The sequence below is a fragment of the Priestia aryabhattai B8W22 genome (assembly GCF_000956595.1).
Lineage (GTDB): Bacteria > Bacillota > Bacilli > Bacillales > Bacillaceae_H > Priestia > Priestia aryabhattai.
The window spans coordinates 1-54,287 of sequence record NZ_JYOO01000028.1 but is presented as its reverse complement, the minus strand read 5'-3'; the positions used below and the strand labels follow the sequence as shown (position 1 = coordinate 54,287).

Here is a 54,287-nt window from a genome sequence, read left to right as displayed (position 1 = left end):
AGCCTCAATAAAAACCAAGACGAAGAAACAGAAGATACAGATTCCGACGAAGAAGAGAATGATGAGAACGAAGAAAACGAGCAGGACGATGAAAACGAAGAAGAAACATCTAAGCCTCGTAAAAAGAATAAAAAAGAAGCTGAGCAAGAAGAGGAAGAAGAAAGTGAAAGTGACGAAGACAGCGAGGAAGAAGAGGAAGATTCTCGTTCAAACAAAAAAAATAAAAAACTAAAGACAGAAGACGAAGACGAAGAAGAGGAAAGCGAAGAAGAAAAAAAGGAAGCGAAACCAAAAAAGTCAACAGCTAAAAAATCAAAAAATACAAAAGCAAAGAAAAACACGGATGAAGAAGATGATGACGCAACATCTCTTTCTAGTGAAGACGACACAACAGCCTAAGGCGTAAAGGAGGAAAGAAAGATATGAGTACAGGCCCTTCTTTTTCAACTAAAGACAATACGCTTGAATACTTTGTGAAAGCTTCTAATAAACACGGCTTTTCACTTGATATTTCATTAAATGTAAACGGCGCTGTGATTTCCGGTACCATGATTTCAGCAAAAGAATACTTTGATTACTTAAGCGAAACGTTTGAAGAAGGCAGTGAAGTGGCTCAGGCGCTAAGCGAACAATTCTCTTTAGCAAGCGAAGCGAGCGAATCAAACGGAGAAGCAGAAGCCCATTTTATTCATTTGAAAAATACAAAGATCTACTGTGGAGACAGTAAGTCTACTCCTTCAAAAGGAAAGATCTTTTGGAGAGGGAAAATAGCAGAAGTAGACGGGTTTTTCTTAGGAAAGATTTCTGATGCAAAATCAACGAGTAAAAAGAGTTCATAAAAAACGGCGGGGTGATTGCCCCGCCGTTTTTAGTGATGTGATGACATGTGCAGCTTCTTTCTTCGATACATGAGCGGAGTCATCTTCATTTCTTTTCGAAACTGGTTAATAAAATAGCTTGTACTATTAAATCCTACTTGATAGGCAACGTCCGTCACATTTGCTTCTGCTTGCTGCAACATAACTAAGCTTTGCTGAATTCGATAGTTTAATACATAGGTCAAAGGCGATTTTTTTAACGTTTTCTTAAAATATCGACAGCATTCAGAACGGCTCAATTGACCGGCTTTGGCAATATCATCGAGCGTGATCTTTTCAGCAAAGTGCAAATGAATCCAATTCAGCATTTGCTTCATCCGCTGATTTTTGATCATTTCTTTTTCATTATATTTCAGCTGCAAACCGTTAAGAATTACATTTTTCCACAGTATGCTGAGTTCAGAGGCAATCTCTATTTCATAGTGATGCGGCTGCTTATGAATCCATGTGTATATCTTATGTATAGACTCTAACACATTATTCCCCCACGCTTGCTTTGGACTGATGAATAAATGTGGTAGATTCGTTGCATGAATGTAGGGATAAACGTAATTTGTAAAAAGCTCTTGCGGCACAAGAAAATGAGGAGAAACATTTAAACAAATGTACACGCAGCCGGATTTGTTTATGTCCTCAGTCATATGAAGACATCCGCTGTTAATAAACAGTCCGTAGCCTTGTTTGACAGTCACTGTTTTTTCATTTATTTGAAAAGACGCATCACCTTTTATAACCAGCACAAACTGAAGCTCATCATGCCAGTGAAGAGGGATGTAGCCGTTTATGTGATCGCCGACCCTCGTTTGATAACATGCTACTGGCAGCTCAACGGTGCGATGGGTCGTTAGCTCTTTTAAGTTTTTATCAATTTTAAAATGGGCTGCCGGCATACACAGTCACCTCAATATATTTATATTTTTAAATGCAATATGCGTATTTTCCGCCCCGTTTTTCACTTATTATAACACTATTCTTATAATAAAAGTGAGGGATAAAAGATGAACAATCTCAGTAGAAAAAAAGGGTTCTTCTTTGTAACAACTGGAGCTATATGTTGGGGGATGGGAGGAACGGTTGCTCAAAAACTTTTTCAAGAATTTGAAATCAGCGTGGACTGGCTTGTTTCAGTAAGGCTGCTCATTGCGGGTGTTTTGCTGCTAATGATTTCATGTATAAAAAGGAATCGTTCTCACGTATTTGGAGTATGGAAGAACCGAAAGTCAGCTTTTCAGCTCGTCGTTTTTGGGGTATTTGGTATGCTTGCCGTTCAGTATACGTATATGGCTTCTATTAAGTATGGAAATGCAGCAGTAGCTACGCTGCTGCAGTATTTATCACCGGTGATGATTATCATTTATTTGCTTTTGCGCAAGCAGTCCATATTTACGCGACAAGACGTCATCGCTGTTCTGCTGGCACTGGGAGGCTGCTTTTTTTTATTAACAAACGGCTCTATTTCGCAGCTGTCTGTTCCTGTATCTGCCGTTGTTTGGGGAGTGCTGTCCGGTGTAGCGGCAGCTTTTTATACGCTGTATGCGGTGCCGTTGATCAAAAAGTACAGTTCGCTTGTCATCGTTGGCTGGTCAATGGTAATTGGGGGAAGCGTAATGAGCTTTATTCATCCTCCTTGGGAAGCGTCAAGCTTATCACCAATAACCTGCGTATATATTTTATTTGTCATTATTTTTGGCACGATGCTTGCTTTTTGGTTTTATGTAGAAAGCCTGCAAAGTCTTTTACCTAAAGAAACGAGTTTGCTTGGGAGTTTAGAGCCTTTAGCCGCTGTTATTACAACCGTTGTTTGGCTGAAAGAGCCTTTTGGTTTTTATCAATGGATTGGCACAGCTTGTATTATTGGATTAGTTCTATTACTCACACGAACGAAACAAGCATCTTCTGAAACGACGCTTTCAGCATAAATAGGGGCTTGCTAAAAGAAGAAGCAAACCAATGTCACTTTGCCGCCGAATCTGTAGAAACTCGTTTGACTTTTAAAATCTTTACATATTGAATAAACACTCTTTCTTTTGTAGAGACATTTAATTTAGCAAGTCTTGATGCGTCATCTCGGTTTTTAGCAGATTCTATCACAAAAGTTCCTTTGATTTTGGCTTCATCTTTTAGAACGGAATACTGTATTTCAAATCGTTTTGCTTTCGTTTTCTGCATAGTGATTGATAAGCTCCTTTGCCTGATAGATTAATGTATTGCTATGAAATAAGCTTCGATAAAAAGGAAAAAAAGAACGTAACATATACTACTAAATGAAATGCAGAGCGGCAGTGACTTTTATCACACCACAACCTAGTATTTCATCTTTTTACCAAAAAAGATAGGGTGTTTTCCCGTCGCTGCTTATAAAATCTTTGATTCTTTCTGCTTGACCTAGAGTTAACTCTATGGTTTATCTTGTAGTAGTATCATTTCAAGGAGGGGCTTTATATGAAGTATCATACAATTGCTAATACTGACTTACACGTATCAAATTTAATTATGGGAAATATGCGTTTAACAGAACTTTCTTTACAAGAAGCAGAGAAGCTAATCCGCACAGCGATGGAAGAAGAAATTAACTTTTTTGACCATGCTGATATTTACGGTCCTGATTATGTAGGACAATGCGAAGAATATTTTGCAAACGCTATACAAATGAATTCAAGTCTTCGTGAGAAAATGGTGATTCAAAGTAAATGCGGCATTAACTCAGCGAAAAATTACTATGACTTTTCAAAGAAGCATATCATAGACTCTGTTAACGGCAGCTTGGAGCGTTTAAAAACAGATTACTTAGATCTTTTATTACTTCATCGTCCAGATCCGCTAATGGACCCTGAAGAAGTAGCAGAAGCGTTTAATGAACTTCAAAGCAGCGGAAAGGTACGTCACTTTGGTGTGTCGAACCACAACCCAGCGCAAATTGAGCTGCTTGAAAAATACATCAACCAAAAGCTTGTCGTAAACCAAGTGCAGTTCAGCATCGCACATACGCCAATCATAGACTCTGGTATTTCTTTAAATATGGGCATTGACCAAGCTGTGAACCGCGACAGCAGCGTGCTTGAATATTGCCGTTTAAATGATATAACGCTTCAAGCATGGTCGCCATTCCAAAACGGATTTTTTGAAGGACCTTTCCTCGGCGATAAAGAGAAATTTGGAAAGCTAAACGAAGTGATTGATCGCATCGCAAATAAATATAGCGTGACGAATACAGCGATTGCCGTTGCGTGGATCACAACTCATCCTGCAAACATCCAAGTAGTGCTTGGTACTACAAATATTCAACGTATGAAAGATGCAAGTAAAGGTTCAGAAATCAAGTTAACGCGCGAAGAGTGGTACGATATTTATAAAGCCGCTGGCAACATGGTGCCTTAAGCGCTTTAGTTCTTAAAATAAAACAGGTAACTCCGTTCGGATATGGAACGGAGTTACCTGCGTTTTACGATAAGTAACTACTGGTTAAGCTAGAAAAAGATTTAGCAGCAGCTCAATTATTTTGGTGACGCCGAGACCTAATAAAAAGGCAATAAAACCGCCAATTACAATGGTAAGCATCATGTGAGCAGTATTCATCGTATCATCCTTTCTGATTTGAATGTATGTTGCTGCTTGTACAAGAAGTTTGCAGCATAAAGAGCGCAGTGAAGAAGACTATAAAAGAATAAATCCTCGAGATAACTGGAGGTCAAGGCAAAGTCATCATGTTTTTCTGAGAAGGTTAAAATGTAGGAGGAAGCAATATGACGTATACCATTTCACAAGTTGCAAAGAAATTGAACGTGACAATTTATACCATTCGCTATTATGATAAAGAAGGGCTTTTTCCATTTTTAGATCGTACAGCGTCAGGGAATCGTATTTTTAAAGAACAAGATATTGAATGGATTGATTTAATTTGCTGCTTAAAAAGCACGGGTATGCAAATCAAGGATATTCGGACGCTTATTGAAAACTGTACGCTTGAAAATGCCGTGCTTGATAAAAGTCTGCAAATGCTGATGGATCATAAAAAAGCAGTGCAAAAAGAAATCGAAGAAATCCATCACAAGCTTGAGACGATTGATTACAAGATTAAGCACCTGCCGGAAATGTACGAGCGAATTGTTAATAAGCCTTCAAACTAAACAAAAAAGGAAGCGTAAAAATGATCGAAAAAGTAGTACCTTTTACTGCAGAGAATATGCAGCAGTGCATTGACTTGTATCTAGATGTATTTACAAGAAAGCCATGGAATGAACAATGGACGGAAGAATCAGCTAAAGAAAGGCTGACTGATTTACTGAACACACCTAAATTTATCGGCTATTTATTTTATGACCAAGGCGATTTGATTGGCATGATTGCAGGTCACGCGAAAAAATCATACAGCGGTATGACCTTTTACGTGGCCGAGCTTTGCGTCAGCGCAAGCGTGCAGGGAAAAGGATATGGTTCAGCTATCTTAAGCCGGTTTGAGAACGAACTTCAAAGACACGATATCAACAGCTTGTATCTCTTGACGGCGACTGGAGGAGCTGCACAGGCTTTTTATGAAAGAAACGGCTATACTGTAAACAATCAGCGGGTCGTCTTGAAAAAATCGTTTGGTTAATGTGTAGCATCTACATAGAGCAGGAAGAGAGTTGCACAGTGACTCTCTTTTTAATTACTCTTTTTATCTATTAATATGTAGAAGAAAAGGAAGTATGAACAAGAAAAATAAGGTAATGAGAAGGCGTAAAACAAGGAATGATAGATTAAAAAGCCAGCGGTTTTTTCTCAGTAGTGAGTCTCATAATGAGTACACTTAAAAACAGTGCCCATTATGTGGACACTGCTTTTTCATAATAAAGTGGAAAGCTAGCTTTTGGTAAAAAAATTAGTGAAAATGAAGCGGTTCATCATTATTTCTAATGATTAGCAACCGCCAAATCCTCCCCAGCAAGCACAGCCGATGATGATTAATAAAATGAATAATACGATGATTAAAGCAAAGCCACTGCCAAACCCGCAGCCGCCGCCGTAACCGTAACCGCCATAACCACAGCCACCATAGAAGCCCATATATTTCACCTCCAAGTTCTGAGTACATTTTTAACATATGCCCGAAATACAAAAGTGCTCCAAAAATATCCAATGATTTCAATGAAAATAAAAAAGATAAGAAAATAAGATGGACACGGTACTTTTTTTCACTTTCTACATAGGATGAATCATCCCAAGATCTCATATATGAGCCCCCATGTTATAACGAAGCAGGCTAATAGCACTTCCTCCTTAGCCTGCGTACATAATGAAGTAGAAGCCGAAGAATTTTTTCTTCGGCTTCTTATTTTTTACTATGAAATCAACACGTTAGTACTTTCCATATACATTCTAAGTCAGGATCCGCTTCTTTTTGTATGTATTAGGTACTAAAGAGAAATCGAGCTCATTTTCATATAAACCTAGTAATTTGCTTTTTTTCGTAATTCTTTTCCCTTATTTTCAGCATAACCAAGATATTTGCCCAAGACAGCGAATAGGTAAATGCATATTCTTGGGTGAAAGCAAAAAACAAAAAAACGGAGGTTTCTCTTATGAATTCAGAAATGCATTTTTTACCTACTATGTATTCTCAAGATCATCATCAACTTCAACACGCGGATGAAAGGTTTATTGGCAGACCGTTTGGCTTTGGCAGACCGTTTGGTTTTGGACGCCCGTTTGGCTTTGGCAGACCATTCGGCTTTGGCTTTGGCGGTCCATTTTTAGGAGGATTAGCAGGAGGGCTAGTAGCAGGCTCACTGTTATCACCATATGGCTATGGCGGTTACGGCTACGGTTACGGTGGTTATCCGTATGGCGGCTACGGCGGTTATGGCTTTGGCTGCGGCTGTTAAACGCAAGTAAAAGAAAAAATCCCAGAAGAAGTATTTTTCACCTTATTCTTTTCTATAAAGAAGTCTGTTTTGGAGCGTAAGGCTTTATATCCATCCATAGTTAATCAGAGCGTGCACCCCACTTAATATAAAAAACCATCTGGTGATTTTCCAGGTGGTTTTTGCGTGGAATTTTTTATGTAGTGAAGAAGTTATATATTTACGCACTTACTGGGGGTCTGTGTCTAAAGCAGAAGATCACGACATGATGTTTATCAATACTTTAGTCGTGCACTTTAGATGCTCATGGTATTAAGAGTCATGATTAATTCTATTGTATAGAAGATTCGTTTAATGACTGGCTTCTTTAATTACCTGCTTACTATCCTCGAAAAGCTTAACCCACATACTTTCACACTGCTGCATGCAAAAATTAGCTTATATTGGGCATAATAGAGAGAAGAAAGGAGGCGTTTGCATGGATTTATTATCTGGAAACCCTTATTGGCAAACAACTGTAGCGAAGCCGCCTGTATACCCATCTCTAGAGGAAGATATTGAGTGTGATGTTCTTATTATTGGAGGAGGAAGTTCAGGTGCACAGTGTGCTTACTATTTATGTGAGCAGGGGCTTGATGTTGTGGTTGTTGATAAACGTAAAGCAGGGCATGGAAGTACAATTGTAAATACCTCTCTTATTCAATATTTAGGAGATAAATTGTTTTACGAATTAGTCAACACGTTTGGAGAAGAAAAAACAGTCCGTCATTATAAGCTGTGCGAACAGGCTATTACAGATATTGAGGAAGCAGCTAAAAAGCTTCCGATTAATGCAGAATTTATAAGAAGAGACAGCTTGTATTACGCAAGTTATGAAGAAGATGTCACGAAGATAAATAAAGACTACTTTTATATGCAAAAGCATGGATTTGAAGCTGAAATTTTATCAGAAGAACAAATTGAAAAAGACTATGGATTTAAAAAACGAATGGCAATGCTTATTAAAAATGATGCAGAGCTGAACCCTTACAGCTTTACACTCGGTCTATTAGAGTACGGAAAACAGCATGGGGTTCGGATGTTTCAAGAAACAGAGATTGTCGGTCAAAAGTTAGAAAAAGATGAAGCTGTATTTTTCACTAAAAATAAATCACAAATCAAAGCTAAACATGTCATTATGGCAGGAGGCTATGAAAATCAAGAATTTAAGAGAGAGAAAAAAGCTGTACTCACAAGTTCCTATGCTATCGTTACGACTCCTGTAAAGGAGTTTACAGGATGGAAAAATCGAAATTTAATTTGGGAAACCGCTCGACCGTATATTTACATGAGAACAACTTCCGATAATCGAGTCATTATAGGCGGTCTTGATGAAAGCACGATTGTGCCGCAAGAACGTGATGCTAAACTCGTTCATAAAAGAGACAAACTTTTAAAAGAGTTCAATAAGCTTTTTCCTCATCTTCAAGTCGAAGCTGATTATTACATAAGTGCTTATTACGGAGGCACTCATGACGGCCTTCCCCTCATCGGAATATATGACGAAATGCCTAACTGTTACTTTCTAAGCGGATATGGAGATAACGGAACGGTGTATAATATGGTGCTAGCTAAAATCATAGCAGAACATATCATAACGAAGAAAAGCAGTGATTTAGAACTTTACATTCAAACAAGAAAAGTTTAATATGTGAGAAAATGGAAGGTTTTTAAAAAAGCCTTCTTTTTTTTACATACATTTCTTGAAGTAGAGGAGAGACATAGTATGATAGAGGGTCAGACTATTTATTTACGCCCGTTAACTGTCAGCGATGCGTACGACAGCCTTCGGTTGCAAAATGACAATCGCGGCTTTTTTGAACAGTTTTCTATGATTCGAGAGGATTCCTTTTATACGTTGGAAGGCCAAGTAGAAAAAATTAAGCGCCATGAACAGAACAGAAAAAACGATCAAGAATACTATTTTGGTCTTTTTCAAAAAGAGAATAATAAGTTAATTGGCACCATTAGTCTTTTTCAAGTGATGCGAGGATCTTTACAAAGCGCGCTTATCGGCTATTTTCTAGATCAGCATCATGGTGGAAAAGGATATGCAACAGAAGCGGTAATAGCGCTTGTTGACTATGCGTTTGAAGAACTGCATCTTCACCGCATTGAAGCCGGCGTCATGCCTCGTAATATGCCTTCTCAGCGAGTACTTGAAAAAGCAGGGTTTCATAGGGAAGGAATAGCTAGAAAAAATGTACATATTAACGGCATATGGGAAGACCATCAAGTCTTGGCTATCCTTAACCCTAACGATGAAATAGAAGAAATAAACGAGTTCTTAAAATTTTGATATACGTTTTCAGATTTAAAATTTATAATGAGAATAAGAGAATAGAACAGTCTATATTTAAATAGTAGGTGACTAAGGTAATGAAAGAGAGGAACATCAATGAAAAAGCCGTTTGGGATGTACTGCAGATGGCTAGCGAAGTAGTCGGAAGCAGGACGCTGTTTGTAGGGATTTTCGACGAACAATTTTCAGTTATGAAAGCCTTTAATAAAGAAGGGGGAAGCCTTGTAGAGGATGGACTGACGCTGCCGTTAGAGCTTGCGGTATGCAATTTAGTCACGTGTGATGAACCCCTTGTTATTCCCAATACAAAAAGCGATGTTAGAACGTCTAATTTAGCCATCATTGATGGTGCCCGGGTAGGTTCTTATTTAGGAACACCTATTGTGCTAGAAGACGGGAGAATGTTTGGTACCTTATGTGCGGTCGATCCGGATCCTTATCAGTTTAGTGAAAGTGAAATTCAAAAGCTAAACCGACTGGCTGGTATTTTGTCTCATATTATTTATAAAAATCAAGCGGCTGTTTTGCCGAAAATTGAAGAGAAAATTCTGCAGCTTGATAAACTGGCACTTGTAGGGCAGCTAGCAGCAGGGTTAGCGCATGAGATTCGAAACCCGATGCAGTCGGTGCGCGGCTTTATTCAATTTTTATTTAATGAAAATGAGCAGGCAGAGCCTTTTCAAAAAATTGTTCTTGATGAGCTGGATCGTATGAATGAACTTATTAACAACTTCTTGCTTGTCACACAGCCAACAGCGCCTAAAAAAGAAATCGTATCGATTGTAGAAGTTATTCATGATACCGTTGCTTTCTTGAAAAGTGAAGCTGCGCTGTACAATGTTGAAATGAACGTAAGAATAGAAGGAGCCATTCCACTTGTATCAATCGATCCTGCTCAAATGAGACAAGTATTTATGAACCTTTTGAAAAACGCCATTGAAGCAATGGAGAAAAAGAAACGGGGCGAAGTAAATCTTATTATCAAAGAATGGGAAGGTTGGGCTCTTATTGATATTCAAGATACCGGTTCTGGCATTCCGCTGTCTATTATTAACAAAGTAGGAAATCCGTTTTTCTCAACAAAAGATGGAACAGGCATGGGATTAGGGCTTTCTATTTGTAAAACCATCATCAACGAGCATAACGGTACGCTTGCGATTGAAAGTGATGAGAACGGGACAGTAGTGAAGGTTAAGCTGCCTTTGACGCTTTAAGATAAAACAAAAAAGAAAGGAGAGCAAGCACTCATCCTTTCTTTTTTGCTGACTTTTTTAATATGCTGAACTGTCTTCAATCCAGTATTCATAGTCTTCCGCATCTTTTTTATTTAACTTTTTGCCGTCGATGTAAATTTTGTCCCACTCGTAAATTTGTTTATCCAAATAAACGTTAAACACAATGCGCACATGCTCTTTTTCTGTATAATCGTAGCCGGTAAATTGTACAACGTGATGACGGCCTTCTTTTTTTATATAGGTCCATTTTGGATGATCGTTGTACGTTTCAAGCGTAATTGCTTCGTCGCCGTAGCGAACTACATCTTTAATATTCGTTTTTGTTGGTAAAAATGATAATCCCGCTCCGACTCCAAAAGTAATCACAAGCGCTAAGATGCTTAAACCGATAGCAATTCCGATGTGAGTGCCGCCTTTTATTTGCAAATAAGCTTCTTTCCGCTGCTCCGGCTGAGCTTCGGCTCGAGCTAACACGTTTTTAACGTGCTTATAATACCAGCGGTTGGCACATAGCCCTGTAATAAGTGAAGCACCGCCGAATACAATTGCATCGGACCAATCTGGTATGTCTACAAAGCACAAAAGGGAAAACCAAATTACCTCAATAAGCGTTAAAATAAAAAAGTGCTTATACATTTTTCGGTATGCAAACCAAGCGCTTGTCAGAAAAAAGGCTGCCCAGTTCCACGTGTTGCTTTTAGCTGGATTGGCTGTCTTTCCCCATTTTAAATCATAATAAGACGTATTCGTTCGAACTACTTTATGCTCTTCTTCAAAAGAAACGAGTTCATTTACTGCTTGTTCTTCCATTTAAAACACCTTTCATTGGTTATAATATATCATCTAAAATGACTCTATTATTATACATTATTTCTAGTATTTTTCTATTCTTCCTTAAATTATTTTTAAAGTAAGAATATTTGCGCTGTTGATTTTTTAATGGGAACTTTCATAAAAAAGAAGAATATGGTAGATTTGAAGAAAAAGGAGCTGCCCAACGTGAATCGTTTAAAGAGAGCCCTGCATCAATCGTGGTCAATTCATTCAAGCACGAAGTGGACGGCTGACAATCCTGCCAAAGGACAGTGCGGAGTGACAGCTCTTGTCGTTCAAGATATCAAAGGAGGAGCTATTTTAAAAACTCCTTGTAAAGAAGGCTGGCATTTTTATAATCAGCTTGATGAACAGCGCTATGATTTTACACAAGAACAATTTCGTGAGCCTCTCCATTACGCAGACATTTTATCCAGTCGGGAAGAAGCGTTTATGGATACGAATGAGGAGCAATATGAGGCTTTAAAGAAAAATGTAATGACCTATTTTATACATGAAAATTTGCTTTAGAAAGGAACACATAAATGAAAAGTATTCAGTATTCCATTGTTGATGTATTTGCACAGAGAAAATATACGGGAAATCAGCTCGCTGTTTTTAAAGACGCAGGAAGACTTTCAGATAAAGAGATGCAGCAAATGGCTAAAGAAATTAATTTCTCTGAAACGACGTTTATTACGTCGGCTTCTCCGCAAAAAGGAGAATATGACGTGCGGATTTTTACACCTAATGAAGAAGTGCCATTTGCAGGCCATCCGACGCTCGGTACCGCTTATGTTATCCGAGAAGAACTAGAAGAAAGAGATACAGAGGAGCTTACTCTTCATTATAAAGCAGGTCCTACGCCTGTTACATACGATGAACAAAAAGATGTACTGTGGATGACACAAGGTCAGCCGACGTTTGGGAAAGTGTTAGATAAAAAGCAGGTGGCGGACGTGTTAAACCTTGATGAAACTTATATTGATATGCGTTTTCCCGTTCAAGAAGTATCCACCGGTCTGCCGGTCATTCTTGTCCCTTTAACATCATTAGAAGCTGCTAAAGAGATACATGTAGACAAAGAAAAATATTTCAAACTGATAGAAAACATGGAAGCAAAAGCAATTATGGTCTTTTCGCCGGAAACCTATCACCAAGACCATCACGTAAATGTGCGAGATTTTGCCGATTACTACGGCGTTCCAGAAGATGCGGCAACCGGCAGCGCCAACGGCTGTTTGGCAGCATATTTAGTTAAATACGGTTATTTTAATCAGCAAGCTATTGACATATGTGTAGAACAAGGATACGAAATAGGAAGACCTTCACTACTGTATGTAAAAGCTAGTTATGATGGAGAGGCTTTTCACATTAAAGTAGGCGGAAAAGTCGAGATGATTGCGCGCGGTGAATGGATTTTGTAACAAGATGTTCATCTACTGTTCACAATAAGCCCTTATCCTAATAAAAACGCAATATGACCACGGCGTTTGGTTACACTAGTAAACAGATAGATACTGAAAGAATAAATGATGGCGGCCAAAAGGCCGCCATTTTAAATGCTTGATAAAAGGAGTGGCAGAAAAAATGATTCACATTTTACTGGCGGATGATGATGCCCATATGCGGCAGCTGGTTCGTCACTATTTGCAGCTTGAAGGCTATATGGTGCATGAAGCAAAAGACGGGGAAGAAGCTTCGGGTCTGCTTGCTAAGCAGCACATTCATTTAGCGGTTGTCGATATTATGATGCCTCATAAAGATGGATATCAAGTGTGCGAAGAAATACGCAGCTATTATGATTTTCCCATTATTTTATTAACGGCAAAAGATCAGCTCGAAGACAAAGAAAAAGGCTTTTTAGCAGGAACGGATGACTATGTGACAAAGCCGTTTGAACCAAAAGAATTGATTTTCCGAATTAAAGCACTGCTTCGCCGGTACGAAGTGGTAAATGAAAAAATGATTGTGCTGAACAGCACCTCTATCGACCGAAAAAGCTATGAAGTGCACTGCAACGGACGACTGTTCATTCTTCCAATGAAAGAATTTGAATTATTAGCTCAGCTTGCGAGCTATCCAGGAAGAATTTTCACAAGAGAAGAATTAATCCATCTCATATGGGGAGCGGATTTTAATGGAGATAACCGCACAATCGATGTACACGTAAAAAGGCTGCGCGAGCGGTTTGAACATACCGATGATTTTGTCATTACGACGGTTCGAGGAGTCGGCTATAAGCTTGAGGTGAGGACAAAATGAAGACGCTCTATTTGCGGATTGTGCTGACGACCATTGCTGTAATGGTATTTAGCAGTCTCCTCGCGTTTATTCTAGCAAACGTTTATTATCAGTACAGCTTAAAACCGTATAACGACCAAAAGCTTACCCGTATGGCAAAAGACATTGCGAGCTTTTACGAAAGCAATAGAGGCGTGGATCAACAAGCTTATTTACAGCATATTAGTAAATTGGGCTATCAAATATATGTAGTGGATAGCACCGGACATAAGACGTTTTACGGACGGGAGTTTAGAAACCAGCGCTTAGAAAAGAGTGCTGTCAAACAAGTGTTAGATGGCAAAATGTATCACGGAATTGCAAACTTTCCTTCACAGGTGTTTGTGACGGGGTTTTTTGATAATGTGTTAGCCAATACCATCGGCGTGCCGTTAAAAGGAGAAAGTAATAAGCAGCAAGCGCTGTTTATTCGCCCAGATATTCAGCTGCAGTTCGGGGAAATGCGCATTTTTTTCTCAGTTATTCTACTGCTGATGATTGTATTAAGTATTTTATTTGTACTTATTAGCACGCGTTATTTAGTAAAACCAATCGTCAAGCTAACGGAAGCGACAAAGCAAGTGGCAAAAGGAAAATACAACGTCGAGCTGTACGTAAAGCGCCGAGACGAAATCGGCGCGCTTGCTTCACATTTTTCTGAAATGGCTAAAAGTTTAGAGCAGCTTGAAGAGATGCGCCAAGAATTTGTATCGAACGTGTCACATGAAATTCAGTCTCCGCTGGCGTCCATTCAAGGGTTTTCGAAAACGCTCCGTTCTGCTGATCTTTCTGATGAACAAAGAAATGAGTATCTGTCTATTATTGAAGAAGAAAGCCGGCGCATGTCGTCGCTCAGCAAACAGCTGCTTACGCTTGCTTCACTTGATAAAGAAAGTGAGCATATTGACAAAAGCACGTTTGACGTTGCAGCTCAAATCAAGCAAGTGCTGTTTATGACGGAGTGGAGCTGGCGTGAAAAAGAGCTGGCCATTGAAATGGACCTGCCTTCAACGATGATTTCAGGCGATCAAAAACTGCTTCATCAAGTGTGGACAAACTTAATTACAAACAGCGTAAAGTTCACGGGAGAAGGAGGAACGCTGTCTCTTCGCGTTGGCATGGAAGACACGCATTGCCACGTTGAATTTCAAGATACGGGAATCGGCATGTCAAAAGAAAGCCTCCCGCATATTTTTAATCGTTTTTATAAAGAAGATCAAGCAAGAAGCCGGACGGAAGGAAGCAGCGGTCTTGGTTTAGCGATTGTAAAGCAAATTGTCGAGATGCACGGAGGTTCCATTCACGTTGAAAGCGAAAAAGGAAAAGGCAGCATTTTTCACGTCTATCTTCCGAAAATGTAATGAGCCGTTCATCTTCCATTCATTTTCTATTTTTATACTTTAAATAGAATTAAAAAAGGAGATGAAAGAAACATGTTTTTGGCTTTACGTGAATTAAAACATGCGAAGCTGCGCTACTTACTCATTGGCGTGATTATGGTGTTAATTGTATGGCTTGTACTTTTTGTATCGGGCTTAGCAAAGGGGCTCTCTTCTGACAATGCTTCAGCTGTTCAAGAAATGAAAGGAAAGTACGTTGTGCTTCAAAAAGAAGCGGATCAGCGCCTGACGCGCTCTGTTTTATCAGCAAACAAAACAGAAGATATTCAACAACTAAGCGGAAAGAAAAAAGCTGAGCCGCTTGGTGTAATGATGACAGCCGTTATAAATGAAGGAAAAGAGAAAAAAATAGACGCCTCATTTTTTGCTGTAAGCACGAGCGGCTTTTTAGCTCCGAATGTAACAGAAGGGAAGATGATTACGGAGGACGGGAAGCATGAAGCCGTAGCGGACTCTTCGCTAAAAGAAGAAGGAGTAAAGCTCGGTGATACGATAAAAGACACGGCTTCAGGAAAAAGCTTTAGGATTGTTGGTTTTACAAAAAATCAGTCGTTTAGTCACGCGCCTGTTATTCATATTAATCTTACAGAGTGGAAGACAATTGAAAGCACAGGTGCCTTTAACGCAGTGGTATTAAACATGAACGATAAAAAAGCACATGCTCTTCAAAAAAAGGAGTCTAACATTAACGTGATTAGTAAAGACGAAGCGTTAAAAGGAATTCCTGGCTATCAAGAAGAACAAGGCTCACTTTTAATGATGGTCGCGTTTCTGTTTATCATTGGAGCTTTTGTCTTAGCCGTTTTCTTCTACGTAATGACGCTTCAAAAAATGAATCAGTTTGGCGTGTTAAAAGCGATAGGAGCAAAAACAAGCTATTTAGCGCGAACGATTTTATCTCAAGTGGTTGTGTTAACATTATGCAGTCTTGCTATTAGTATTGGACTGACGTACGGAGTAGCTGCTATTTTACCGGATTCGATGCCGTTTCACTTGGACGTGTCCCTGATCGCAGGATGTTCGGCGCTGTTTGTAGCTGTTTCTGTACTGAGTTCATTATTATCGCTGTATCGCGTAGCAAAAGTAGATGCGGTTGAAGCGATTGGGAGGGCTGTTTAATGAGTGAAGAAAAATTAGTTTTAGAGAGTGTTAGCAAGTCGTTTGGAGAAGGAGAAAACGCTGTAGTCGTGTTAGATGACCTATCGCTGCGTGTAAAAGCAGGAGAGCTTGTGGCGATTGTCGGTCCTTCTGGTTCTGGGAAAAGTACCTTTTTATCCATTGCAGGCGCACTGCTTTCACCGTCTAGCGGACGCGTGATGATTGATGGAGACGAGATTAATAACATGTCTTCAGCGCAAATGAACAGCATCCGTCTGAAAAAAATCGGCTTTATCTTTCAATCAGCTAATTTAATTCCGTATTTAACGGTTCGCGATCAGCTGCTTCTTGTCACGGAACTAGAAGGAAATCGAGACAAAGAAGCCAAAAAGAGAGCGGATGATTTGCTTGAAAAGCTAGGGCTTGCTCATCGCAAGCATCACTATCCTGAAAATCTATCGGGCGGAGAACGCCAGCGGGTAGCGATTGCAAGAGCGTGGATGAATAACCCTGAAATTATCTTCGCAGACGAGCCGACGGCAAGCCTGGATTCAGAGCGAGGAAGAGCAGTCGTGCAAATGCTCGCAGATGAAGTAAAGCTGAGAGGCAAATCAGCTGTAATGGTTACGCATGACCAAAGAATGCTGGATTTATGCGACCGCGTTGTGTGGATGGAAGATGGGAAATTAGTGGAATCAACTAGCATGCAAGTTTAAAAAAGAGGCTGGGACAAAAGTATGTTAGACGAAGTGAAAAACGAACCATTCATCAACATGTTTGATGAGCGGTTCGTTTTTTTTTGTGATAGTGCCTATCGTTTTATCTGTTTTGTTCCTTCTAGCAGTTGATTGGAGGGAAAGACGAAGACTCCTGCGGGAAAAAGACCCCACAGGAGTGTAAGCGACGAGGAGGCTCAGCGGCCGCCCGCGGAAAGCGAAGTCTTGCACGGAAATCAACGGCGGTGTCTAAAGCAGTTCAGCTCATAAGACAATGCTATTTAGGAAAGAAGAAAATAAGACACAGGAAATGAAAAAGCCATGAAGAAATAATAAAAAGGTGATGAAATGATGAGAAAAAGGAGTGAAAGCAATGATTAAAAAAGTCGGTCAAATTATGGTATATGTAAACGATCAAGATCAAGCGGTAAAGTTTTGGACAGAAAAAATGGGATTTCAGGTTATGTCCGAACAAAAGAATGAACAAGGCATGAAGTGGATCGAGCTAGCACCTGTAGCTGGTGCCGAAACAACCATTATCCTTCATAACAAACAGCTAATAGCAAAAATGCAGCCAGAATTAAATGTCGGGACTCCTTCACTGCTGTTTTTTACAGAAAATGTGGATGAATTATATAGTGATTTAACAGCTAAAGGCGTAACGGTGGGAGAAATCGTATCTATGCCTTCAGGGCGAGTCTTTAACTTTTCAGACAGTGAATGTAACTATTTTGCAGTTATGGAAAACGCGACTATGAAATAAAAGAAAAACAAAAAACACCGGGAGCATATATATTCTTCTCGGTGTTTTACACGTAGTACAGGATGAATTACTCTTCATTATCATTAGTAAAATTAAATTCAATTAGCTTATTTCGCCCGCACTTTCCTGCGATTTGTCCTTCTTGATTCGCATTTTGCCCGCCATTTTTGGCAATTTGTCCACCTTGAGATGCATTTTGCCCGCCGTTTATAGCAATTTGTCCGCCTTCATATGCAATATTTGTATAATAATTAATAGTTACACAGCATGTTTTTTTCTTGTGGGGACGCTTTTTAAAGGAATAATCGCTTTCTACATAATATTTGTCATCTGCTGAATTGTAGTAGCAATAATATTTTTTTATAGGATTCACTCCTTTCGTCATAGTTGTTATATTTTATTCGTTATTTAAAGGTATGCTTGTACACCTGTGTATTCATATTCGTTTTAATTTCCTAGAATTTAATAAATCAAGGAGTGAGATCTTTGATGGTGAAACTAATAGGAGAAAAAGTGTTGCTAAGAGAAGCGACAGAGGAAGATATTAATGAACTTTATTATTGGAAATACGAAGAAAAAAAACAAGAAGCAAAAAAGTGGAACGCTCCTTATATAACAGAAGAAAAGCTTACGAAAAAAGAATATATGAATTTACTGGACAAAGAGCATGAGCTTTTTCCAGGCGTTCCTCGACTCCTTGCGGTCATCATTGATAAAAAAGCGGTGGGAACCGTAAGCTGTTACTGGTTGGACAAGCAAACAAACTGGCTGGAAACTGGAATTGTCATTTACGACTCAAATTATTGGAGCGGAGGATACGGAACGGAAGCTTACCGCATGTGGATTGATTTTTTATTTGAGTCTACACATTTACATAGACTCGGTATGTCCACGTGGTCAGGAAACATCAGAATGATAAAAACAGCTGCAAAAATAGGCATGAAAGAAGAGGCGAGAATCAGAGAAGCACGTATCGTAAACAGTGAACGTTTTGACAGCATCAAAATGGGAATGCTGCGAAGGGAATGGGAAAGTCATCGCAGTAAAAGATTTTATTATGAAAGAACACAGAGATAAATTAGAGCGCTAATATACATTGTCTAATTATTTAAAGCTTCTTCCTTTTTGAATGGAAGAAGCTTTTCTTATGTTCAATCATGTCATTTGTGAGATCTAGCGTGTATAAAATTAAAAGAAGGAACGTTTATATAGATCTTCTCCAAACAGTTACTGTGTTAAAAACATCAGGGGGGAAATACATGCGGCTAAACTTTAAAGAATCTACAAAAAGAAGCGTGAAAAAGGAGAGAACGCTGCGATTTACGCTAAATGTAATCGGAATATTTATGTTTATAGGGGTTTTAATCAGATGGTGGACTGTTCCGTTCGCTATTAGTAATAATCTCGAAATTTATTATAATCCAGATTTTCAAATGAAGCCCAGTGAGTGCAAGGAATTTCTTGCATTTACACTAGGCGCAGCAGGCGTGTATTTTAGTTTAATAAACATCTACTTTTTAGGCAAAACAGGTAAAAAACTAGTCTATACCGTTCTTGTTTTACTGGCTGTCTTTAACCTCTATATGATGCTTACACTTCTTGCTGTAGCTACGTATTAAAGGCGTGTGTGCAGCTTAAAAGAAAGAGGTCAAACTTCCTTTCTCCCTTAAATGGTTTTACGTTTTTTCTATGTAAAAAAACAGATAAGTCTTCAAACGTCTTCATTAGCTGAGCTTCCATATTACTTCCATCTTTTGATATTTTCACTGACACATATGTAAACATTATGTACATTTTTACTTTCATACAATTCTATCAAATTTATCATTTGTTCGATGTAAATAAACCATCTGGTAACATCAATCTTACACATAAAGAATTAACAGAAAAAGAAAGTAAACATTTAAAGAAAGCTTTTGCATAAGTAATATATACCTTGAACTTCTTGTACCAAATACTTACTAACGCTACCGGAGCAGATAGCGATTTTCTAAGGTTTGGGTGCATTACAAGAATGTTCAAACCATTCCATATCAATGAAGGTTGGTGTACTTGCTACAAGCGCTTGCTTACATAGAAAGAGCTGTATGTGTGGTTGTCCCGAAAGGATACTTCTGTAATTTGTATGGCTAACCGACTCCGTTGAACGGGAAGGGTTCCTAAGTCTTTGGAGATTTTAGGAATCTCCTACTTTAAGCTTGCTAAGTGGGGGTAGTTCAATAAAAGAACACAGATATTACGAGTACGAAGAAAACTATTTTTGGCTTGCAGCAAGCGAAGATTTTAGTAAGCTAATTATTCAAGAACCTGATATGGAGAGCTTATTTGGAGCTAAAAGCGAAGACGAAAAACCGGCAACAAAAGAGCTGTTAAGTCAGTGGCTCATTCATACCGAGGCTTATAAAAAGCAATTAAACCAGCATATTAATGACTGCAAAAAAAGTAATGAAACAAATGAGGGCATAACGGCTGTTTTAGAAAAGTTGCTGACTATATCAGCAGCAGACATTGAACAAGTCCCAATTGAGAAATTAGCTGCCTCACGAGCAGTTTAACTTGAAAAATAGGTAACTATTCATAGCTCTAATAGGTAAAAGATGCTTCGTTTAAAACCCGAAGCATCTTTTTTCATTCTTTATAAAGAGGGGGTTATCTTTAGAATGCTCTTTCAGGAGGCGGTTTCTCAATGATTAAAGACATCTATGTCACGTTTTTGGACTTAAGACAAGCAAATTCAACTATGTAACTTTACGAAAAGAGCCTTAGGAAAATAAAGGATAGTAACAAAAACGACAATATTGTCGTTTTTTTATTGACGAATTAACCTGAGAAGGGTACATTATATTAAAACGACATAGTTGTCGTTTTAATATAAGGAGGCTGAAATGATGCTTATTACGATGTTAACAACAGGAACTCGAGGAGACACCCAGCCTTTTATGGCTTTAGGATTAGAGCTAAAAAAGAAAGGATACCATGTACGGATTGCCGCTTCAGAAGCTTACCAAAACTTCATAGAATCGTACGGGTTTGAATATGCCATGCTTCGAGGAGATGTTTCTAAAATTATAGAGAGCGGAGCAGCAGACGACGCAATTAATGCAGACAATCCTCTCAAATTTTTTTCAAGCTTAAAAAATGAAAAGATGATGGGTATGATGATTAATATACAAGAAGATTTGCACAAAGCATGCAAAGGAGCCGATGCAATTGTATATCATCCAGGTGCGGCAATTGGTTACTTTGCTGCTAAAGAGATGAATATACCAAGTATCTTAGCCAGCCCTTTTCCAATGACACCAACAAAAGACTATCCAGCTTTAATTTTTTATGATCGACCACGATTTGGAAAAATATACAATAAGCTGACGCATCGCATTTTTGAATGGGGATTTTGGAAAGTAGTAAGTGGTCCTTTAAAAAAATATTGGGTTCAGCAGCATGGAGAAGGACCTGAAGATTTTTTATGTCCGTACCCAAAGCAGCGTACAGCAGCTAACCCAACTATTATTTCATCAAGTCCCGCCGTATTTTCCGTATCTAAAGATTGGCCTGAACACGTTCATTCCTACGGAAATTGGTTTATGGACAGTGACCATAGCTATGAGCCGGAAGAGAAGCTGGAAAGATTTTTAAAGGATGGAGAACCGCCGGTTTATATTGGATTTGGAAGTATTGGGGATAAAAAAAACGCAGACGAAACGACTGCTTTAGTGATTAAAGCCTTAAAACTTGCCGGGAAACGAGGTATCATCAATATAGGAGGAAGTGGAATGAATCACACGAGGGAGATAACAGAAGACATTTTATTTGTAAAAGATATCCCTCATGAGTGGCTGTTTCCTAAAATGTCTGCCGTTGTTCATCATGGAGGAGCGGGAACAATAGCCGAAGGCCTTCGAGCTGGGGTTCCAAGTGTTATTATTCCTTATGGAAATGACCAATTCGCTTGGGGAAGAAAAATTTATGAGCTGGGAGCTGGAGCAAAAGCCATTCCTAGAAAAGAATTGACGGCTGAAAAATTATCCGCAGCTATTTCCTATACGCAAGTTAATGAAATTCAATCCAAAGCACAAGAAATCGGAAAACAAATCCGAGCTGAACAAGGAGCCGAAAAAGCAGCTCAGGTGATTATTAATACACTCGAGACATTCGGGAATAAATAAAAAGTAAGCGAGCGTGAAAAAAATGCCAAAAGTAAGGGAAGGATACGCTGAAAAAAAGAAGCAAGAGATTTTAGAAGCAGCCAAAAGAGTATGCAAGAGCAAACCGGTGCATGATGTAGCCATGCGAGATATCGTTTTGGAAGCTGGAATGAGTCAAGGAGGCGTGTACAAATATTTTTCAAACCTTGATGAAGTATTTGTCGGACTTCTTAATCAAGAAAGCGTCAGCTATAAAGTAAAAGATAAAATTGAAGCCCTGCTTCAGACAAAGAAAGATCCTTTTGAAATGTTACATGATTTCATTATGTATATTGGAGAGCATATCCAAGAATCGATGACAGCAGGAGGAGAAATTTACTTTGAAATAGTAGCGTTGTATTCAAAAGACCCTCAGCGTTTTATGAAAATTGAAGATCAGCTAGTTGAAGTATCAAACCTTAAATATATTCAAAAAAAGCTTCACGACTTTATTACGGAACAAATAGAAGTAAAGAATTTTTCTCCGGCTGTACCAGCAGATGACCTGCTAGCTTTTATGGCTACAACCGTCAACGGAATTACACAAAATCCAGCGCCGGTTTACAACGTCGATGAACAGAAACAAGTTGCAGAAGAGGCAAACGTAGAACGTCATATCAATACGCTGTCAATAGCTGTCCGAAAGCTGTTAGGTGAATAAGTCACATCTGCAATCTTGAAATGTTCCCTATCGTATTGCTAGCAGCGTTAAGTATAGTGAGAAAAAAGGTACTCACTTCTTCGTCTCCTTTGAATAGTTTTGCAAAAATTAAGCATAATACGACTGCAAACTATATTTAAGGAGATGGAAAAAATGAAAAAAGGGCTTATCATTGCTTCTTCAGTTCTTTTTCTTTCAGGCTTAGCTGCATGTGGAGGAAATAAAGACAATAACGCAATGGACAATACTCAAAATGACTTACGCAACACTTCTACAAACGACGGGGTTGATAACAATATCCCAATGGATAACACTGATCAGCCGACCAAGTCAGTTGAAGCAGCGCAAAATGTAGAAGATATGAAGGAAGTTGACGATGCATATGTGCTTCGCGATAATAATAACGCCTATGTAACGGTAGACTTAGCTGGAAATGACGCAGCGGACAACAATGATAACGGCAAGGTAAACACCGTAACGTATAACGGGGATACTTATCATGAAGTTTCAACTGATTTTGAACAAAAAATTGCGGACCGCGTAAGAGAAGCAGATAGTAAAATCGACAAAGTATACGTGGCGTTTGTAAACACGGGCTTAGACAATATGAACAACAACAATAACGTACCTGGCGTAGATAAAAATGACAAGATGTATCGAGATGATGAAAAAGACAACAACCGTGATCCAGAAGATATTGTAGAAGATCCAAAAGATATGATGGACCGTAACAACAAAGATCAATAACATCAAAAAGGCCTCTGAATCACCAGAGGCCTTTGGTTCATTAACTAAGTTCAAGTAAAGAAATAAAAATCGGAAGAACACAGCAAGAAACGGCTGAAATAAAATCAAGCTCGTTCTGTTTTTTTGCAGAAAGCGTGAACTCCATCAAAATAATTGTCAGGATACTCATGAAAAGCGTTGCATAAAAAAGAAAATCGCGCTGACTTTCCACTAAAAACAACACCGCATTTAAAATCAAAATAACGGCATAAAGAAACTTAAGCAGCACGTGAAGCTGCATGCTGAATTTATTCTCTTGTTTGCAGCGCAAGATATAGACAAAAAAGAAAATAAATAAAGTTAATTGCCATGAGGCAGGAAGTAACTGCTGCCATAGATTGTCCAAGAAACTCATTCCTCCTATAAAACGATGATGCATATATGTAACACACACGTTTTTATTTTAAAAGTGAAGAGTATCTTTAGGCAAGAGCAATTTTTCTTTTTTTATTCTTTTTCTTATACAGGCTCTCAACATAAAAAAAAGAACGGTCGCGATGACCATTCTTTTTACTTCACTTCAATTAAAACCTTCGTGCCGTCTGGAAACTCATCCACTTGATGTGAGATCCAAGACCCGGCGCCTCGGTTGTCTGAAGGCTTTACATATTCAATATCTGCACCGTTTCCGCCTTCTTCACAAAAGGCCATCGGAAACTCATCTCGATCGTAGCCGCTTTTAGTCGGAATGCCTTTTAAAGATTCACGGCGGTTTTCTTCAGCACCGTCTCGGTCGATTGTACAAACAGCCGATTTTCCTTTATCGATTGCATGTTGAATGTGCGCTGCAGTTTCAGGGTAACGATCAGCAGGGAAGGTAATTACTTCATCGTAGGAGGTATTCGTTGAAGAGTTCTGCTCTAACGGATTTCCTTCAATCATAACAATAACGGCTAATACTAAAATTAAAATACCAGAAACAATTTTTTTCAATCTGTAAAACTCCTTTATAAAACGTTTATCACTTTTATTTTAAAGTAATAAGAAAAAAATGTAAAAACATATAATGGAACTAGCTAGAATTCATAAGAGAAATATAAGCTCACGTTCAGCCGCTAAACGTGAGCTTATGTCTAATGATGAGAGTGATGATGATGCGTTTCATTTTCAGCTGGCTGCAGTGAACGTAACTCTTCTTTCGATAATTTGCCTACTGCGACTTGCTGAGTAGGAAGGATGTGCTCACCGCGGGCATTAATATCGGTTTTAATATAGTAAATACCATCCTCTTTAAAGGTTGCTTTTGCTTTATACATACTGCCGTCATAATGTGCCTTTGCTGTTTCAACTTTACCGGGAGCATCTTTTTTCCACACTTTAAACTGAACGATTTTGGCATCATCCACCGTTTTATTTTCTTGCATTACGTGCACTTCTAGTACCTGTGTGCTCTGTGGCTCTATATTTTCAGGAAGCATCACATGCGCAGACAGAGGCTTTGGCTGCTTGTAGAGCTGGTCTGCGTTACTGTTTACAGAGCACGCGGAAAGTACAAGCGTACTGAGTATGACCAATCCGGGTATTTTCCATTTGTTCATTGTTACTGCACCTCACATCGTTTCATAAATCATGCGTTTAAAAACCGCTTCAATGCTGGAATTCGTTTGATAACAAAGAAATCTAAAAGCCACACGATAACTAAGGACAGTCCGACTAAAGGAAAGAGGATACCAAACACGACGATTATACACGTCACAATTCGCATTGCATTTCCTTCAGGAACTTTTGGAGCCCCCATATTTTTAGCAGGCTTCCGTTTCCACCACAGTAAGGCCCCGCTGATAGCGATACCAGCAATTCCGATACAAATAATAAGCCCTATAAGCTGATTGATAAATCCAAACTGTGTGCCTTTATGAAGCGTAATACCAAGCGCAATCAATTTGCCCATAAATCCATAGTTGTCGTACCGATAATCGGCTACCACAGCTCCGGTGTATTGATCAAGGTGAATAGTTGCTTCATCCTGAGCTCTTGGTGAAAAAACAGAAAGCGTATACACGCCTTGAGGCTCTTGTGGAATGGAAATGGTGTAGCCGTCGTGAATATGCTGTTCTCTTGCAATCGTGACAATGTCATCAAGCGATACTTTTGTATAGTGCGAAGCTGTGGAGCTTGGCACTTCTAACGTTTCAGCTCCCCAAGGTACGTCCGCTACATCTTTTGTTTGCACGGTTGAAGTAGGAGCACTGCCTACCCAAATAGACGGAGGGTATCCAACGCCTGCGTTTGTGGCGATTTGCTGAAACGCATTGCCCCATAGTCCTGACCACGGAAGTCCCGTTAGTACAAGAACAAGCATCCCGGCTGAAATCCAGAAGGCCGGTACTGCATGAAGGTCGCGCATCAGTACGTTTTTACCTTTTGAAAAACGAGGAATCAGCACGCCTTTTATTTTGTCTTTTTTACGCGGCCACCATAAAAAAGCACCGGTTACAATTAAGACAATTGCCCAGCAGGCCGCAAGTTCTACGATACGATCACCGGCTGTTCCTGCCATCAGCTCTCCGTGGAACTCTTCAATTTGATTCATCAAGCGACTCGAATCATCTAATTTCCCTATGATGTGACCATTGTGAGGGTTAACAAAAATCGTATATGTACTGTCTTTTAATGAAATTCCTACTTCTGAAGAACAAGTAGAGCGCTCACTGGGCTTATAAGTCATCACATCAGCGTCTGGATATTTTTCCTTTACAGCCTGTACTTGTGCTGAAGGGGATACGGACTGTGACTGAGCTTGTACATGATACAAGTCGTGATACAGTCTTTCTTCAATTTGAGGCTTGAATAAATACATCCCGCCAGTAACAGCTAATATAAGAAGAAACGGAGTAAACACTAAACCTGCATAAAAATGCCAGCGCCATATGGCTTTGTATAGACCTTGAGAACGCGCCGTGCTTTTTTTAGCTGTACTCGCTGATTCTTCGCGCTTTTCCTGCATCATTTTTCTCTTTTCCTCCTTTTTACTAACTAACGTGCTTTTATTATAGAAGGAAAGGGAGAATTAGCCATCACCCCTGAGAGTGATTGTTGGGGCTTATAAGAGGAAGGGGCTAATAAAAAAACAGCTCGTGAAAGCTGTTAGTTCATTAAGCCATTTTGAAACGCATAGCTTGTCAGCTGCACGCGATTTTCTAAATGAAGCTTGCTTAAAATGTTTTTTAAATGGCTTTTTACCGTGTGTTCAGAAATAAATAACTGCGCGGAGATATCGCGGTTCGACAGTCCTTTAGCCACTAATTGAAGTACTTCAAGCTCTCGTGCAGAAAGGGGAGTATCGGGTTTTGTAATAGACGTTTCCTGAGGAAACTCTTTTAAAATTTGAAACGCAATTTCTTTTGACATAGGAACTTCGTCTAAAGCGAATGCACGCAAATAGTCGTACCACACTTCAGACTGCAGGTTTTTTAACAAATAGCCCTGTGCGCCTTTTTTCAGCGCATCAAATAAATCCGTAATATCGTCTGAAACCGTGATGACAACAATTTTAACGTATGGAAACTGAAGCTTAATTTGTTTTGTTGCCTCTAAACCGTCCATCACAGGCATTCCTATATCCATTAAAACGATATCGGGCATTAATTTTCCGGTCAGTTCAATGGCTTCTTGCCCGTTGGTTCCTTCGCCAACAATAATAAAATCTTCATATTCTTCTAAAATATCGCGAATGCCTTCTCTTGCGTGAGCGTGATCATCTACAATCAAAATACGAAACGGCTGCATTTACGTAACCTCCTTTTTAATACTAACAATGGTCTGGTTCTGTTTTCGCTGAATGGAAAAGTCCCAGTTCATATCTTTAGCACGATCTTTCATAATTTGCAGGCCAAGGCCAGCCTTGAGAGATTCAGAGGTGAAACCTATACCGAAATCTGTAATTTCACAAATCCATCCGCCTGCTGTTTCACTGGCTCTAATCCAGATTTTATTTGTTTTTGCATGTTTAATGACGTTCATAGCAGCTTCTTTCACACAGGCAAACAGCTCATTTTTTTCTTTTCTCGACAGCGTTGTTTCTGACAGTCTCCAATCTAAATTTACATCTAGTAAATGAGTATGTGTTAAATCATCGACGTATTGATGGATGCTTTCAGTCCAGCTTTCTGAAGAGTCTGAAGGAGAATGCTTTAAATTTGTAATCGCTTGGCGCGTATCGTCGTGAACATGCTGCAGGGTTTGCTTCATTCGGATAAAATCGGGATCCTGCTCTAAGCTGTTTTTTCTTCCGAACTTGTTCATTTTAACAGACAGGAGAAACAGCGACTGCGCAATGCCGTCATGCAGTTCACGAGCTAATTTTTCACGTTCAATAAGCGCTGCTTTGTTTTCTTTTTCTTGCCTTAGTTCTTCTTGTATTTTTTCTAAAATAGAAAATAAATAGCGGACAAACACAAGCGTGACAAAAAAGACAAGCAGTGGAGAAAGAACATTTCCCATATCCATTGAGATGTAAGGGAGCAAAAAGGCATGGCGAACATACTCCCAAAGCGCGATGGTCAGAGTTGGAAGAAGCAAAATCAGCCATTTAATTTGTCTATATTTCACGGTACCCCTTCTTTCGTCCATAAAATGTGTCTATATTTTATCATTTGAGCGGAAAATTACTAGAGGAAAGAAGAGAAATCACTCTTAAGAGTGATTAGTACCACCCGTAGCTAAACGGATAAAAATAATGGAAAAAAGTCTCATCTGCAATATCATACAAGAAAAATGTTCGAGTGAATGGTATGGTTAAAAAGCTTAGTATGTGACAAGGAGGGGTCGATTGATGACAAAAGAAATTCGCACGGCGCACGTTGACGCCGATTTACATATTGAAGCTTATCGTTTTAAAGGAATTATGCAAAAGTTTCCTGCTCATTTTCACGAGTATTATGTGATTGGATTTATTGAAGAAGGCCAGCGTCATTTAATTTGCCAAGGCAAAGAATACATTATTAATCCAGGAGATTTGCTGCTGTTTAATCCGTATGATGTCCATAGCTGTGAACAAATAGACGGCAAAACGCTTGATTATCGCTGTATTAATGTGATGTCAGAAGTGATGAAAAAAGCTGTTTTTGACATTAACGGCAGTGAAAGTCTTCCGCATTTTAACAGCAGCGTGGTGCAAAGAAGTGATGCTGTCTCTAGTTTAAAAGAGCTTCATTTGCAAATTTTAAATGGTGAACGTGAGTTTAAGAAAGAAGAGTTATTTTTATATTTGCTAGAAGAACTCATGCAGGATCATTCAAATCTTTCTTTTCTTTCGTCAGCCGTTGACACGTCCCATGAAATCACAACAATCTGCAGCTATTTGGAAGACAACTATACAAACAAGATCACGCTGGATGAGTTAAGTCAGCTAATTGGATGGAGCAAATACCGGCTGCTGCGCTCTTTTACAAAGCAAAAAGGAATTTCTCCATATAGCTACTTGGAAACAATTCGAATCAATCAGGCTAAAAAGCTGCTAGAACAAGGAAAAAAACCGATTGACGTATCTTTTTTAACGGGATTTAGTGATCAAAGTCATTTGACTCGATTTTTTAAAAGTCAGGTTGGGCTAACACCAAAACAATACATGAAAATCTTTGAAAGTGAAAAGAAAACAGGATGCTAGTAATAGCTTAAAAGGGAGAGAAGAGCTGTGGATCATTTAGCTGCTTACATGCTGATGGCATTGGTCATGTCCATGATACCTGGTGCTGATACAATTCTTATCATGAAAAATACGCTTCATCACGGAGCAAAAGCAGGACGTTTTACCATACTCGGCATGGCTACAGGCCTCACGTTTTGGACGTTCATTGCTGTGCTTGGCTTGTCTGTTGCTATTGCGCAGTCGGTGTATCTGTTTAACACGATTAAATACATAGGGGCAGCGTACTTATTTTACTTAGGTATCAGAATATTTCTGACCAAAAATACGCTCTCATTAGAGGCCATTTCAGAAGAAACAAAAACTGTAAAGTCTTCATCTAATCGCTGCTATAGAGAATCATATATGCAAGGGGCTCTTAGTAATTTTCTTAATCCTAAAACGGTATTAGTTTATATTACGTTTATGCCACAGTTTATTAACTTGGATGCACACACAAATCAACAGCTGCTGATACTCGGTTTTATTCTGACGCTTATAGCAGTAGGATGGTTTTTAATCTTGGTGTATGTAATAGATTACGTGAAAAGGTGGCTTAAAAAACCGGTGTTTCAAAAAGCCTTTCAACGATGCAGCGGAGTGCTGCTGATTGGTTTTGGGATAAAAACAATCGTGTAATCGCAGTTAGTAAGTAAAAACACGTAAACGAAACAATTTGTCGTGTATCCACACCGAAAATGGTCCAGAAACGTCCATTCCATCTAAATCCTGCAACCGATCGCGGGCCTACAAAAATAGGAAAATACCAGAAGCTAGAGCCGTTTCTAAGCCATATGAACGTGTTGCGGAATAGACATAGAGAAATGGCTCCTGGGTCAACAGCAAATGGAGTTGCTGTTTGTTGAGCTGGAATAAATGCCGGCGGAGGAGAAGTTGGAGCTTGCTGCGGGTTAGGTGTAGGTAAACCGCCTGGTGGCCTAGGTGGACCGGGCGGGAGCTGAAGTCCAGGAAATCTTGCGGGGTAAGAATAAAAATCCATGTAATTAATGTCCAATTTTTAATCACCTCTATTTTTTTATCACTATTTTATAAAGTATGAGAAAGCTGCCTAAAGGGATTGGGCAACTATCACGTTTTTTACATAGGTCTTTTTTATGAAGAAAAGTTTGGTTCCTAAGTCGGAAATAAATTCCTTCATGAACTCGATAACAGCTGAATAGGATAAAACAGAGTGTGTTTTTAGAGGAGGACTTCTCATGGATAACAATCCAAAAAAGATGTTTACACCGGTTAAGACCTATCAACCTTTCCACGGTATCTATGATCCGTGCCGGCGGATAGGAGTTAAATATTATTCTACGCCGCCTCAATTATACATGGGATTTCAGCCCCCGAATCTGCAGCAGTTTACACCGAAAGAAGCGCTAAAAAAAGGAACGCTGTGGCCGGCTTTTTGGGACTACTATGAAAATCCATACAAAGATAAGAAGAGGGATGAAGAATGAAAAAACTACCTCCGGAGTACTATCAGGATTTAGAAGAAATACAGGCGATCGATTTTGCATTAGTAGAATTAACGCTGTATTTAGATACCCATCCGAATGACCAGCAGGCTATGCAGCAGTTTAACGAATACGCGCAGCAGGCTATGCAGTTAAAAAGAAACTTTGAAACAAAGTACGGGCCGCTCCAGCAATATGGAAACAGCTATACCGACGGAAAGTGGAGCTGGGGAACAAGCCCTTGGCCATGGCAAATATAAGCAGATAAAGGCGGGAACTATATGTGGGTGTATGAAAAGAAATTGCAGTATCCAGTGAAAGTAAGCACGTGTAATCCAACGCTTGCCAAATATTTAATGGAACAGTACGGGGGAGCGGACGGAGAGCTGGCAGCAGCACTTCGGTATTTGAATCAGCGCTATACAATTCCCGATAAAGTTGTTGGACTGTTAAACGATATTGGTACAGAAGAGTTTGCACATCTTGAAATGATTGCGACGATGATTTATAAGCTAACAAAAGATGCTACGCCGGAGCAGCTGAAGGCAGCGGGATTGACAGAACACTATGTAAACCATGATAGTGCACTTTATTATAATAATGCTGCTGGCGTTCCGTTTACAGCTACGTATATACAGGCAAAAGGAGATCCGATTGCAGATCTTTATGAAGACATAGCGGCAGAAGAAAAAGCAAGAGCTACATATCAATGGTTAATTGATATATCAGATGATCCCGATTTAAACGACAGCTTACGATTTTTACGAGAAAGAGAGATTGTTCATTCACAGCGGTTCCGTGAAGCCGTTGAGATTTTAAAAGATGACAGAGACAGTAAAAAAATCTTTTAACTAGCCAAAAAACATCCCCCTTGGCAAATGAGAATAAAAGGAGGGATGTTTTTTGTTGTGGCAGCGTTGATTATACGCTAGAGCTGCAGTGACAAGAAACAACCTTTAATTTTCCTCCAACATCTTTCCAAATTCGCGTATAGCTGTATTCGCCTCCAAGGGCTTCACCGGTTGCCAGCGATCCATTTACCGCTACCTTTGTAACCGTAACGGCAAGTTCTTGAAACAGTTTAATTTCTTGTTCCAACACTTCGATGCCTGTTATATCAAGACCTTTAGAACGATACGTATCTATATCTTCCTCTTTTGAAAGCCGTTGCCCCAGATGATTCACAAAAATAAGCTCGTTTGAAAGCAATTCTTCTAACAGCTCTACGTTACTAGAAAGTATGGCTGAACGAAGCATTTCCTCGTATTCTATCACTTTGGCTTGATTCATTTTTTTTCCTCCTTTACGCCTTATGTAACACTTTTCTATTTCCACCTTACTTTTCCCTTAAACGTCTGTCTTTGAGGTTTGTGTTAATTTATGTTAATAGAGGGGATAAGTGGACTAATTTTCTGTAAGCACAAAAGATTCTGAAAGACTCTGTTAATTACCTTTAAATGGTATAAAATTAGAATAAAAGAACCTTTTATTTCCACTTTTCTAGTTATCTTTTTACTATTAAGATGCAGTTTTTTATACTTGTAATTGTAACGGAATGAACGTTCATTCCGTTTTTGGAAAGAGGTGATAAAGTGGAATCTACTCCAACAAAACAAAAAGCGATTTTTTCTGCTTCGCTTCTGCTGTTTGCAGAAAGAGGGTTTGATGCAACAACGATGCCAATGATTGCAGAAAATGCCAAAGTAGGAGCAGGAACAATTTATCGCTACTTTAAAAATAAAGAAAGCCTTGTAAACGAACTGTTTCAACAGCATGTAAACGAGTTTTTACAGTGCATTGAAAGCGGTCTGGCAAACGAGAGAGATGGATACCGAGATGGATTTCATCATATCTTTGAAGGTATGGTGACATTCACTAAAAATCATCCTCGTGCTCTTGGTTTTATTAAAACTCATAGCCAAGGAGCTTTTTTAACAGAAGAGAGCCGCTTAGCATATCAAAAGCTGGTGGAATTTGTTTGCACATTCTTTAGAGAAGGACAAAAGCAAGGCATTATTAGAAACCTTCCTGAAAATGCGCTAATTGCTATTTTATTTGGAAGCTTTATGGAAGTATATGAAATGATTGAAAATGACTATTTATCTTTAACTGATGAACTTCTTGCCGGCGTAGAAGAGAGTCTGTGGGCAGCACTTAGCAGACAATCATGAAACTTAACAAGTGAAAGAGGGATATGATGACAATTAAAGAAATGCCTCAGCCAAAAACGTTTGGAGAGCTTAAAAATTTACCGCTATTAAACACAGATAAACCAGTTCAAGCTTTGATGAAAATTGCGGATGAACTAGGAGAAATCTTTAAATTTGAAGCGCCTGGCCGTGTAACGCGCTACTTATCAAGTCAGCGTCTAATTAAAGAAGCATGCGATGAATCACGCTTTGATAAAAACTTAAGTCAAGCGCTTAAATTTGTACGTGATTTTGCAGGAGACGGATTATTTACAAGCTGGACGCATGAAAAAAATTGGAAAAAAGCGCATAATATCTTACTTCCAAGCTTCAGTCAGCAAGCAATGAAAGGCTACCACGCGATGATGGTCGATATCGCCGTGCAGCTTATTCAAAAATGGGAGCGTCTAAATGCAGATGAGCATATTGAAGTACCGGAAGATATGACGCGCTTAACGCTTGATACAATCGGTCTTTGCGGCTTTAATTACCGCTTTAACAGCTTTTACCGCGATCAGCCGCACCCGTTTATTACAAGCATGGTCCGTGCACTGGATGAAGCGATGAACAAGCTGCAGCGAGCAAATCCGGATGACCCGGCTTACGATGAAAATAAGCGTCAGTTTCAAGACGACATTAAGGTGATGAACGATCTTGTGGATAAAATTATTGCAGATCGCAAAGCAAGCGGTGAACAAAGCGATGATTTGTTAACGCATATGCTAAACGGGAAAGATCCAGAAACAGGTGAGCTGCTTGATGACGAGAACATTCGCTATCAAATTATTACCTTCTTAATTGCGGGACACGAAACAACAAGTGGTCTTTTATCATTTGCGCTGTATTTCTTAGTGAAAAATCCACATGTATTACAAAAAGCAGCAGCAGAAGCAGCGCGAGTTCTAGTAGATCCTGTTCCAAGCTACAAACAAGTCAAACAGCTTAAATATGTGGGCATGGTCTTAAATGAAGCGCTGCGCTTGTGGCCAACGGCTCCTGCGTTTTCTCTATATGCAAAAGAGGATACGGTGCTTGGAGGAGAATATCCGTTAGAAAAAGGGGATGAACTGATGGTACTGATTCCTCAGCTTCACCGTGATAAAACAATTTGGGGAGACGATGTAGAAGAGTTCCGCCCAGAGCGTTTTGAAAACCCAAGCGCGATTCCGCAGCATGCGTTTAAACCATTTGGAAACGGTCAGCGCGCGTGTATCGGTCAGCAGTTCGCTCTTCATGAAGCAACGCTTGTACTTGGTATGATGCTAAAACACTTTGATTTTGAAGATCACACAAACTACGAGCTAGATATTAAAGAAACGTTAACGTTAAAACCTGAGGGCTTTGTGGTAAAAGCAAAATCGAAACAAATTCCGCTTGGCGGCATTCCTTCACCAAGCCGAGAGCAGTCAGCTAAAAAAGAGCGCAAAACCGTAGAAAACGCTCATAATACGCCGCTGCTTGTGCTATACGGTTCAAATATGGGAACAGCCGAAGGAACGGCGCGGGATTTAGCGGATATTGCGATGAGCAAAGGATTCGCACCGCAAGTCGCAACGCTTGATTCCCACGCAGGAAATCTTCCGCGTGAAGGAGCTGTGTTAATTGTAACGGCTTCGTATAACGGACATCCGCCTGATAACGCAAAGCAGTTTGTCGAGTGGTTAGACCAAGCGTCCGCTGATGAAGTCAAAGGCGTTCGCTACTCCGTATTTGGATGCGGCGATAAAAACTGGGCTACTACGTATCAAAAAGTGCCTGCTTTTATTGATGAAACGCTTGCGGCTAAAGGGGCAGAAAACATCGCTGAACGCGGCGAAGCAGATGCAAGCGACGACTTTGAAGGCACATACGAAGAATGGCGTGAACACATGTGGAGTGACGTAGCAGCCTACTTTAACCTCGACATTGAAAATAGTGAAGATAATCAATCTACGCTTTCACTTCAATTTGTCGACAGCGCTGCGGACATGCCGCTTGCGAAAATGCACGGTGCGTTTTCAGCAAACGTCGTAGCAAGCAAAGAACTTCAACAGCCAGGCAGTGCACGAAGCACGCGACACCTTGAAATTGAACTTCCAAAAGAAGCTTCTTATCAAGAAGGAGATCATTTAGGTATTATTCCTCGCAACTATGAAGGAATAGTAAACCGTGTAACAGCAAGGTTCGGTCTAGATGCATCACAGCAAATCCGCCTGGAAGCTGAAGAAGAAAAATTAGCGCATTTGCCACTCGGCAAAACAGTATCAGTAGAAGAGCTTCTGCAATATGTAGAGCTTCAAGATCCTGTTACGCGCACGCAGCTTCGCGCAATGGCTGCTAAAACGGTCTGCCCGCCGCATAAAGTGGAGCTTGAAGCCTTGCTTGAAAAGCAAGCGTACAAAGAACAAGTACTGGCAAAACGCTTAACAATGCTTGAACTGCTTGAAAAATACCCGGCGTGTGAAATGGAATTCAGCGAATTTATCGCTCTTCTTCCAAGCATGCGTCCGCGCTATTACTCAATTTCTTCATCACCTCGTGTCGATGAAAAACAAGCAAGCATCACGGTCAGCGTTGTTTCAGGAGAAGCGTGGAGCGGATATGGAGAATATAAAGGAATTGCGTCGAACTATCTTGCCGAGCTGCAAGAAGGAGATACGATTACGTGCTTTGTTTCCACACCGCAATCAGGCTTTACGCTGCCAAAAGACTCTGAAATACCGATTATCATGGTCGGACCGGGAACAGGCGTCGCGCCGTTTAGAGGCTTTGTGCAGGCTCGCAAGCAGTTAAAAGAACAAGGACAGTCGCTTGGAGAAGCGCATTTATACTTTGGCTGCCGTTCACCTCATGAAGACTATCTGTATCAAGAAGAGCTTGAAAACGCACAAAATGAAGGTGTCGTTACGCTTCATACCGCTTTTTCACGCGTACCAAATCAGCCGAAAACATACGTTCAGCACCTGATGGAACAAGACGGTACGAAATTGATTGAACTTCTTGGTCAAGGAGCGCACTTCTATATTTGCGGAGACGGAAGCCAAATGGCGCCTGACGTTGAAGCAACGCTTATTAAAAGCTATGCTGATGTTCATAAAGTAAGTGAAGCAGACGCTCGCTTATGGCTGCAGCAGCTAGAAGAAAAGGGCCGATACGCAAAAGACGTGTGGGCTGGGTAAATAAAAAATAACCTCCGCTATTTAGCGGAGGTTATTTTTTATAGCGAGAGTGAGACATAACTAAAGCCATATCATCTAAAGACGAACAAAATCGAGAAATGAACTCGTATGGATCTCTTGTGACACCGCCGTTGATTTCCGTGCAAGACTTCGCTTTCCGCGGGCGGCCGGTGAGCCTCCTCGTCGCTTGCGCTCCTGTGGGGTCTCACCTGTTCCGCTTTTCCCGCAGGAGTCTTCGTCTTGCCCTCCAATCACCTGCTAGAAGTAGCCATATACATGAAACCTACATAATGAAAAAATCGGGACGAATTTCATTTTCTATCAAGAGTCTCAGTTCACCGTTCCTTCCCTAAAAAACTACTTTTGTCTCCACCTCATTTATATCGCCTCAGCGTTTCTTCTGCGTGAGAGCAAATCTTTTCAATTAGCTCCTGAGGTTCTTCAATAAGGGCATGAGCCCCTAAGGTATAGAAAAAAGAAGCCATGTAGTTTAATTCATTACCATCAGTTATCGTATCAATATAGCCACCGCCATCCCGCGCCGCCTTCACATGATTTTCAAGCCATGGAACACCCTTACACTGACGAACGCCTTCGTGCGTCAAGGTTACTTTTAACGAAATCGGCTGTGAGTTTACAGGTTCTGTTTCAAGCCATTCCTTTAACGTAAGAGACATCTTTTCGTCTTTTTCTAAAACCTTTAACGAGTGAATACGATCTGCTCGAAACAATAATACTTTTTGCTTATCGTAGGAATAGGCAGGGCAGTACCATAAACCGTTATGAGCATAAATTCCAAGGGGTTTGACTTCTTTTCTTGTTTGACCCGCCTTTGAATCATAAAGAAATTCAATATATTTTCCTGCAAGGCTTGCTTCTAACAGCTCTTTTAAATAAGGAGTGTCTAGTTTTCTTTTAGGATTCCAAAACGCAATATGAGCACTCATTTTATCTACTTTTTTCTTTGTTTCCTCAGACAGGTACACATAAAATTTTTGAAGAGCCGCATGAATTTCTGCATCAAACGGAAGGTCATGATAATACTGCAGAGCTTGATAAGCAAAAAAGATAGAAATAGCTTCTTCTTCCGTAAATAAAATAGGAGGAAGAATACGATTTTTTAATACTTTGTAGCCGCCGCCCCGTCCTTTTTCACTGTAAAGAGGCAGTCCTAATTCACTTAAGTCCAGTAAATAGCGCTGAACGGTCCGCACGGAAAGACCAAATTCCTCTGCTAGTTCTTTTGCCGTAAACGTTCTTTTTGTATTAATAAACATGAGCATATCAACAAGTCGTGTAGACTTAGCCACTTATTTTCACCTTTTTCTTTTAATATGACAAAAAGTGTCGTATTAAAATGATATCATACAGAAACAGTAAAGTTGAAAGGAGAAAAGGGAATGAAGAAAAAAATCGTCGTATATATTGCAAGAGAAAACGGAGAGATTGACTGGCTAGAAAGCGTAGAAGGAGAGGGAGACAATGGCTACGAAGCGTTTTATCAAACGTGTGATGCGGTCGTTATGGGAAAGGCTACGTACGACCACGTGCTGAAGCTCACACCAGATTTTCCTTATCACGATAAAAAGTGCTACGTGTTTAGCCGCTCAGCTCAAGGAAAAGGTCCGTATGCAGAGTTTATAAACGAAAGCGTGGCGTCATTTCTCAACAACCTCAGTCAAGATACGAAAAAAATATGGCTGGTGGGAGGCGCTGATATTCTCGCTGATTTCTTAACAGCAGAGAGGGTGGATGAATTTATTATATCTGTCATTCCCGTTTTGCTTGGGGCTGGTATTCCGCTGTTTAAGCAAGGGATTCCAGAAATGCACTTGAAGCTTACCGATATGAAGCAGTACGGGCAAATCGCTCAGCTGTATTATGAAAAATAATAAGCTCTTCGTAATTGAAACTCTTTCTGTAGTGTCGGTGTGCTTAGCGTGTATTTAACATCCAGCTACTGTTATTTTAGGGACAGTGACATCAAGACCAGCTTTTTCTCATAGTATATTTTTGGGGTGAAAAAATGCCAAGAGTAAATTATCGAGATTCAGACGTTGCTTTAATGGCAAGGATGATGAGAGCAGAGGCTGAAGGCGAAGGAAAACAAGGCATGCTGTATGTTGGAAATGTCATTGTAAATCGCCTTAAAGCAAACTGTTTAGATTTCAAGAATTTAAGATCCGTTCCGCAAGTTATTTATCAGGTGCAGGGAGGCAACTATTCGTTCGAGGCTGTTCAAAAAGGAAACGTATTTTATCAAAGAGCAAGAGGTGTTGAAAAAAGGTTAGCCAAAAAGAATTTGGATTATTGGAGAGAACATCCCGGGAAATATGCACTGTGGTACTTTAATCCATCCGCTCCATGCCCTCCAACCTGGTACGGTCAACCCGCTTCTGGTCAATACAAAAATCATTGCTACTATGAGCCAAAGCCTGGAACATGCGCTAGCGTTTATAACGGGTAGATAGCTTAGAAGATATGCTGCACTCTGAAAGTCTGGCCTCAAATCCAAACATTGAGCTGCAGGTGACAAGGTAATCGTTTTTCATATAATAAGAGAAAGCCCTCTTTTAATAAAGGGGGCTTTTGCTAATTGGGGCATTTCTCATTTTGCTTCAAATTTTATGTTTTTACCAGCAGGAAATTCCGATTGATCTTTCGCTTTTGTATCCTTTACCACCCAGGACGTCTTTACCTTAGCTGCTGCTAAAATATCTTTGATTTGCTTGTCGTTTAAGCCTTTCGTATAAAGGACAAATTCCCTTGTATAGATGTTTTTGTTTTCTTGCTCTTCATCTGAACCGCTGCCAAACCAATATCTTGTTTGCTGATCGTCTTTCATGTTATTAAAAGCTTCTTTATAGTTAGGTAGCTTAACTTGAATATCCGACAGGTAGTCCGTACCGTGTAAAGTAAGAGTCATATGTACTTTGTGAAAATCTTTTTTAGAAGGGCTTGTTAACCCTGATGTTCCAACTTCACTAAATTCTTTTTTCGTCAGTGGTTTAACTGTAGTAAAAACAGAAACTTTTGGATTTGAATGATTTGTCACAACGTCTTCGGTACTGCAGGCACCTAAAATGAACACCGTTAAAAGAGCATAAACTGCTCCCATCACTTTTTTCTTCATGCTCGTTCTCCTTTGTCATTAATAGATAATGGTACTCATTCGCCATGTTCATTATATTTACCTTTATTTGTCTCAACGTCATGATTAATGAAGAAAAGTATAGAAACATTAAAAAGAGAAATACCGAGGCATTTCTCTTTTTGTTCTATGAGTCTGGATTAAGTGACGTATGCGTATACTCCGGCATACGCTCTTCTTTTTCCGTTAGCTGAGTATCGGGGATTTGCTGCTCTTGTGAAACAGGAGACAGCGTAGATTTTTGTTCAGGATTCATGTTTGTTATTCCTCCTTCTATTAAGTGAGCTGTTAATCAAGCGAAAGCAAATCATCTTGAATTCGTTGCGTTAAAGATGCCACTTGCTGTGTTAAACTGTCATTTTCCGCCTGGAGTTTTTGATAAGACTGATTTGCTTTTGAACATAGGTAAGGGTCTGTTTCCCACCAGTCCATGCCAATTTCTCTTGCTTTATCAATAGAAGCGACAAGCAGCCGGATTTTTATTGTTAAGAGTTCAACATCAGCAATTTGGACTTTAATATCTCCAGCAATGACAAGACCTTTATCTAATACTTTTTCCAATACTTCTACAATGGTGCCCAGCTGCCCGTTATGTTCCGCCGCCATTTTTCCACTCCTTGTTATAACACTTTTCCTAGGGGACCTAGATCAATATTTAAATCTTCATTTGTAAAGTTAAACACTGTTTTTAGCTCCTCCATTTTGTTCTCTAACTTCATCAACGCCACGCCCAGATCTTCGATTTGAGCGTCCGTCAGGTTTCCGCTGTCCACTCGGCGAATCGCATGTTTTTCAATGAGCTGCCGCAGTAATTCAATGACGGTTAATACAAGCTGCGCTAGGCCTTGTTCAGCATTTTCCGCACTCAGCTCAATGCGACCGTTTCGTTTGAGGTTATTTTCCATTTCGCAACGCCTCCGTTTCCTGTTCAAACTGCTGAGAAGAAATGATTTGACGATCATGCGAGCCTATCAGCGTTTCTACAGAAGAAATCAATACGCGCAGATCAAGATAGACTAAATCAATTCCGGCAATTGAAATCAATAAATCACCTTTAATGGCAATTCCTTTATCGAGGATCACATCTAATATATCAATGAGGGCAATGTCTTTTTGCTCGAGCATTTGTTTTCGCAGCGATGTCATCCCGCATCTTTCTCCGAGCGCAGGGTGTCGATATGATAAGCAGGCCATGGTCCTGTTACTTCAATGTTTAGTCCCATGTTTTTGTAAAGCGTTTGCTTGTTGCTAATGGCTTTTAGAAACGATTCCACATTGCTCTGGGACAAAAGGTAGATGCTGTTCCAGCACATGCTATAGCTGTCGCCGGTTATTTTTTGACTCCAGTTATTTTTGATTTTATGATAAGCGGCGTAGGGACTTATCTCACTGTGCAGGTGATCACAAAGTGAAAGCTGTTCTTTTTCTGTTTCTTCTTCAATCAGCCTTTCTATCTTTTTACGTTCAAAAAACTGTCTGCCTGGAGGCATCGTATTTATTTCTTCTTTTTTCTTTTGGATCGTTTCATTGTATGTTAAGAGGTAGCTCTTTAAATGATTCGTATGGGCATACACTTTTATATTCCATTCTTCAGATTTTTTTAAAAGCTGAAGAGAAGAGAGGGTTTTTTCTTTGTTATCGACAATACTTTTTTGGCAGCTGTCCTTGCTTTTATAGACAGTACAGAATTTCATTGGAAGAAGCGTGTAGTGCTTCTGTAAGAAAAGAAGGGTCTCATGGTGATGCACAGCTTTGGCCTGCAGCCATTTCATATCGTGCTCGATCTTTTCTTTCAGCATTTCTTCTGAATACTCATCGCTTGGCAAGTCGCATACAAATGCGGTAATATCATCAAAGCAAAGAGTATAGATAGGGTTGTTCTTGTCCATGCCTTCAAGGGCGGGGAAGGAAATTTGCTTAGCTTCTTCGGTTGGAACTAGACCATATAAATAAATGAGCTTTTCCATCATTTAACCTCACTTTTGTTTCTTCGTCATTGATTCCCATCTTTTTAATTCATATTCTTTTGCTGCTTCATACCTCAGCAGCAGTTCTTTTTCTTTTTCCATATATGCATCTTCTGGTATCTCTCCAAGCTCATACATCATTTGAAGATGAACGATTTTTTGCTGAATAAAAGAGACATCGTAAAGTTCTTTATCCGCTTCTTCCTTGATTTTCTGGCCGACTTTTACAATGAGTGTGACAGGAGACAGCAGCAGTTTATGAATCATACATTCTCTTCTACTTTTAATTGAATATTGATAAAGTTATAAGCAGCCCACGGTCCGGAATATTTAAAATCCGCTTTGTGCTTCCATTTTTCATACAGGTCATTTACACGTTCATCAAACGCTGCTTCTTTTTCTCGGTCAATTAAAAAAGAAGCATTCAAAAGCATCGTTTCGACAATAGGGGGATTGAGTCTCGACGCTTCAGCCATCGGTTCTAAATGTTGATACAGCTCTTTTTTACAGTCGTGCTGAAGCTTTAAAAAGAATTTCTGAGCTGTTTCTCCGTGCGCAATTTGTTTATAAAAATCAGCACTGGCAGAACGCGGGTTTCGTACTTGCTGCAAAGAAGAGTCTTGATTCACTTTTTGTTTCAGCCAGTCCGCTTTCCCAATTACTTTTAGTCCGACTTCTATTTTTCCTTTTAACTGTGGGAAAAGGGAAGCGAACTGTGGATATAAGTTTTCTAACAGCATTTCAACATCTTGTTGACTATGAAACACATTGCCAAAGCTGATTGGAATAACCGAATCATGCTCATTCATTACTTTGGAAATCACCTGCTGGTGCGCTGTGACATTCTCTTTTGTAGGGTGATAAATTTTAAGAGGAAAGGCAGCAGCCACTATAGCTGCATCTCGGTAATGAATGGTAAAAGTAGCTCTTTCTTGATGATCAATCGTGACGCTGCCAAACGTATGCGCCTCGGTGGCGGGAATGCTGCAAAAAATATAAATGCCCGTTGCTTCACTCATCGATTTCTGTTTCATTCCTTTCCATTAAAATAATAGGATTACTTCTCTGCTGGAGAGCTTCGATAGCGCAGGCTGGTGCGTGAAAAAGACGTGATGTTATGCTGCTTATTGACCAGCACTTCATAGATACCAAGCAGTTCATCTTTTGCATAGCGCCTCATATACTCCTGTTCTTCAAATGCTTCAAGTGTTATTTTCCATCCTCCATTTTGAATCGATTCATACGAAATAATTCGATGAGGAGGAGCGACGTGTTCTTTAAAAAAATCAGTCACGGCTTCCATGATTTCGGCTACTTTCACTTCTCTAATCCACCTTTATAAGTTTATAAATCTAAATCTTGCAAAAGGTTTAACTGTTCAAGTTTGTTTCCGCTGTTATTGGAAGAAAGGAAATCTTCTCTTTCGTTATGAAGCAATCGAATGGCCTCAGCGTACCTCAGCCATGTGTCCACGCTCGCAATCACGATTCTAGCTTCAATGGTGATTAATTCAATACCAATCACAGAAATACGAGCGAATACGTCAATTACTACACCTTTATCTAAAATTCGGTCAACTACTTCAGCTAGACTAGAACAATCGTTTGATTTGTTAATCGTCATGATGAAAATCCTCTCATGTTGCGTAGTGAAATATATACGTTTGCTAATCTTGCTATTAATGTGCGTGATGTTGTAAAAAATATACAAATAAAACGTACATAAATTAAAAAATAGTATAAAATACCATGATTATTTTTGTTTAGATACGGGTAGAGTTAAGTACATTACTTTTATCCATTGATGAATGAAAACACATACATAAAAAAACAAAAGGAGTGGAGAAAGATGAGAAAAGAAGAGCAGCCGGTATTATCTGATTTTATTGAAAAGGACCAATTTGAGTTAAATTCATATTTAACCTCTTTACTTGAAACGACAAGCGAAAAGAAAGAAAACCAAAGTTGATGAGTTGAAAACATATAGGACTACTTTCCATCAGGAAAGTAGTTTTTTCATTTATAAGCTTGATATAATTTTTGAACAAAGAGGTGATAAAGATGAACGAAAAAGACGTCATTTCGAAAAGTATTTTAACAAAAGCGACCGGCTTTTTGGCATCGGGTTATACTCATAGTTTAAATCCGTATGCCGGATGTGCATTTTCCTGCAAATTTTGCTACGTGCGAGAGCTGCCAATTCAGCGTTTTAAAGAGATGGAGTGGGGGACATGGCTAGAGTTGAAAGCCAACGCAGCCGAAGTCTATCAAAAAGAAATACAAAAGCTGCGAAAAAAAGAGCAGCCGGTGCGCATTTTTATGTCTTCAGCGACAGATCCCTATCAGCCGGCTGAGCGTAACGCAGGCATCACTCGGGCTCTTTTAGAAACGATGATCAATCATCCGCCTGATTTTTTACTGATTCAAACAAGATCGCCGCTTGTGACGAGAGATATTGATTTGCTTTTACAGCTTCAAAACGTATGTGATCTTCGCGTATCGATGACTGTTGAAACAGATCGAGAAGATGTAAAACAAATTTTTTCTCCTTATGCTCCGGGGATGAAACTTCGTATGAACGCGTTAAAAAAAGTAAAAGAAAGCGGAATTTCAACGCAAGTAACCATTGCTCCAATGCTTCCTTTCACGCCTGAATTTCCTCGGAAAATAGAAGGAATGATGGACCGAATTTGTATTGATACCTTGTACTTAGGAGACGGTTCCTTAGGGAAAACCTCAAAAAGGCTAGGGATGCCGGAACTATTTGAGCAGCACGGTTTCCTAGACTGGTATGACAAAGACATTCATATCAAAGCCATTCGTTATTTTGAAAAATTTTATCCTTCTTCGATGATTTACCTTTCTCAAGAGGGGTTTGCTCCGTAAAAAAAGAAGAGCCCATACAGCCCTTCTTTTCTCCATCTTAATTTTTATACGTATCAAACATGTTTGTGTCATCAGGTACGTTTTCTAAATAACTGATCTTCCCGTTTTTATCTAACTTAGCAATATCTTTTCCCGTTTGAGTAAATACGCTGCCAGATGCACGTTTTCTGCATACTGCCCAAGGCGTTTCAAACATGTCCGTACCTTCAACTGCTTTCCAGCCTTCGAACATATGCTTAATATCAGCATTTTCTTTAAAAACCATTTTCACAAACAGCTTCCAGTTTTCAATGCCTTGCTTTTCGTGGCCGTTTAAGACAAATACGATATCGTCTGAAAAAAGGCTCACCAATTCTTCGAACGCTTGTTCGCTTGTACGTGATTGATCGAATAAATCAAAATATCTATTTAAGTTTTCCATGATAATCTCCTTTGGGTGCTACAGTACCATTTTTTCTTCTACTGTTGCTTTTAGCTTATCCAGGTTTTCTTTTGGACATTTTTTGTGAATTTCATTTGTGAGCGTGGCAATGGTTTGCCGTTTTAAAATGGACTGCCATGAAGATTCGGCTTCTTCCATTAAATCGGATAGTAAGCAAATATCTTTGTCTTTTAAATTAAGCATATCGTGAAAAATACCGCTTGATGAATAAAGAGACTGCTTGCCTTCAATGGCTACGTATACGTCATAGATTCGAATTTCTTCCGGCGTTTTCTTTAAGCGAAATCCACCTTTGCTCCCAGGAACTGAAGCGAGTAAATCAGCGCTAACCAGCTTGCGAAGAAGCTTTTGAAAATACGTAGGCGACCCCCCGAGCTGAGTGCTGATAACATCTCCTGGCAGCACAGCTTTTTCAGGTAAAAACGTAAGCAGCAAAATGGCATATACCGATTGCTCAACGCCTGTTTTCATATGCAAAAACATCATCTCCTGCTATATGTGTACAACATGGATAAAGATTATCCACATTTAGGTTATCATACCGCTTATGAAGCAAAAAGTAAAGCAGTTACTTAATATACACGCGATATTCGTGTATACTGGGAAAGAAGAGCAGCAACAAAATACGGAGATGAGAGAATGACAACTATTGCAGATATCGCTCGACTTGCAGGAGTAGCAAAAAGCACTGTATCCCGCTACCTTAACGGAGGGTCTGTGAGCGATGCGACGAAACGAAAAATTGAAGGAATTATTAAAGAAACAAACTATAGCCCAAATGCTTTTGCTCAAAGCTTAAAAGCAAAAAAAACAAATATCATCGGTGTCATTGTTCCGCGCATGGGTTCTTTTGCGACTTCCCGCACATTAGATGGTATTGACCAAGAACTTAGAGACCACCACTATCAAATGATTGTTTCCAATTCTAATCAAGATTTAGAAAGAGAAATTGAAAATATTTATACGCTGGCTAAGCAGAAGGTAGCCGGTATTATTTTGCTTGCCGTTCAGATCACAAAAGCTCATTTGGAAGCGTTCCGTACGATTTCAATTCCCGTTTTGCTGATTGGACAGGAGCATAAAGAAGTCCACAGTTTAATTCATCAAGATTACGAGGCTGCATGCGACATTGGAAGGTACATAGGGGAAAAAGGGCATAAAAAAATCGCTTTTTTAGGCGTAACCGAAAAAGACATAGCTGTAGGTGTAAAAAGAAAAGAAGGTGTAAAGCAAGGTCTTAAAGACAGCGATTGCGAGATTCGCTATTATCAAACAAGCTTTAACATGAGCGATGCAATTGGAGCAGCTACGGCAGTGATGAACGAATTTAACCCGTCCATGATTGTATGTGCGACCGATAACATTGCGCTTGGTACATTAAAGGCAGCTTATTTAAACGGACTGCGCGTTCCTGAAGATGTATCCATTACCGGCTTTGGCGGCTATGAAATTACAGGTGTGATTCATCCGAGCTTAACGACCATAAAATATTACTATAAAGAAGCGGGACAAATGGGGGCACAGCGAATTATTAAGCTGGTTAACGGTGAAGAAGTCGAAAAGCTTACACTTTCGAACTATGAATTGATTGAAAGAGAAAGCGTTGACAATCGTTTTACATAAAAAACGATTGACAGAATGTAGGAGATGCTATAGTATAAATGGTGTAAATACAAACAAATAATTGAACGTATCTCCTAAAGGGGAGTAGCTTTAACAGCAAAGTCGTCATTACAGAGATTATCTCTCGGCTTTGTTGGCGACATTATGTTGTTAGCAAGACCTTTACCGCTTATTTGGTAAGGGTCTTTTTTGTATTCAATTATAAAAAAGGAGGAAAAGGTTCGGACATTTAGAGGAGAAACGTTACATAAAAAGAGAAGGTGGAGGTAACTATGGAGGAACTAATTGGTGTATCAGTGCAAGGTTTGCTGCAAATTATTTTTCTTGATTTAATTTTAAGCGGGGATAACGCGATTGTGATTGCAATGGCAGCTCGCAACGTACCAAAGGACTTACAAAAAAGAGCGATTTTAATTGGAACAGGCGGCGCGATTGGTCTTCGATTATTATTTGCGGCTATTATTGTCCCATTATTAAAAATCCCATTAATCGGAGCGGTCGGCGGCTTGATGCTAGTCTGGATTGCATATAAATTACTAGCGGATAATCACGATCACGGTGACAATCCTCAAGGTGGAGCAACGGTATGGAGTGCGGTTAAAACGATTATTATCGCAGATGCGGTCATGTCATTAGATAACGTATTAGCTCTAGCTGGTGTAGCTCATGAATTTGTTCCAATTATGATTGGTGTATTAATTTCAATTCCGATTATTATTTGGGGAAGCAGCTTTATTATGAAAGCAATGGAAAAATTTCCGATTATCATTTATGCCGGAGCGGCGATGCTCGCATGGTCTGCTGGAAAAATGATTGTTGAAGATAAAATCATCGGCGGATTTGTTCCAAGTACAGCTTTACATCTTGCTGTGCAAGTTATCTTAACCATTGCAGTTGTAGGCATTGGATACATGAAAAACAAAAAAATGAAAAAAGAACAAGCCCACGCAGCTTAATAAAAAAAGAGCGTACGGATCATCCGTACGCTCTTTTTTTTATGATTCGGGGTAGTGCATAAGCAAAAAAAAGCTTGCTTCTTTTTCAGAAGAATTGATATAGCTGTGAGAGGTATTGCCTGAAAAATGCAGAGCGTCTCCTGAGACTAATTCATGTTCTTCATTTTCAAAACGAACCGTTAATTCTCCTTCTTTAATAAGTAAGTATTCATCTCCTAAGTGAGTTTTCGCTTCATGCACGCATCCGGGCTTTAATGTAACAATGTAAATTTCAAACTTTTTTTCCGGATGATAAGGGAAAAAAGAATACACTAAGTAATCACCTTTGTTGTCCGTGATGGGCTCTAGCTGTTTTATGCTTACTTTCTGTACACCCGGAGTGTCTTCTTTCATAAATACGGAAAAAGAGACTTGAAGGCCGTTTGCGATTTTCCAAAGAGTGGTAACCGTCGGACTGGATTTGCCTTTTTCAATTTGTGCAAGCATTGCTTTGCTCACACCCGTTAATTCGGAAACTTGATCAAGCGTCAAATTTCGATTTTTTCGTAATTTAACAAGATTTTTAGCAATAATATCTTGAATTGCGTCCATTGTTGTACTCCTTTAATTATTATAAAGATAGTATAACATACCGTTGTTTAATATAACGTATAGATGTATAATATAGCAGAAAAGGAGGGAGTACGGTGATCGCAGAAAAAGCAGTACAGCAGAGAGAAAAAGTGGATTTAACGTTCAGACAAGGGGCTAAGGACTGTGTCCCCACGCTACTCGGTTACATAAGCATAGGGCTTGCCGCCGGGATTGTCGGAGTGTCCTCGCATCTTTCCGTTATGGAAGTTACTTTATTATCAGCACTCGTGTATGCCGGGGCTGCTCAGTTTATTATTTGTGCACTGATGGTTGCTAACAGTTCGATTTCAGCTATTATTCTCACAACATTCATCGTTAACTTACGACATTTTCTTTTGAGTGCTACGGTCGCGCCTAAATTTACAAAATATTCGTTATTAAAAAACGTTGGAATTGGAGCACTTCTGACGGATGAATCATTTGGAGTGTCTTCAAGTAAAATTGCAAAAGGGGAGCCAATTAATGACCGCTGGATGAATGGATTAAATATAACGGCTTACGTCAGCTGGATTATCGCCTGTACGATAGGAGCTATTTTTGGTCATTTGCTATCTGACCCGGAAGCCTTTGGGTTTGATTTTGCCTTAACGGCTATGTTTTTAGCTCTGCTTGTTTTACAAATCGAAAGCGTGTTACCTTCAAAGTTTAATCATTATTTACGTTTGATTCTTTATATGGCGATTATTATGATTGTGCTGTCTTTTTTGGTACCTTCACATGTGGCTGTATTAATTTCAACGATTATTGTAGCGACAATTGGGGTGGTGACGGATAAATGAGTATCCACTATTCAACACTTATCGTTATTTTAGGGTGTGCCCTTGTTACCTTAGTTCCTCGTATTGTTCCGTTTTTAGTTGTGCGTAACATCGCACTGCCACAACCCGTATTAAAATGGCTATCCTATATTCCTATTTGTATTTTAACAGCACTTGTTGTACAGAACTTTATCATTCAAGCAAATGACAGCGTAAAGATTAACTGGCCCGTCATTATCGTAGTTATTCCAACCTTACTGATTGCGCTGAAAACCAAAAGCTTATCCATCACCGTTATTAGCGGAGTTGGAATGATGGCGCTCCTTCGTTTTTTTCTTTTGTCATGAAAGCTCAAGTTATGTCTTGAGCTTTTTACTGTCTCCTTTACGCACGCTTTTTCATATAGTATGATAAGAGTGTAAATTAGAAGCCAATGAAAACTAAAATATAGATGAGGTGCTTTTATGAGCGGAGTAGTATCTAAATAGGAACAATTGAATGAAATAAATTAAATAAGCAAAACGGGTATTTTTTGGAGAGTGAAGGTACCCTTTATTTGCTTATGGATTTATTTCACTGCCTATGAAGATACCTACAATGCTTTATAAAGGGTTCGGCATTTGTCGCGAAAGAGGCGTCTGTTTTTACAGAGCTTTCTTTCGTGATATGTGTTTAGACACCTTATGAACGCAAAAGCTGTGGGATCACCACAGCTTTTTTTGTTTACCTTTTTCATTGCCTTCTAATAAATAGGTATCTTCATATGTGATGACAAATCATAGTGAGGAGAAAAACCATGAATACGATGACATTTGAAAAATTGCAGTATCAGGAATTAAAAGAAATCGTAAAATCTCACTGCGTAAGTGAGCTGGGAAAACAATTAATGGATAAACTTCAGCCGAGCACATCTCTTAAAACAGTAAAAAACCGACTTAAAGAAACAACGGAAGCACGAAGACTTCTAGATGCTGAGAAATCACTTCCGCTATCAGGTGTCTCAGGTATAGGAAGAGTCATCGGAAAGCTTGAAAAAGGCATGATTTTAGAGCCCGAAGAGCTAATGCGAGTATCCGATTTTTTAAAAGGCTGCAGAAAAGTAAAACAATATATGGTGGATAAAGAATTTTTTGCTTCGCTCTTAAGTTCCTATGCTCATTCGATGAAAGAACTGACAAGTATAGAAGAGGAAATTAATTTTGCGATCAAAGCCGGAAAAGTAGACGCTGCGGCAAGCAAAGAGCTCAAGCGTATCAGAAGACATATAGAAGGAACGGAAGCTAAAATTTCAGAGCAGCTTGCGAAATTTTTACGAAACGGTAAAAACAAAGAGTATATTCAAGACTTCTTCATCAGTAAAAAAGGAGACCGCTATACGATTCCGATCAAGGCATCCTATAAAAATCATGTTGGAGGAACGATTGTTGAAACATCTTCTAAAGGGTCAACAGTGTTTATAGAGCCGGCATCTATTACAAAGCTGAATGCGGAACTAGCGATTTTGAAAGCAGAAGAAGAGGTAGAAGAATATCAAATTTTAGCATCTTTAACAGGTTTAGTGTTAGAGAAGCTAGCTGATATTCATATTAATTTAGAGCTAATTAGCCAATACGACATGGTGTTTGCCAAAGCAAAATACAGTAAACAGGCAGATGGAATCGAACCTAAAATTAATGATTATGGATATATTCATTTAAAAGGCGCATATCACCCGCTGTTAACTGGTAAAATTGTTCCGCTTCACTTCGAAATTGGCGAGAATTATCGAAGCTTAATTATTACGGGACCTAACGCAGGAGGAAAAACCGTTGTCTTAAAAACGATTGGGCTACTGACACTGGCTACAATGTTAGGATTTCATATTACAGCTGATGAAGGAACAGAAATTTCATTGTTTGAACATATTTTTGTCGATATCGGCGACAACCAAAGTATTGAAAATGCGCTGAGTACCTTTTCCTCACACATGAAAAATATATCGACTATTTTGCAAAAAGCAACGAACAATACACTGCTCCTATTCGATGAAATTGGCAGCGGCACCGAACCGAATGAAGGAGCTGCACTTGCGATTGCGATCTTAGAAAAGTTTTATCATATGGGCTGCATAACGGTCGCGACTACGCATTACGGAGAAATTAAGCGTTTCTCAGAAATTCATCCTGACTTTATGAATGCCGCGATGCAGTTCAACAGTAAAACATTAGAACCGCTGTATCAGCTGTTAATTGGCACATCTGGAGAAAGCAATGCGCTTTGGATTTCAAAGAAGATGAAGGTAGAAGAAGAGATTTTACAAAAAGCAAAGTTCTATATGGAAAGCAAATCGTATGATACGGAAGTCGTCAGAGAAAATAAAATAAAAAAACCAACTATTTTGAAGGAAAAGAAAAAAGACCGTGTTGAATACCAAATAGGAGATCGAGTAAAACTGTTAGATTATGAGAATCATGCGATTGTGTATAAGTCTAAAGACAACACAAATAATATAGTCGTACTCTATCAGAATGAGTTAATTGAAATAAACGTTAAGCGAGTAGCTCTTGAAATCAAAGCTGCTGAATTATATCCCGAAGGCTATGACCTCGATTCGTTATTTATTAGCTATAAAGACCGAAAAGAGCAGCATGATCTGCAGCGAGGATCAAAAAAAGCATTGCGAAAAATTGAAAAAGATATACGTGAAAATAGATAAAGCAGAAACCCAGTACTTATAAGAAAGTGCTGGGTTTTGTTTTTATGTAGCTTCTCAAAAATACATAGCGCCCTTTTGTTAATGACTTAAAAGGTAAGGAGGTTTCCTTTAGCTATATTAGTAATCTATAGGTATAAAAAACATCTCTCACCTCTCTAATGTACCTGAGAGATACGTTTAATAAATTATTCGTTGGTCGGAACGGGAAGGCTCTTGAGCGTTGTAAAACAAAAAGCCATTTTTTTCGCAAAATGTAAAGGAGGCTCTACAGATTGAATATGAAGATACATAAGGACCGGTTCTGTAAAAAGCCAATGGTTATGCAAAGCGCTTACGATAAGACCTTGCCGCGCAGCAGCTTCTGTAAAACGAGGGATTTCTTCTTGTAAAATAGCAATCTCAGCCAAGTTCAACGCGTTTCCCTGTGTGTCTATCGCCTCAAATGATACACCAACAGGAACGACAGAGCTGCTTTTCCGCCCTTGAACATGAGCTTGAAAACTTCTTTTAAGCGACACTGAGCATCCTGTTGGACTAACTTTGCTTTTAGCGTTTAAAATCTGGCCGAACTGCTGACAAATTTCACTTGTAGTATACATATAAGCTCCTGCCTTTCTTCTATACTCTTAGTAAGCTTTATGACATAAGAGCTTCACTTATGCAAACCGTGCTCTTATAAAAAAATCCCCTTCACGATGAAGAGGATTTTTTTATTATTCAGCATGCGATGAGCGTTCGTTTAACAAATTTTCATAAAAACGAGCAAGTGAAGCAGAAAGGTATGGAATAGACCATAAAAAGCCGATTCCTAGTGTAATAATACTTAATAAAAACCAGCCAAGAAAGCTTAGCAGCAGCAGGAAGTACTGTCCTTTATAACCATTCATCAACCTGCGGCTTTCTGTAATCGCTTGATTCATCGAGTAAGCAGGATTGTCTTTACAAATATAGTACGTTTGTGAATATGCCAGTGCTTTAATAATTCCAGGAATCAGTAAAAGCAGTGACCACAGCATCACATAAAGAGTCATAAGTACATAAATTCCTAATGACTTTACATAAAGACCGAAGTCTTGGAATGTTTTAAACAAGTGCCTCAATTGAACAGATTCACCTCGTGCTAAACCTAAAAATGCCCAGTAGTTCGCCATAAGAAGAGGTGAAAAGACGATAGCAAAGGCAGTTGAAATCCATGAGGACGAGTTAGATTCATCTTTCATCCAATTTTCATAGCCGCCGCTTGCCACAATTTCAAATGGAATAGGCAGAAGCGTATATACTCCGTACGTCACCACCGTCAGTAGAATCGCAAGTCCCCAGCGATTCTTTAAAGAAGCTTTAGCTTCTCTTTTAATCGTACCGATGTTCATGTTGTTCCTCCTTTAATGTTGCAAAACAGTATCTTTTTGCTCGTATTAACATGTAAACCATGCACAATTGTTAATTTTGTATGAAATGAAAATAATAGTCAATAGGTTCTGAGATGAAAAGCAAAGCTCCTGCGAAAAAATTTTACTAGACAGATAGAAATCGCTAAATAGGTACAATCTGCTTTTGAGCTGCTTTTGAAGAAGGAGGAGGTGCAAAAGCACTGTGTGCGATACTTTATTTTAATATGAAGTGAAACTTTTATGGAAAAACTTTCTAAAATAGGAGGGGTTTCTATGTTTGAAATGATCAAAATGATGCAACAAGTCTTAAGTGAAAACGGCAGTATTCCTTTATAATGAATGTAAGAAAGAATGAGAGGAGGCTGTGAAAGTGGAAATAGCGAATATCACCCAAATATTTTATGAGTTAGAATCCATGCACTTAAAATCAGAAGTACGAACCTCTGCTAAAGAGCTTTCAAACATTCTTGCAGATGATTACGTGGAGTTTGGCAGTTCGGGCACGGTATGGAAACGAAAAGATTACAATAACAATCATGTGCTTTCGCCAGATGTATTTGAAATCTCTCATTTTCATGTAGACGTATTGTCTCCTGACTGCGTATTAACTACCTATCATCTTATGAACCATACGGCAGAAAAAAGACGCTTCGCAGTTCTATTTGGCGAAAAAGAGAAGAAAAGTGGCGCTTGTTTTTCCATCAAGGCACAGTGACAAATGGTGATCAATAAATAAGATTATTCGGTTATTATTATACTTTCCCTTTATTTGATGCTATGATGAAAGTATATTTTGACGTAAGGGATGTTTTGAAATGAGCAAAAATAACGTAAAAAAAGAAGTGTTTTCATGGATTAAGTCCATTGTTATTGCATTGGTTATTGTAGTGGGAGTTCGTCATTTTTTATTTGCGCCAACTACGGTTCACGGTGAATCGATGTATCCAACGTTTGAAGATTCAAACCGCGTTATTTTAAATAAAATCAGTGATGTTGATCGCTTTGATATGATTGTATTTCATGCACCGGATGCAGATGAAAATTATATTAAACGTGTAATTGGACTGCCAGGAGATACGGTAGAAATGAAAAACGACGTTCTGTATATTAACGGCAAAGCTTATAAAGAGCCGTATTTAAAAGAATCTAAAAAATCTCTTGCACCTAATGAAAAATTCACGGAAGATTTTACGCTTCAAACGCTGCCTGCAACTGATGGCAAAGTGAAGGTACCGAAAAATTCACTGTTTGTAATGGGGGACAACCGTCCTGTAAGTCATGATGGACGAGCATTTGGCTTCATTCCACAAAAATCAGTTATCGGAAAAGTGCAGTTTCGCTACTATCCGTTAAATGAAGTAGGCGAACCGAAATAAAAAAAGGGAAAAAGGCTGGCGGAATTTAATTCGCCAGTCTTTTTTATTGGGTTAAAAGAACTGATTTTAAAAAAACGATTTGCTTTATACAAGTTAAACATCTTCTAAGGAATTAGTAAATTAGACCTTGTGTTTTTCTTTGTTTAGGAAATCATAAGGGTGTTTAAAAAGGGACTTCTAGGTACCTATGTTACTTCAAAGTAAGAGTAGATACTGATAGATAAGCAGTTTTTATGGGTATACAGATATATGAAGATAAAGAAGTAAGGATTTTGGAAAGGAGCAGGTCAGCATGAAAAACGTATTAATCATTAATGGACACGAGTATTATAAAAAGTCAAAAGGAGAGTTAAATCAGACGATTTTTAACGAAATGCAGCATTTACTCACTGATCAATTTAACATTAAAACAACGGTGGTTGATAAAGGCTACGAAGTAGAAGAAGAAATTGAAAAGTGGCTATGGGCTGATGTTGTGATTATGCAGACGCCTATTTACTGGTTCAGCATTCCCGGAAAGTTTAAGCAATATATTGATCGCGTGTATATGGATGATATTTTCTTTAAAGGCTCAAATCAATACGGGCGAGGCGGCTTATTAAAGAGGAAAAAATACATGTTTTCTCTTACATGGAATGCGCCAGAAGCTATTTTTAACAATGACGAAGCTTTCTATGAAGGAAAAAGTTTAGACGAAGCCATTATGCATTTGCATAAAATGAATCAGTACGTCGGTATGAGTCCACTTCCAACATACTCTATTCACGATGTAGTTAAACATCCAAACGTTGATCACTATAAGCATAAATTAGAAAATCATGTAGCAGAAGTATTTGGAATAGGAGAGCGTCAATAAAAGTATAGCCATTCGTTTTCTGAGAGTATCCTTGGATTTTACAGCTAGTAAAAGAAAAAAATAATAAAAAAGCTGCTTTCTATCCATGTAATGGATAGAAGCAGCTTTTTTTACGTG

71 protein-coding genes and 1 pseudogene (1 of these 72 running past the window's edge) are annotated in these 54,287 nt (G+C 39.2%); 42 read left to right on the top strand and 30 right to left on the bottom strand.

From position 1 onward, the window contains the following. Positions 1 to 399 carry the 3' end of a GvpT/GvpP family gas vesicle accessory protein gene (gene gvpT, locus N178_RS19630; protein ID WP_045294299.1) on the top strand. The gene continues 483 nt to the left of window position 1, outside the view, so only the last 399 of its 882 coding nucleotides appear in the window; its start codon lies off the left edge, out of view; it ends in the stop codon at positions 397 to 399. Positions 400 to 422: 23 nt separating this feature from the next. Further along, positions 423 to 839 (top strand): gas vesicle accessory protein GvpU, encoded by a 417-nt coding sequence (gene gvpU, locus N178_RS19625; protein ID WP_013057987.1) that lies wholly within the window; start codon positions 423 to 425, stop codon positions 837 to 839. Positions 840 to 868: 29 nt separating this feature from the next. Here the strand turns inward: gvpU and N178_RS19620 are convergent, their stop codons facing one another. Then, entirely contained in the window at positions 869 to 1,768 is a 900-nt protein-coding gene (locus N178_RS19620) for an AraC family transcriptional regulator (RefSeq protein WP_045294297.1), read from the bottom strand. Between the two features lie 108 nt (positions 1,769 to 1,876). Between N178_RS19620 and N178_RS19615 the strand changes: the two genes are divergently transcribed. Further along, the gene (locus N178_RS19615) at positions 1,877 to 2,797 is read left to right on the top strand and encodes an EamA family transporter (protein WP_045294295.1); all 921 of its coding nucleotides are present in this window, start codon (positions 1,877 to 1,879) and stop codon (positions 2,795 to 2,797) included. A gap of 34 nt (positions 2,798 to 2,831) precedes the next feature. Here the strand turns inward: N178_RS19615 and N178_RS19610 are convergent, their stop codons facing one another. After that, on the bottom strand, positions 2,832 to 3,047 hold the full coding sequence (locus N178_RS19610) for a hypothetical protein (protein WP_013057984.1): 216 nt from the start codon (positions 3,045 to 3,047) through the stop codon (positions 2,832 to 2,834). A 273-nt stretch (positions 3,048 to 3,320) separates the two neighbouring features. On the opposite strand from N178_RS19610, the gene N178_RS19605 reads away from it, so the two are divergent. From N178_RS19605 to N178_RS19595, 3 genes are all read left to right on the top strand, one after another. Then, positions 3,321 to 4,256: an aldo/keto reductase gene (locus tag N178_RS19605; protein WP_045294293.1), complete on the top strand. Its 936-nt coding sequence runs from the start codon at positions 3,321 to 3,323 to the stop codon at positions 4,254 to 4,256. Between the two features lie 365 nt (positions 4,257 to 4,621). Then, positions 4,622 to 5,005 (top strand): MerR family transcriptional regulator, encoded by a 384-nt coding sequence (locus N178_RS19600; protein WP_025751010.1) that lies wholly within the window; start codon positions 4,622 to 4,624, stop codon positions 5,003 to 5,005. A 20-nt stretch (positions 5,006 to 5,025) separates the two neighbouring features. Next, a complete protein-coding gene (locus tag N178_RS19595) occupies positions 5,026 to 5,472 on the top strand; it encodes a GNAT family N-acetyltransferase (RefSeq protein ID WP_045294291.1) in 447 nt (148 codons plus the stop codon). Positions 5,473 to 5,777: 305 nt separating this feature from the next. On the opposite strand, the gene N178_RS19590 is transcribed toward N178_RS19595, so the two are convergent. Then, a complete protein-coding gene (locus N178_RS19590; RefSeq protein WP_013057978.1) occupies positions 5,778 to 5,924 on the bottom strand; it encodes a YjcZ family sporulation protein in 147 nt (48 codons plus the stop codon). A gap of 515 nt (positions 5,925 to 6,439) precedes the next feature. Here N178_RS19590 and N178_RS19585 point away from each other — a divergent pair. The 4 genes from N178_RS19585 (at position 6,440) to N178_RS19570 (ending at position 10,276) form a co-directional block, all read left to right on the top strand. Beyond that, positions 6,440 to 6,742: a hypothetical protein gene (locus N178_RS19585; protein WP_080890225.1), complete on the top strand. Its 303-nt coding sequence runs from the start codon at positions 6,440 to 6,442 to the stop codon at positions 6,740 to 6,742. Between the two features lie 457 nt (positions 6,743 to 7,199). Then, the gene (locus tag N178_RS19580) at positions 7,200 to 8,408 is read left to right on the top strand and encodes an NAD(P)/FAD-dependent oxidoreductase (protein WP_045294289.1); all 1,209 of its coding nucleotides are present in this window, start codon (positions 7,200 to 7,202) and stop codon (positions 8,406 to 8,408) included. A 78-nt stretch (positions 8,409 to 8,486) separates the two neighbouring features. Then, a complete protein-coding gene (locus N178_RS19575; RefSeq protein WP_045294287.1) occupies positions 8,487 to 9,059 on the top strand; it encodes a GNAT family N-acetyltransferase in 573 nt (190 codons plus the stop codon). An 80-nt stretch (positions 9,060 to 9,139) separates the two neighbouring features. After that, entirely contained in the window at positions 9,140 to 10,276 is a 1,137-nt protein-coding gene (locus N178_RS19570) for a sensor histidine kinase (RefSeq protein WP_045294285.1), read from the top strand. Between the two features lie 57 nt (positions 10,277 to 10,333). On the opposite strand, the gene N178_RS19565 is transcribed toward N178_RS19570, so the two are convergent. Next, the gene (locus tag N178_RS19565) at positions 10,334 to 11,107 is read right to left on the bottom strand and encodes a DUF2628 domain-containing protein (RefSeq protein ID WP_045294283.1); all 774 of its coding nucleotides are present in this window, start codon (positions 11,105 to 11,107) and stop codon (positions 10,334 to 10,336) included. A 156-nt stretch (positions 11,108 to 11,263) separates the two neighbouring features. Here N178_RS19565 and N178_RS19560 point away from each other — a divergent pair, with 156 nt between their 5' ends. The 8 genes from N178_RS19560 to N178_RS19530 all read left to right on the top strand — a co-directional run bounded on the left by N178_RS19560 (position 11,264) and on the right by N178_RS19530 (position 17,370). Beyond that, complete coding sequence (locus tag N178_RS19560; RefSeq protein WP_045294281.1) at positions 11,264 to 11,641, top strand: YunG family protein; 378 nt, start codon at positions 11,264 to 11,266, stop codon at positions 11,639 to 11,641. Positions 11,642 to 11,655: 14 nt separating this feature from the next. Further along, entirely contained in the window at positions 11,656 to 12,537 is an 882-nt protein-coding gene (locus N178_RS19555) for a PhzF family phenazine biosynthesis protein (protein ID WP_045294280.1), read from the top strand. A gap of 163 nt (positions 12,538 to 12,700) precedes the next feature. After that, positions 12,701 to 13,375 (top strand): response regulator transcription factor, encoded by a 675-nt coding sequence (locus N178_RS19550; RefSeq protein ID WP_045294278.1) that lies wholly within the window; start codon positions 12,701 to 12,703, stop codon positions 13,373 to 13,375. Further along, positions 13,372 to 14,754 carry a sensor histidine kinase gene (locus N178_RS19545; RefSeq protein WP_045294276.1) on the top strand — a complete coding sequence of 461 codons (1,383 nt, stop codon included), beginning with the start codon at positions 13,372 to 13,374 and terminating at the stop codon, positions 14,752 to 14,754. Before N178_RS19550 ends, N178_RS19545 begins: the two co-directional genes overlap by 4 nt. A gap of 72 nt (positions 14,755 to 14,826) precedes the next feature. After that, complete coding sequence (locus N178_RS19540) at positions 14,827 to 15,912, top strand: ABC transporter permease (RefSeq protein WP_045294274.1); 1,086 nt, start codon at positions 14,827 to 14,829, stop codon at positions 15,910 to 15,912. Then, a complete protein-coding gene (locus N178_RS19535; RefSeq protein ID WP_045294273.1) occupies positions 15,912 to 16,607 on the top strand; it encodes an ABC transporter ATP-binding protein in 696 nt (231 codons plus the stop codon). Before N178_RS19540 ends, N178_RS19535 begins: the two co-directional genes overlap by 1 nt. Positions 16,608 to 16,735: 128 nt before the next feature. Beyond that, entirely contained in the window at positions 16,736 to 16,921 is a 186-nt protein-coding gene (locus N178_RS26155) for a hypothetical protein (RefSeq protein ID WP_080890224.1), read from the top strand. A gap of 59 nt (positions 16,922 to 16,980) precedes the next feature. After that, positions 16,981 to 17,370: a VOC family protein gene (locus tag N178_RS19530; protein WP_045294271.1), complete on the top strand. Its 390-nt coding sequence runs from the start codon at positions 16,981 to 16,983 to the stop codon at positions 17,368 to 17,370. A gap of 67 nt (positions 17,371 to 17,437) precedes the next feature. On the opposite strand, the gene N178_RS19525 is transcribed toward N178_RS19530, so the two are convergent. Next, positions 17,438 to 17,743, bottom strand: a complete 306-nt coding sequence (locus N178_RS19525) for a hypothetical protein (protein WP_237758539.1) — start codon at positions 17,741 to 17,743, stop codon at positions 17,438 to 17,440. A gap of 116 nt (positions 17,744 to 17,859) precedes the next feature. On the opposite strand from N178_RS19525, the gene N178_RS19520 reads away from it, so the two are divergent. The 6 genes from N178_RS19520 (at position 17,860) to N178_RS19495 (ending at position 22,962) form a co-directional block, all read left to right on the top strand. Beyond that, positions 17,860 to 18,447 carry a GNAT family N-acetyltransferase gene (locus N178_RS19520; protein WP_045294269.1) on the top strand — a complete coding sequence of 196 codons (588 nt, stop codon included), beginning with the start codon at positions 17,860 to 17,862 and terminating at the stop codon, positions 18,445 to 18,447. Between the two features lie 182 nt (positions 18,448 to 18,629). Next, on the top strand, positions 18,630 to 18,989 hold the full coding sequence (locus N178_RS19515; RefSeq protein WP_045294267.1) for a hypothetical protein: 360 nt from the start codon (positions 18,630 to 18,632) through the stop codon (positions 18,987 to 18,989). A 579-nt stretch (positions 18,990 to 19,568) separates the two neighbouring features. Further along, the gene (locus N178_RS19510; protein WP_237758538.1) at positions 19,569 to 19,925 is read left to right on the top strand and encodes a hypothetical protein; all 357 of its coding nucleotides are present in this window, start codon (positions 19,569 to 19,571) and stop codon (positions 19,923 to 19,925) included. Between the two features lie 330 nt (positions 19,926 to 20,255). Further along, on the top strand, positions 20,256 to 21,536 hold the full coding sequence (locus N178_RS19505) for a glycosyltransferase (protein ID WP_237758536.1): 1,281 nt from the start codon (positions 20,256 to 20,258) through the stop codon (positions 21,534 to 21,536). Positions 21,537 to 21,558: 22 nt separating this feature from the next. After that, positions 21,559 to 22,215, top strand: a complete 657-nt coding sequence (locus tag N178_RS19500) for a TetR/AcrR family transcriptional regulator (RefSeq protein ID WP_045294315.1) — start codon at positions 21,559 to 21,561, stop codon at positions 22,213 to 22,215. 153 nt (positions 22,216 to 22,368) lie between these two features. Next, the gene (locus tag N178_RS19495) at positions 22,369 to 22,962 is read left to right on the top strand and encodes a hypothetical protein (protein WP_028409296.1); all 594 of its coding nucleotides are present in this window, start codon (positions 22,369 to 22,371) and stop codon (positions 22,960 to 22,962) included. 40 nt (positions 22,963 to 23,002) lie between these two features. Here the strand turns inward: N178_RS19495 and N178_RS19490 are convergent, their stop codons facing one another. The 6 genes from N178_RS19490 to N178_RS19465 all read right to left on the bottom strand — a co-directional run bounded on the left by N178_RS19490 (position 23,003) and on the right by N178_RS19465 (position 27,552). Further along, on the bottom strand, positions 23,003 to 23,356 hold the full coding sequence (locus N178_RS19490) for a DUF1516 family protein (protein WP_237758534.1): 354 nt from the start codon (positions 23,354 to 23,356) through the stop codon (positions 23,003 to 23,005). A gap of 155 nt (positions 23,357 to 23,511) precedes the next feature. Beyond that, complete coding sequence (locus N178_RS19485; protein ID WP_013083984.1) at positions 23,512 to 23,934, bottom strand: NucA/NucB deoxyribonuclease domain-containing protein; 423 nt, start codon at positions 23,932 to 23,934, stop codon at positions 23,512 to 23,514. Between the two features lie 140 nt (positions 23,935 to 24,074). Continuing rightward, positions 24,075 to 24,539: a FixH family protein gene (locus N178_RS19480; RefSeq protein ID WP_045294261.1), complete on the bottom strand. Its 465-nt coding sequence runs from the start codon at positions 24,537 to 24,539 to the stop codon at positions 24,075 to 24,077. Between the two features lie 29 nt (positions 24,540 to 24,568). Beyond that, positions 24,569 to 25,951, bottom strand: a complete 1,383-nt coding sequence (locus N178_RS19475; protein ID WP_045294259.1) for a PepSY-associated TM helix domain-containing protein — start codon at positions 25,949 to 25,951, stop codon at positions 24,569 to 24,571. A 137-nt stretch (positions 25,952 to 26,088) separates the two neighbouring features. After that, on the bottom strand, positions 26,089 to 26,730 hold the full coding sequence (locus N178_RS19470; protein ID WP_045294257.1) for a response regulator: 642 nt from the start codon (positions 26,728 to 26,730) through the stop codon (positions 26,089 to 26,091). After that, on the bottom strand, positions 26,731 to 27,552 hold the full coding sequence (locus N178_RS19465) for a sensor histidine kinase (RefSeq protein WP_045294255.1): 822 nt from the start codon (positions 27,550 to 27,552) through the stop codon (positions 26,731 to 26,733). Positions 27,553 to 27,775: 223 nt separating this feature from the next. Here N178_RS19465 and N178_RS19460 point away from each other — a divergent pair, with 223 nt between their 5' ends. Both N178_RS19460 and N178_RS19455 read left to right on the top strand, forming a co-directional pair. After that, a complete protein-coding gene (locus tag N178_RS19460) occupies positions 27,776 to 28,609 on the top strand; it encodes an AraC family ligand binding domain-containing protein (protein WP_045294253.1) in 834 nt (277 codons plus the stop codon). Between the two features lie 27 nt (positions 28,610 to 28,636). Then, a complete protein-coding gene (locus tag N178_RS19455) occupies positions 28,637 to 29,266 on the top strand; it encodes a LysE family translocator (protein ID WP_045294251.1) in 630 nt (209 codons plus the stop codon). A gap of 16 nt (positions 29,267 to 29,282) precedes the next feature. Here N178_RS19455 and N178_RS26150 read toward each other — a convergent pair. Further along, positions 29,283 to 29,627, bottom strand: a pseudogene (locus N178_RS26150) (transporter); the annotation flags it as partial. Positions 29,628 to 29,844: 217 nt separating this feature from the next. Between N178_RS26150 and N178_RS19450 the strand changes: the two are divergent. Genes N178_RS19450 through cotJC form a run of 3 tightly spaced genes read left to right on the top strand, consistent with a single transcriptional unit; the run spans position 29,845 to position 30,941 of the window. Next, positions 29,845 to 30,093, top strand: coding sequence for a spore coat associated protein CotJA (locus tag N178_RS19450; protein WP_045294250.1), 249 nt, complete (start codon positions 29,845 to 29,847; stop codon positions 30,091 to 30,093). Continuing rightward, positions 30,090 to 30,350, top strand: a complete 261-nt coding sequence (locus N178_RS19445) for a spore coat protein CotJB (protein WP_025751042.1) — start codon at positions 30,090 to 30,092, stop codon at positions 30,348 to 30,350. Before N178_RS19450 ends, N178_RS19445 begins: the two co-directional genes overlap by 4 nt. 21 nt (positions 30,351 to 30,371) lie before the next feature. After that, the gene (cotJC, locus tag N178_RS19440; RefSeq protein ID WP_045294248.1) at positions 30,372 to 30,941 is read left to right on the top strand and encodes a spore coat protein CotJC; all 570 of its coding nucleotides are present in this window, start codon (positions 30,372 to 30,374) and stop codon (positions 30,939 to 30,941) included. A 70-nt stretch (positions 30,942 to 31,011) separates the two neighbouring features. On the opposite strand, the gene N178_RS19435 is transcribed toward cotJC, so the two are convergent. After that, on the bottom strand, positions 31,012 to 31,380 hold the full coding sequence (locus N178_RS19435; RefSeq protein WP_045294246.1) for a nuclear transport factor 2 family protein: 369 nt from the start codon (positions 31,378 to 31,380) through the stop codon (positions 31,012 to 31,014). A 302-nt stretch (positions 31,381 to 31,682) separates the two neighbouring features. Here N178_RS19435 and N178_RS19430 point away from each other — a divergent pair, with 302 nt between their 5' ends. Next, positions 31,683 to 32,261 carry a TetR/AcrR family transcriptional regulator gene (locus N178_RS19430; RefSeq protein ID WP_045294244.1) on the top strand — a complete coding sequence of 193 codons (579 nt, stop codon included), beginning with the start codon at positions 31,683 to 31,685 and terminating at the stop codon, positions 32,259 to 32,261. Between the two features lie 26 nt (positions 32,262 to 32,287). Beyond that, positions 32,288 to 35,437, top strand: coding sequence for a bifunctional cytochrome P450/NADPH--P450 reductase (locus tag N178_RS19425; RefSeq protein WP_045294242.1), 3,150 nt, complete (start codon positions 32,288 to 32,290; stop codon positions 35,435 to 35,437). 75 nt (positions 35,438 to 35,512) lie between these two features. Here N178_RS19425 and N178_RS26145 read toward each other — a convergent pair whose 3' ends face one another. Next, a complete protein-coding gene (locus N178_RS26145) occupies positions 35,513 to 35,692 on the bottom strand; it encodes a hypothetical protein (protein ID WP_080890223.1) in 180 nt (59 codons plus the stop codon). A 119-nt stretch (positions 35,693 to 35,811) separates the two neighbouring features. Further along, positions 35,812 to 36,747, bottom strand: coding sequence for a helix-turn-helix transcriptional regulator (locus tag N178_RS19420; RefSeq protein WP_045294240.1), 936 nt, complete (start codon positions 36,745 to 36,747; stop codon positions 35,812 to 35,814). Positions 36,748 to 36,837: 90 nt separating this feature from the next. Here N178_RS19420 and N178_RS19415 point away from each other — a divergent pair, with 90 nt between their 5' ends. Then, positions 36,838 to 37,329 (top strand): dihydrofolate reductase family protein, encoded by a 492-nt coding sequence (locus tag N178_RS19415; protein ID WP_045294238.1) that lies wholly within the window; start codon positions 36,838 to 36,840, stop codon positions 37,327 to 37,329. Between the two features lie 134 nt (positions 37,330 to 37,463). Then, positions 37,464 to 37,904 carry a cell wall hydrolase gene (locus tag N178_RS19410; protein ID WP_013083968.1) on the top strand — a complete coding sequence of 147 codons (441 nt, stop codon included), beginning with the start codon at positions 37,464 to 37,466 and terminating at the stop codon, positions 37,902 to 37,904. A gap of 141 nt (positions 37,905 to 38,045) precedes the next feature. Here the strand turns inward: N178_RS19410 and N178_RS19405 are convergent, their stop codons facing one another. The 10 genes from N178_RS19405 to gvpA form a co-directional block, all read right to left on the bottom strand. Next, on the bottom strand, positions 38,046 to 38,570 hold the full coding sequence (locus tag N178_RS19405) for a hypothetical protein (RefSeq protein ID WP_045294237.1): 525 nt from the start codon (positions 38,568 to 38,570) through the stop codon (positions 38,046 to 38,048). 145 nt (positions 38,571 to 38,715) lie between these two features. Beyond that, positions 38,716 to 38,844, bottom strand: coding sequence for a hypothetical protein (locus N178_RS27905; RefSeq protein ID WP_256972393.1), 129 nt, complete (start codon positions 38,842 to 38,844; stop codon positions 38,716 to 38,718). Between the two features lie 32 nt (positions 38,845 to 38,876). Next, positions 38,877 to 39,194, bottom strand: coding sequence for a gas vesicle protein (locus N178_RS19400; RefSeq protein WP_013057928.1), 318 nt, complete (start codon positions 39,192 to 39,194; stop codon positions 38,877 to 38,879). Between the two features lie 14 nt (positions 39,195 to 39,208). Next, positions 39,209 to 39,493 (bottom strand): gas vesicle protein K, encoded by a 285-nt coding sequence (locus N178_RS19395; RefSeq protein ID WP_045294235.1) that lies wholly within the window; start codon positions 39,491 to 39,493, stop codon positions 39,209 to 39,211. Next, a complete protein-coding gene (locus N178_RS19390; protein ID WP_045294233.1) occupies positions 39,483 to 39,734 on the bottom strand; it encodes a gas vesicle protein in 252 nt (83 codons plus the stop codon). The genes N178_RS19395 and N178_RS19390 overlap by 11 nt, the downstream gene beginning before the upstream one ends. Beyond that, on the bottom strand, positions 39,731 to 40,558 hold the full coding sequence (locus N178_RS19385; RefSeq protein ID WP_237758533.1) for a GvpL/GvpF family gas vesicle protein: 828 nt from the start codon (positions 40,556 to 40,558) through the stop codon (positions 39,731 to 39,733). Before N178_RS19385 ends, N178_RS19390 begins: the two co-directional genes overlap by 4 nt. A gap of 6 nt (positions 40,559 to 40,564) precedes the next feature. Continuing rightward, the gene (locus N178_RS19380) at positions 40,565 to 40,822 is read right to left on the bottom strand and encodes a gas vesicle protein GvpG (protein WP_014459264.1); all 258 of its coding nucleotides are present in this window, start codon (positions 40,820 to 40,822) and stop codon (positions 40,565 to 40,567) included. Next, positions 40,819 to 41,589 carry a GvpL/GvpF family gas vesicle protein gene (locus tag N178_RS19375; protein WP_045294231.1) on the bottom strand — a complete coding sequence of 257 codons (771 nt, stop codon included), beginning with the start codon at positions 41,587 to 41,589 and terminating at the stop codon, positions 40,819 to 40,821. The genes N178_RS19380 and N178_RS19375 overlap by 4 nt, the downstream gene beginning before the upstream one ends. 23 nt (positions 41,590 to 41,612) lie before the next feature. Beyond that, positions 41,613 to 41,876 carry a gas vesicle protein GvpO gene (locus tag N178_RS19370; RefSeq protein ID WP_029714943.1) on the bottom strand — a complete coding sequence of 88 codons (264 nt, stop codon included), beginning with the start codon at positions 41,874 to 41,876 and terminating at the stop codon, positions 41,613 to 41,615. Positions 41,877 to 41,899: 23 nt separating this feature from the next. Then, on the bottom strand, positions 41,900 to 42,178 hold the full coding sequence (gene gvpA, locus N178_RS19365) for a gas vesicle structural protein GvpA (RefSeq protein WP_029714942.1): 279 nt from the start codon (positions 42,176 to 42,178) through the stop codon (positions 41,900 to 41,902). A gap of 437 nt (positions 42,179 to 42,615) precedes the next feature. Here gvpA and N178_RS19360 point away from each other — a divergent pair, with 437 nt between their 5' ends. Continuing rightward, entirely contained in the window at positions 42,616 to 43,440 is an 825-nt protein-coding gene (locus N178_RS19360; protein ID WP_045294229.1) for an SPL family radical SAM protein, read from the top strand. 37 nt (positions 43,441 to 43,477) lie between these two features. Here N178_RS19360 and N178_RS19355 read toward each other — a convergent pair whose 3' ends face one another. Then, positions 43,478 to 43,861, bottom strand: coding sequence for a nuclear transport factor 2 family protein (locus tag N178_RS19355; RefSeq protein ID WP_045294227.1), 384 nt, complete (start codon positions 43,859 to 43,861; stop codon positions 43,478 to 43,480). A gap of 18 nt (positions 43,862 to 43,879) precedes the next feature. Next, positions 43,880 to 44,359, bottom strand: coding sequence for an RrF2 family transcriptional regulator (locus tag N178_RS19350; RefSeq protein ID WP_045294225.1), 480 nt, complete (start codon positions 44,357 to 44,359; stop codon positions 43,880 to 43,882). Between the two features lie 162 nt (positions 44,360 to 44,521). Here N178_RS19350 and N178_RS19345 point away from each other — a divergent pair, with 162 nt between their 5' ends. Further along, positions 44,522 to 45,505, top strand: coding sequence for a LacI family DNA-binding transcriptional regulator (locus N178_RS19345; protein WP_045294223.1), 984 nt, complete (start codon positions 44,522 to 44,524; stop codon positions 45,503 to 45,505). 272 nt (positions 45,506 to 45,777) lie between these two features. After that, the gene (locus tag N178_RS19340) at positions 45,778 to 46,461 is read left to right on the top strand and encodes a TerC family protein (RefSeq protein WP_016764850.1); all 684 of its coding nucleotides are present in this window, start codon (positions 45,778 to 45,780) and stop codon (positions 46,459 to 46,461) included. A 39-nt stretch (positions 46,462 to 46,500) separates the two neighbouring features. Here the strand turns inward: N178_RS19340 and N178_RS19335 are convergent, their stop codons facing one another. Next, positions 46,501 to 47,052 carry a helix-turn-helix domain-containing protein gene (locus N178_RS19335; protein WP_045294221.1) on the bottom strand — a complete coding sequence of 184 codons (552 nt, stop codon included), beginning with the start codon at positions 47,050 to 47,052 and terminating at the stop codon, positions 46,501 to 46,503. Between the two features lie 95 nt (positions 47,053 to 47,147). Between N178_RS19335 and N178_RS19330 the strand changes: the two genes are divergently transcribed. The 3 genes from N178_RS19330 to N178_RS19320 all read left to right on the top strand — a co-directional run bounded on the left by N178_RS19330 (position 47,148) and on the right by N178_RS19320 (position 50,547). Then, the gene (locus N178_RS19330) at positions 47,148 to 47,873 is read left to right on the top strand and encodes an AzlC family ABC transporter permease (protein ID WP_045294219.1); all 726 of its coding nucleotides are present in this window, start codon (positions 47,148 to 47,150) and stop codon (positions 47,871 to 47,873) included. After that, positions 47,870 to 48,199 carry an AzlD domain-containing protein gene (locus N178_RS19325; RefSeq protein ID WP_045294217.1) on the top strand — a complete coding sequence of 110 codons (330 nt, stop codon included), beginning with the start codon at positions 47,870 to 47,872 and terminating at the stop codon, positions 48,197 to 48,199. The genes N178_RS19330 and N178_RS19325 overlap by 4 nt, the downstream gene beginning before the upstream one ends. Before the next feature lie 449 nt (positions 48,200 to 48,648). Further along, entirely contained in the window at positions 48,649 to 50,547 is a 1,899-nt protein-coding gene (locus N178_RS19320) for an endonuclease MutS2 (protein ID WP_045294215.1), read from the top strand. A 185-nt stretch (positions 50,548 to 50,732) separates the two neighbouring features. On the opposite strand, the gene N178_RS19315 is transcribed toward N178_RS19320, so the two are convergent. Both N178_RS19315 and N178_RS19310 read right to left on the bottom strand, forming a co-directional pair. Continuing rightward, positions 50,733 to 51,146 carry a DUF1259 domain-containing protein gene (locus N178_RS19315; RefSeq protein WP_045294212.1) on the bottom strand — a complete coding sequence of 138 codons (414 nt, stop codon included), beginning with the start codon at positions 51,144 to 51,146 and terminating at the stop codon, positions 50,733 to 50,735. Between the two features lie 114 nt (positions 51,147 to 51,260). Further along, positions 51,261 to 51,917, bottom strand: coding sequence for a DUF975 family protein (locus tag N178_RS19310; protein ID WP_045294210.1), 657 nt, complete (start codon positions 51,915 to 51,917; stop codon positions 51,261 to 51,263). Positions 51,918 to 52,308: 391 nt separating this feature from the next. Between N178_RS19310 and N178_RS19305 the strand changes: the two genes are divergently transcribed. From N178_RS19305 to N178_RS19295, 3 genes are all read left to right on the top strand, one after another. Beyond that, positions 52,309 to 52,653 (top strand): DUF4440 domain-containing protein, encoded by a 345-nt coding sequence (locus N178_RS19305; RefSeq protein ID WP_237758532.1) that lies wholly within the window; start codon positions 52,309 to 52,311, stop codon positions 52,651 to 52,653. Between the two features lie 100 nt (positions 52,654 to 52,753). Then, on the top strand, positions 52,754 to 53,314 hold the full coding sequence (gene lepB, locus N178_RS19300) for a signal peptidase I (protein ID WP_025751067.1): 561 nt from the start codon (positions 52,754 to 52,756) through the stop codon (positions 53,312 to 53,314). 292 nt (positions 53,315 to 53,606) lie between these two features. Continuing rightward, entirely contained in the window at positions 53,607 to 54,170 is a 564-nt protein-coding gene (locus N178_RS19295; RefSeq protein ID WP_045294208.1) for an NAD(P)H-dependent oxidoreductase, read from the top strand. Positions 54,171 to 54,287 lie beyond the last annotated feature (117 nt).

Excerpts from the sequence above, each read along its gene's own strand:
- N178_RS19575 (WP_045294287.1), top strand. The coding sequence starts at position 8,487 with ATGATAGAGGGTCAGACTATTTATTTACGCCCGTTAACTGTCAGCGAT.
- N178_RS19585 (WP_080890225.1), top strand. The coding sequence starts at position 6,440 with ATGAATTCAGAAATGCATTTTTTACCTACTATGTATTCTCAAGATCAT.
- N178_RS19570 (WP_045294285.1), top strand. The coding sequence starts at position 9,140 with ATGAAAGAGAGGAACATCAATGAAAAAGCCGTTTGGGATGTACTGCAG.
- N178_RS19520 (WP_045294269.1), top strand. The coding sequence starts at position 17,860 with ATGGTGAAACTAATAGGAGAAAAAGTGTTGCTAAGAGAAGCGACAGAG.
- N178_RS19415 (WP_045294238.1), top strand. The coding sequence starts at position 36,838 with ATGAAGAAAAAAATCGTCGTATATATTGCAAGAGAAAACGGAGAGATT.
- N178_RS19340 (WP_016764850.1), top strand. The coding sequence starts at position 45,778 with ATGGAGGAACTAATTGGTGTATCAGTGCAAGGTTTGCTGCAAATTATT.
- N178_RS19435 (WP_045294246.1), bottom strand. The coding sequence starts at position 31,380 with ATGAATCAAGCCAAAGTGATAGAATACGAGGAAATGCTTCGTTCAGCC.
- N178_RS19490 (WP_237758534.1), bottom strand. The coding sequence starts at position 23,356 with ATGAGTTTCTTGGACAATCTATGGCAGCAGTTACTTCCTGCCTCATGG.
- lepB (WP_025751067.1), top strand. The coding sequence starts at position 52,754 with ATGAGCAAAAATAACGTAAAAAAAGAAGTGTTTTCATGGATTAAGTCC.
- N178_RS19600 (WP_025751010.1), top strand. The coding sequence starts at position 4,622 with ATGACGTATACCATTTCACAAGTTGCAAAGAAATTGAACGTGACAATT.
- N178_RS19410 (WP_013083968.1), top strand. The coding sequence starts at position 37,464 with ATGCCAAGAGTAAATTATCGAGATTCAGACGTTGCTTTAATGGCAAGG.
- N178_RS19515 (WP_045294267.1), top strand. The coding sequence starts at position 18,630 with ATGCGGCTAAACTTTAAAGAATCTACAAAAAGAAGCGTGAAAAAGGAG.
- N178_RS19495 (WP_028409296.1), top strand. The coding sequence starts at position 22,369 with ATGAAAAAAGGGCTTATCATTGCTTCTTCAGTTCTTTTTCTTTCAGGC.
- N178_RS19360 (WP_045294229.1), top strand. The coding sequence starts at position 42,616 with ATGAACGAAAAAGACGTCATTTCGAAAAGTATTTTAACAAAAGCGACC.
- N178_RS19480 (WP_045294261.1), bottom strand. The coding sequence starts at position 24,539 with ATGAACAAATGGAAAATACCCGGATTGGTCATACTCAGTACGCTTGTA.
- N178_RS19310 (WP_045294210.1), bottom strand. The coding sequence starts at position 51,917 with ATGAACATCGGTACGATTAAAAGAGAAGCTAAAGCTTCTTTAAAGAAT.
- N178_RS19475 (WP_045294259.1), bottom strand. The coding sequence starts at position 25,951 with ATGATGCAGGAAAAGCGCGAAGAATCAGCGAGTACAGCTAAAAAAAGC.
- N178_RS19620 (WP_045294297.1), bottom strand. The coding sequence starts at position 1,768 with ATGCCGGCAGCCCATTTTAAAATTGATAAAAACTTAAAAGAGCTAACG.
- N178_RS19615 (WP_045294295.1), top strand. The coding sequence starts at position 1,877 with ATGAACAATCTCAGTAGAAAAAAAGGGTTCTTCTTTGTAACAACTGGA.
- N178_RS19565 (WP_045294283.1), bottom strand. The coding sequence starts at position 11,107 with ATGGAAGAACAAGCAGTAAATGAACTCGTTTCTTTTGAAGAAGAGCAT.
- N178_RS19590 (WP_013057978.1), bottom strand. The coding sequence starts at position 5,924 with ATGGGCTTCTATGGTGGCTGTGGTTATGGCGGTTACGGTTACGGCGGC.
- N178_RS19470 (WP_045294257.1), bottom strand. The coding sequence starts at position 26,730 with ATGCAGCCGTTTCGTATTTTGATTGTAGATGATCACGCTCACGCAAGA.
- N178_RS19535 (WP_045294273.1), top strand. The coding sequence starts at position 15,912 with ATGAGTGAAGAAAAATTAGTTTTAGAGAGTGTTAGCAAGTCGTTTGGA.
- N178_RS19425 (WP_045294242.1), top strand. The coding sequence starts at position 32,288 with ATGACAATTAAAGAAATGCCTCAGCCAAAAACGTTTGGAGAGCTTAAA.
- N178_RS19375 (WP_045294231.1), bottom strand. The coding sequence starts at position 41,589 with ATGAAACAGAAATCGATGAGTGAAGCAACGGGCATTTATATTTTTTGC.
- N178_RS19500 (WP_045294315.1), top strand. The coding sequence starts at position 21,559 with ATGCCAAAAGTAAGGGAAGGATACGCTGAAAAAAAGAAGCAAGAGATT.
- N178_RS19380 (WP_014459264.1), bottom strand. The coding sequence starts at position 40,822 with ATGATTCATAAACTGCTGCTGTCTCCTGTCACACTCATTGTAAAAGTC.
- N178_RS19560 (WP_045294281.1), top strand. The coding sequence starts at position 11,264 with ATGGTAGATTTGAAGAAAAAGGAGCTGCCCAACGTGAATCGTTTAAAG.
- N178_RS19450 (WP_045294250.1), top strand. The coding sequence starts at position 29,845 with ATGGATAACAATCCAAAAAAGATGTTTACACCGGTTAAGACCTATCAA.
- N178_RS19325 (WP_045294217.1), top strand. The coding sequence starts at position 47,870 with ATGAGTATCCACTATTCAACACTTATCGTTATTTTAGGGTGTGCCCTT.
- N178_RS19540 (WP_045294274.1), top strand. The coding sequence starts at position 14,827 with ATGTTTTTGGCTTTACGTGAATTAAAACATGCGAAGCTGCGCTACTTA.
- N178_RS27905 (WP_256972393.1), bottom strand. The coding sequence starts at position 38,844 with ATGAATCCTGAACAAAAATCTACGCTGTCTCCTGTTTCACAAGAGCAG.
- N178_RS19355 (WP_045294227.1), bottom strand. The coding sequence starts at position 43,861 with ATGGAAAACTTAAATAGATATTTTGATTTATTCGATCAATCACGTACA.
- N178_RS19530 (WP_045294271.1), top strand. The coding sequence starts at position 16,981 with ATGATTAAAAAAGTCGGTCAAATTATGGTATATGTAAACGATCAAGAT.
- N178_RS19385 (WP_237758533.1), bottom strand. The coding sequence starts at position 40,558 with ATGATGGAAAAGCTCATTTATTTATATGGTCTAGTTCCAACCGAAGAA.
- N178_RS19605 (WP_045294293.1), top strand. The coding sequence starts at position 3,321 with ATGAAGTATCATACAATTGCTAATACTGACTTACACGTATCAAATTTA.
- gvpU (WP_013057987.1), top strand. The coding sequence starts at position 423 with ATGAGTACAGGCCCTTCTTTTTCAACTAAAGACAATACGCTTGAATAC.
- N178_RS19445 (WP_025751042.1), top strand. The coding sequence starts at position 30,090 with ATGAAAAAACTACCTCCGGAGTACTATCAGGATTTAGAAGAAATACAG.
- N178_RS19400 (WP_013057928.1), bottom strand. The coding sequence starts at position 39,194 with ATGGCGGCGGAACATAACGGGCAGCTGGGCACCATTGTAGAAGTATTG.
- N178_RS19320 (WP_045294215.1), top strand. The coding sequence starts at position 48,649 with ATGAATACGATGACATTTGAAAAATTGCAGTATCAGGAATTAAAAGAA.
- gvpA (WP_029714942.1), bottom strand. The coding sequence starts at position 42,178 with ATGACGATTAACAAATCAAACGATTGTTCTAGTCTAGCTGAAGTAGTT.
- N178_RS19315 (WP_045294212.1), bottom strand. The coding sequence starts at position 51,146 with ATGTATACTACAAGTGAAATTTGTCAGCAGTTCGGCCAGATTTTAAAC.
- N178_RS19295 (WP_045294208.1), top strand. The coding sequence starts at position 53,607 with ATGAAAAACGTATTAATCATTAATGGACACGAGTATTATAAAAAGTCA.
- N178_RS19545 (WP_045294276.1), top strand. The coding sequence starts at position 13,372 with ATGAAGACGCTCTATTTGCGGATTGTGCTGACGACCATTGCTGTAATG.
- N178_RS19345 (WP_045294223.1), top strand. The coding sequence starts at position 44,522 with ATGACAACTATTGCAGATATCGCTCGACTTGCAGGAGTAGCAAAAAGC.
- N178_RS19610 (WP_013057984.1), bottom strand. The coding sequence starts at position 3,047 with ATGCAGAAAACGAAAGCAAAACGATTTGAAATACAGTATTCCGTTCTA.
- cotJC (WP_045294248.1), top strand. The coding sequence starts at position 30,372 with ATGTGGGTGTATGAAAAGAAATTGCAGTATCCAGTGAAAGTAAGCACG.
- N178_RS19405 (WP_045294237.1), bottom strand. The coding sequence starts at position 38,570 with ATGAAGAAAAAAGTGATGGGAGCAGTTTATGCTCTTTTAACGGTGTTC.
- N178_RS19335 (WP_045294221.1), bottom strand. The coding sequence starts at position 47,052 with ATGGACGCAATTCAAGATATTATTGCTAAAAATCTTGTTAAATTACGA.
- N178_RS19595 (WP_045294291.1), top strand. The coding sequence starts at position 5,026 with ATGATCGAAAAAGTAGTACCTTTTACTGCAGAGAATATGCAGCAGTGC.
- N178_RS19580 (WP_045294289.1), top strand. The coding sequence starts at position 7,200 with ATGGATTTATTATCTGGAAACCCTTATTGGCAAACAACTGTAGCGAAG.
- N178_RS19550 (WP_045294278.1), top strand. The coding sequence starts at position 12,701 with ATGATTCACATTTTACTGGCGGATGATGATGCCCATATGCGGCAGCTG.
- N178_RS19460 (WP_045294253.1), top strand. The coding sequence starts at position 27,776 with ATGACAAAAGAAATTCGCACGGCGCACGTTGACGCCGATTTACATATT.
- N178_RS19395 (WP_045294235.1), bottom strand. The coding sequence starts at position 39,493 with ATGGAAAATAACCTCAAACGAAACGGTCGCATTGAGCTGAGTGCGGAA.
- N178_RS19390 (WP_045294233.1), bottom strand. The coding sequence starts at position 39,734 with ATGACATCGCTGCGAAAACAAATGCTCGAGCAAAAAGACATTGCCCTC.
- N178_RS19555 (WP_045294280.1), top strand. The coding sequence starts at position 11,656 with ATGAAAAGTATTCAGTATTCCATTGTTGATGTATTTGCACAGAGAAAA.
- N178_RS19505 (WP_237758536.1), top strand. The coding sequence starts at position 20,256 with ATGATGCTTATTACGATGTTAACAACAGGAACTCGAGGAGACACCCAG.